56 protein-coding genes, 3 tRNA genes and 1 pseudogene (1 of these 60 running past the window's edge) are annotated in these 55,685 nt (G+C 59.3%); 38 read left to right on the forward strand and 22 right to left on the reverse strand.

The annotated features are described in order from the left end of the window. Window positions 1-174, forward strand: a pseudogene (locus FHT97_RS30970) (HlyD family type I secretion periplasmic adaptor subunit); the annotation flags it as partial. Window positions 175-347: 173 nt separating this feature from the next. Here the strand turns inward: FHT97_RS30970 and FHT97_RS20835 are convergent. Next, window positions 348-432: transfer RNA gene (locus FHT97_RS20835), tRNA-Leu, on the reverse strand. Window positions 433-485: 53 nt separating this feature from the next. Further along, complete coding sequence (locus tag FHT97_RS20840; protein ID WP_183864110.1) at window positions 486-854, reverse strand: VanZ family protein; 369 nt, start codon at window positions 852-854, stop codon at window positions 486-488. 175 nt (window positions 855-1,029) lie between these two features. Here FHT97_RS20840 and ilvA point away from each other — a divergent pair, with 175 nt between their 5' ends. Both ilvA and FHT97_RS20850 read left to right on the forward strand, forming a co-directional pair. After that, a complete protein-coding gene (ilvA, locus tag FHT97_RS20845) occupies window positions 1,030-2,280 on the forward strand; it encodes a threonine ammonia-lyase (RefSeq protein WP_183864218.1) in 1,251 nt (416 codons plus the stop codon). A 35-nt stretch (window positions 2,281-2,315) separates the two neighbouring features. Further along, on the forward strand, window positions 2,316-2,642 hold the full coding sequence (locus FHT97_RS20850) for an HlyU family transcriptional regulator (protein ID WP_183864111.1): 327 nt from the start codon (window positions 2,316-2,318) through the stop codon (window positions 2,640-2,642). Window positions 2,643-2,792: 150 nt separating this feature from the next. Here the strand turns inward: FHT97_RS20850 and FHT97_RS20855 are convergent, their stop codons facing one another. Further along, on the reverse strand, window positions 2,793-3,569 hold the full coding sequence (locus tag FHT97_RS20855; RefSeq protein WP_183864112.1) for an SDR family oxidoreductase: 777 nt from the start codon (window positions 3,567-3,569) through the stop codon (window positions 2,793-2,795). 104 nt (window positions 3,570-3,673) lie between these two features. Here FHT97_RS20855 and FHT97_RS20860 point away from each other — a divergent pair, with 104 nt between their 5' ends. Further along, window positions 3,674-4,252, forward strand: a complete 579-nt coding sequence (locus FHT97_RS20860) for a TetR/AcrR family transcriptional regulator (RefSeq protein WP_183864113.1) — start codon at window positions 3,674-3,676, stop codon at window positions 4,250-4,252. 47 nt (window positions 4,253-4,299) lie between these two features. On the opposite strand, the gene FHT97_RS20865 is transcribed toward FHT97_RS20860, so the two are convergent. Beyond that, window positions 4,300-4,914: an FMN-dependent NADH-azoreductase gene (locus FHT97_RS20865; protein WP_183864114.1), complete on the reverse strand. Its 615-nt coding sequence runs from the start codon at window positions 4,912-4,914 to the stop codon at window positions 4,300-4,302. A gap of 141 nt (window positions 4,915-5,055) precedes the next feature. On the opposite strand from FHT97_RS20865, the gene FHT97_RS20870 reads away from it, so the two are divergent. Continuing rightward, window positions 5,056-6,024, forward strand: a complete 969-nt coding sequence (locus tag FHT97_RS20870) for a LysR family transcriptional regulator (RefSeq protein WP_183864115.1) — start codon at window positions 5,056-5,058, stop codon at window positions 6,022-6,024. Between the two features lie 35 nt (window positions 6,025-6,059). Here the strand turns inward: FHT97_RS20870 and FHT97_RS20875 are convergent, their stop codons facing one another. From FHT97_RS20875 to FHT97_RS20890, 4 genes are all read right to left on the reverse strand, one after another. Beyond that, window positions 6,060-8,048, reverse strand: a complete 1,989-nt coding sequence (locus FHT97_RS20875) for a bifunctional 2',3'-cyclic-nucleotide 2'-phosphodiesterase/3'-nucleotidase (RefSeq protein ID WP_183864116.1) — start codon at window positions 8,046-8,048, stop codon at window positions 6,060-6,062. Window positions 8,049-8,138: 90 nt separating this feature from the next. Next, window positions 8,139-8,474 carry a PilZ domain-containing protein gene (locus FHT97_RS20880; protein ID WP_183757016.1) on the reverse strand — a complete coding sequence of 112 codons (336 nt, stop codon included), beginning with the start codon at window positions 8,472-8,474 and terminating at the stop codon, window positions 8,139-8,141. Window positions 8,475-8,544: 70 nt separating this feature from the next. Beyond that, the gene (locus FHT97_RS20885) at window positions 8,545-9,441 is read right to left on the reverse strand and encodes a DMT family transporter (RefSeq protein WP_183864117.1); all 897 of its coding nucleotides are present in this window, start codon (window positions 9,439-9,441) and stop codon (window positions 8,545-8,547) included. 92 nt (window positions 9,442-9,533) lie between these two features. Then, window positions 9,534-9,995, reverse strand: a complete 462-nt coding sequence (locus FHT97_RS20890) for an Lrp/AsnC family transcriptional regulator (protein WP_183864118.1) — start codon at window positions 9,993-9,995, stop codon at window positions 9,534-9,536. A gap of 155 nt (window positions 9,996-10,150) precedes the next feature. On the opposite strand from FHT97_RS20890, the gene ald reads away from it, so the two are divergent. Then, window positions 10,151-11,269, forward strand: a complete 1,119-nt coding sequence (gene ald, locus FHT97_RS20895; protein ID WP_183864219.1) for an alanine dehydrogenase — start codon at window positions 10,151-10,153, stop codon at window positions 11,267-11,269. Window positions 11,270-11,330: 61 nt separating this feature from the next. Here ald and FHT97_RS20900 read toward each other — a convergent pair whose 3' ends face one another. The 5 genes from FHT97_RS20900 to FHT97_RS20920 all read right to left on the reverse strand — a co-directional run bounded on the left by FHT97_RS20900 (window position 11,331) and on the right by FHT97_RS20920 (window position 15,134). After that, window positions 11,331-11,798: a DUF1203 domain-containing protein gene (locus FHT97_RS20900; protein ID WP_183864119.1), complete on the reverse strand. Its 468-nt coding sequence runs from the start codon at window positions 11,796-11,798 to the stop codon at window positions 11,331-11,333. A 98-nt stretch (window positions 11,799-11,896) separates the two neighbouring features. Then, the gene (locus FHT97_RS20905) at window positions 11,897-12,460 is read right to left on the reverse strand and encodes a GNAT family N-acetyltransferase (protein WP_183864220.1); all 564 of its coding nucleotides are present in this window, start codon (window positions 12,458-12,460) and stop codon (window positions 11,897-11,899) included. Between the two features lie 4 nt (window positions 12,461-12,464). After that, window positions 12,465-13,334, reverse strand: coding sequence for a 3-mercaptopyruvate sulfurtransferase (gene sseA, locus FHT97_RS20910; protein ID WP_183864120.1), 870 nt, complete (start codon window positions 13,332-13,334; stop codon window positions 12,465-12,467). Between the two features lie 15 nt (window positions 13,335-13,349). Further along, window positions 13,350-14,087: an alanyl-tRNA editing protein gene (locus tag FHT97_RS20915; protein ID WP_183864121.1), complete on the reverse strand. Its 738-nt coding sequence runs from the start codon at window positions 14,085-14,087 to the stop codon at window positions 13,350-13,352. 6 nt (window positions 14,088-14,093) lie between these two features. After that, complete coding sequence (locus FHT97_RS20920) at window positions 14,094-15,134, reverse strand: cysteine synthase A (RefSeq protein ID WP_183864122.1); 1,041 nt, start codon at window positions 15,132-15,134, stop codon at window positions 14,094-14,096. A gap of 233 nt (window positions 15,135-15,367) precedes the next feature. Here FHT97_RS20920 and FHT97_RS20925 point away from each other — a divergent pair, with 233 nt between their 5' ends. Both FHT97_RS20925 and FHT97_RS20930 read left to right on the forward strand, forming a co-directional pair. After that, window positions 15,368-16,012: a ChrR family anti-sigma-E factor gene (locus FHT97_RS20925; protein WP_183864123.1), complete on the forward strand. Its 645-nt coding sequence runs from the start codon at window positions 15,368-15,370 to the stop codon at window positions 16,010-16,012. A 99-nt stretch (window positions 16,013-16,111) separates the two neighbouring features. After that, window positions 16,112-16,945, forward strand: a complete 834-nt coding sequence (locus FHT97_RS20930; RefSeq protein WP_183864124.1) for an SDR family NAD(P)-dependent oxidoreductase — start codon at window positions 16,112-16,114, stop codon at window positions 16,943-16,945. Window positions 16,946-17,389: 444 nt separating this feature from the next. On the opposite strand, the gene FHT97_RS20935 is transcribed toward FHT97_RS20930, so the two are convergent. Together FHT97_RS20935 and FHT97_RS20940 are read right to left on the reverse strand one after the other, a co-directional pair. Then, the gene (locus tag FHT97_RS20935; protein ID WP_183864125.1) at window positions 17,390-17,719 is read right to left on the reverse strand and encodes a hypothetical protein; all 330 of its coding nucleotides are present in this window, start codon (window positions 17,717-17,719) and stop codon (window positions 17,390-17,392) included. A gap of 284 nt (window positions 17,720-18,003) precedes the next feature. Beyond that, window positions 18,004-18,078, reverse strand: a tRNA-Asn gene (locus FHT97_RS20940). Window positions 18,079-18,195: 117 nt separating this feature from the next. On the opposite strand from FHT97_RS20940, the gene FHT97_RS30975 reads away from it, so the two are divergent. The 3 genes from FHT97_RS30975 to FHT97_RS20955 all read left to right on the forward strand — a co-directional run bounded on the left by FHT97_RS30975 (window position 18,196) and on the right by FHT97_RS20955 (window position 19,244). Next, entirely contained in the window at window positions 18,196-18,486 is a 291-nt protein-coding gene (locus FHT97_RS30975) for a hypothetical protein (RefSeq protein WP_246712710.1), read from the forward strand. 115 nt (window positions 18,487-18,601) lie between these two features. Continuing rightward, the gene (locus tag FHT97_RS20950; protein ID WP_016553714.1) at window positions 18,602-19,048 is read left to right on the forward strand and encodes a BA14K family protein; all 447 of its coding nucleotides are present in this window, start codon (window positions 18,602-18,604) and stop codon (window positions 19,046-19,048) included. A gap of 122 nt (window positions 19,049-19,170) precedes the next feature. Further along, window positions 19,171-19,244, forward strand: a tRNA-Cys gene (locus FHT97_RS20955). Between the two features lie 148 nt (window positions 19,245-19,392). Here the strand turns inward: FHT97_RS20955 and FHT97_RS20960 are convergent. Continuing rightward, window positions 19,393-19,686 carry a hypothetical protein gene (locus tag FHT97_RS20960; protein ID WP_183757005.1) on the reverse strand — a complete coding sequence of 98 codons (294 nt, stop codon included), beginning with the start codon at window positions 19,684-19,686 and terminating at the stop codon, window positions 19,393-19,395. Window positions 19,687-20,312: 626 nt separating this feature from the next. Between FHT97_RS20960 and FHT97_RS20965 the strand changes: the two genes are divergently transcribed. Further along, window positions 20,313-20,495, forward strand: a complete 183-nt coding sequence (locus tag FHT97_RS20965) for a hypothetical protein (RefSeq protein WP_114712548.1) — start codon at window positions 20,313-20,315, stop codon at window positions 20,493-20,495. A gap of 466 nt (window positions 20,496-20,961) precedes the next feature. Here the strand turns inward: FHT97_RS20965 and FHT97_RS20970 are convergent, their stop codons facing one another. Beyond that, window positions 20,962-21,162 carry a hypothetical protein gene (locus tag FHT97_RS20970; protein ID WP_183757035.1) on the reverse strand — a complete coding sequence of 67 codons (201 nt, stop codon included), beginning with the start codon at window positions 21,160-21,162 and terminating at the stop codon, window positions 20,962-20,964. A gap of 101 nt (window positions 21,163-21,263) precedes the next feature. On the opposite strand from FHT97_RS20970, the gene FHT97_RS20975 reads away from it, so the two are divergent. The 4 genes from FHT97_RS20975 (at window position 21,264) to FHT97_RS20990 (ending at window position 27,662) form a co-directional block, all read left to right on the forward strand. Next, entirely contained in the window at window positions 21,264-21,926 is a 663-nt protein-coding gene (locus FHT97_RS20975) for a protein-L-isoaspartate O-methyltransferase (protein ID WP_183864127.1), read from the forward strand. Window positions 21,927-22,135: 209 nt separating this feature from the next. After that, entirely contained in the window at window positions 22,136-23,020 is an 885-nt protein-coding gene (locus FHT97_RS20980) for a DUF2497 domain-containing protein (protein WP_183864128.1), read from the forward strand. Between the two features lie 118 nt (window positions 23,021-23,138). Beyond that, window positions 23,139-25,982, forward strand: coding sequence for a valine--tRNA ligase (locus FHT97_RS20985; protein WP_183864129.1), 2,844 nt, complete (start codon window positions 23,139-23,141; stop codon window positions 25,980-25,982). Between the two features lie 405 nt (window positions 25,983-26,387). Further along, a complete protein-coding gene (locus FHT97_RS20990) occupies window positions 26,388-27,662 on the forward strand; it encodes an OmpP1/FadL family transporter (RefSeq protein WP_183864130.1) in 1,275 nt (424 codons plus the stop codon). Window positions 27,663-27,665: 3 nt separating this feature from the next. On the opposite strand, the gene FHT97_RS20995 is transcribed toward FHT97_RS20990, so the two are convergent. Then, a complete protein-coding gene (locus FHT97_RS20995) occupies window positions 27,666-27,968 on the reverse strand; it encodes a hypothetical protein (RefSeq protein ID WP_183864131.1) in 303 nt (100 codons plus the stop codon). Between the two features lie 401 nt (window positions 27,969-28,369). Between FHT97_RS20995 and exoR the strand changes: the two genes are divergently transcribed. Next, window positions 28,370-29,173 carry an exopolysaccharide production regulator ExoR gene (gene exoR / locus FHT97_RS21000; RefSeq protein WP_183864132.1) on the forward strand — a complete coding sequence of 268 codons (804 nt, stop codon included), beginning with the start codon at window positions 28,370-28,372 and terminating at the stop codon, window positions 29,171-29,173. A 59-nt stretch (window positions 29,174-29,232) separates the two neighbouring features. Here exoR and xth read toward each other — a convergent pair whose 3' ends face one another. Both xth and erpA read right to left on the reverse strand, forming a co-directional pair. Then, window positions 29,233-30,024, reverse strand: a complete 792-nt coding sequence (gene xth / locus FHT97_RS21005; RefSeq protein WP_183864133.1) for an exodeoxyribonuclease III — start codon at window positions 30,022-30,024, stop codon at window positions 29,233-29,235. Window positions 30,025-30,147: 123 nt separating this feature from the next. Beyond that, window positions 30,148-30,480: an iron-sulfur cluster insertion protein ErpA gene (erpA, locus tag FHT97_RS21010; protein ID WP_183756998.1), complete on the reverse strand. Its 333-nt coding sequence runs from the start codon at window positions 30,478-30,480 to the stop codon at window positions 30,148-30,150. A gap of 216 nt (window positions 30,481-30,696) precedes the next feature. Between erpA and FHT97_RS21015 the strand changes: the two genes are divergently transcribed. The 13 genes from FHT97_RS21015 to FHT97_RS21075 all read left to right on the forward strand — a co-directional run bounded on the left by FHT97_RS21015 (window position 30,697) and on the right by FHT97_RS21075 (window position 45,935). Continuing rightward, entirely contained in the window at window positions 30,697-31,914 is a 1,218-nt protein-coding gene (locus tag FHT97_RS21015; protein ID WP_183864134.1) for a deoxyguanosinetriphosphate triphosphohydrolase, read from the forward strand. 65 nt (window positions 31,915-31,979) lie between these two features. Beyond that, complete coding sequence (argS, locus tag FHT97_RS21020; RefSeq protein ID WP_183864135.1) at window positions 31,980-33,737, forward strand: arginine--tRNA ligase; 1,758 nt, start codon at window positions 31,980-31,982, stop codon at window positions 33,735-33,737. A 59-nt stretch (window positions 33,738-33,796) separates the two neighbouring features. Then, a complete protein-coding gene (locus FHT97_RS21025) occupies window positions 33,797-36,811 on the forward strand; it encodes an SPOR domain-containing protein (RefSeq protein WP_183864136.1) in 3,015 nt (1,004 codons plus the stop codon). Window positions 36,812-36,918: 107 nt separating this feature from the next. Next, the gene (nagZ, locus tag FHT97_RS21030; RefSeq protein ID WP_183864137.1) at window positions 36,919-37,932 is read left to right on the forward strand and encodes a beta-N-acetylhexosaminidase; all 1,014 of its coding nucleotides are present in this window, start codon (window positions 36,919-36,921) and stop codon (window positions 37,930-37,932) included. 21 nt (window positions 37,933-37,953) lie between these two features. Further along, window positions 37,954-38,814, forward strand: coding sequence for a ScpA family protein (locus FHT97_RS21035; RefSeq protein ID WP_183756993.1), 861 nt, complete (start codon window positions 37,954-37,956; stop codon window positions 38,812-38,814). Window positions 38,815-38,846: 32 nt separating this feature from the next. Continuing rightward, window positions 38,847-39,527, forward strand: coding sequence for an SMC-Scp complex subunit ScpB (gene scpB, locus FHT97_RS21040; RefSeq protein WP_183864221.1), 681 nt, complete (start codon window positions 38,847-38,849; stop codon window positions 39,525-39,527). Window positions 39,528-39,712: 185 nt separating this feature from the next. Beyond that, window positions 39,713-39,913, forward strand: a complete 201-nt coding sequence (locus FHT97_RS21045; RefSeq protein ID WP_016553757.1) for a twin-arginine translocase TatA/TatE family subunit — start codon at window positions 39,713-39,715, stop codon at window positions 39,911-39,913. A 49-nt stretch (window positions 39,914-39,962) separates the two neighbouring features. After that, on the forward strand, window positions 39,963-40,598 hold the full coding sequence (tatB, locus tag FHT97_RS21050) for a Sec-independent protein translocase protein TatB (protein WP_183864138.1): 636 nt from the start codon (window positions 39,963-39,965) through the stop codon (window positions 40,596-40,598). Next, the gene (gene tatC, locus FHT97_RS21055) at window positions 40,595-41,422 is read left to right on the forward strand and encodes a twin-arginine translocase subunit TatC (RefSeq protein WP_183864139.1); all 828 of its coding nucleotides are present in this window, start codon (window positions 40,595-40,597) and stop codon (window positions 41,420-41,422) included. The genes tatB and tatC overlap by 4 nt, the downstream gene beginning before the upstream one ends. Window positions 41,423-41,513: 91 nt before the next feature. After that, window positions 41,514-42,797 (forward strand): serine--tRNA ligase, encoded by a 1,284-nt coding sequence (gene serS / locus FHT97_RS21060; RefSeq protein ID WP_183864140.1) that lies wholly within the window; start codon window positions 41,514-41,516, stop codon window positions 42,795-42,797. A gap of 4 nt (window positions 42,798-42,801) precedes the next feature. Beyond that, complete coding sequence (surE, locus tag FHT97_RS21065) at window positions 42,802-43,569, forward strand: 5'/3'-nucleotidase SurE (protein WP_183864141.1); 768 nt, start codon at window positions 42,802-42,804, stop codon at window positions 43,567-43,569. Window positions 43,570-43,575: 6 nt separating this feature from the next. After that, a complete protein-coding gene (locus FHT97_RS21070) occupies window positions 43,576-44,229 on the forward strand; it encodes a protein-L-isoaspartate(D-aspartate) O-methyltransferase (RefSeq protein WP_183864142.1) in 654 nt (217 codons plus the stop codon). A 137-nt stretch (window positions 44,230-44,366) separates the two neighbouring features. Beyond that, the gene (locus FHT97_RS21075; protein WP_183864143.1) at window positions 44,367-45,935 is read left to right on the forward strand and encodes a peptidoglycan DD-metalloendopeptidase family protein; all 1,569 of its coding nucleotides are present in this window, start codon (window positions 44,367-44,369) and stop codon (window positions 45,933-45,935) included. 50 nt (window positions 45,936-45,985) lie between these two features. Here FHT97_RS21075 and FHT97_RS21080 read toward each other — a convergent pair whose 3' ends face one another. After that, window positions 45,986-46,861 carry an ATP-binding protein gene (locus tag FHT97_RS21080; RefSeq protein ID WP_183864144.1) on the reverse strand — a complete coding sequence of 292 codons (876 nt, stop codon included), beginning with the start codon at window positions 46,859-46,861 and terminating at the stop codon, window positions 45,986-45,988. A gap of 209 nt (window positions 46,862-47,070) precedes the next feature. Here FHT97_RS21080 and yajC point away from each other — a divergent pair, with 209 nt between their 5' ends. The 8 genes from yajC to FHT97_RS30980 all read left to right on the forward strand — a co-directional run bounded on the left by yajC (window position 47,071) and on the right by FHT97_RS30980 (window position 53,944). Then, window positions 47,071-47,418 (forward strand): preprotein translocase subunit YajC, encoded by a 348-nt coding sequence (gene yajC, locus FHT97_RS21085; RefSeq protein ID WP_114712569.1) that lies wholly within the window; start codon window positions 47,071-47,073, stop codon window positions 47,416-47,418. Between the two features lie 56 nt (window positions 47,419-47,474). Then, a complete protein-coding gene (secDF, locus tag FHT97_RS21090) occupies window positions 47,475-50,036 on the forward strand; it encodes a protein translocase subunit SecDF (protein WP_183864145.1) in 2,562 nt (853 codons plus the stop codon). A 4-nt stretch (window positions 50,037-50,040) separates the two neighbouring features. Beyond that, the gene (locus tag FHT97_RS21095) at window positions 50,041-50,427 is read left to right on the forward strand and encodes an Mth938-like domain-containing protein (RefSeq protein WP_183756983.1); all 387 of its coding nucleotides are present in this window, start codon (window positions 50,041-50,043) and stop codon (window positions 50,425-50,427) included. 2 nt (window positions 50,428-50,429) lie between these two features. Beyond that, window positions 50,430-51,281: a phytoene/squalene synthase family protein gene (locus FHT97_RS21100; protein ID WP_183864146.1), complete on the forward strand. Its 852-nt coding sequence runs from the start codon at window positions 50,430-50,432 to the stop codon at window positions 51,279-51,281. 69 nt (window positions 51,282-51,350) lie between these two features. Next, complete coding sequence (locus FHT97_RS21105; protein WP_183864147.1) at window positions 51,351-51,818, forward strand: hypothetical protein; 468 nt, start codon at window positions 51,351-51,353, stop codon at window positions 51,816-51,818. 157 nt (window positions 51,819-51,975) lie between these two features. Continuing rightward, entirely contained in the window at window positions 51,976-52,635 is a 660-nt protein-coding gene (locus FHT97_RS21110; protein ID WP_114712573.1) for a peroxiredoxin, read from the forward strand. Window positions 52,636-52,671: 36 nt separating this feature from the next. Continuing rightward, window positions 52,672-53,709 (forward strand): MBL fold metallo-hydrolase, encoded by a 1,038-nt coding sequence (locus FHT97_RS21115; protein WP_183864148.1) that lies wholly within the window; start codon window positions 52,672-52,674, stop codon window positions 53,707-53,709. Between the two features lie 22 nt (window positions 53,710-53,731). Beyond that, entirely contained in the window at window positions 53,732-53,944 is a 213-nt protein-coding gene (locus FHT97_RS30980; protein ID WP_246712711.1) for a GDCCVxC domain-containing (seleno)protein, read from the forward strand. 320 nt (window positions 53,945-54,264) lie between these two features. Here FHT97_RS30980 and trmFO read toward each other — a convergent pair whose 3' ends face one another. Continuing rightward, a protein-coding gene (gene trmFO, locus FHT97_RS21120) for a methylenetetrahydrofolate--tRNA-(uracil(54)-C(5))-methyltransferase (FADH(2)-oxidizing) TrmFO (protein ID WP_183864149.1) crosses the window boundary here: on the reverse strand, window positions 54,265-55,685 show its 3' portion. It continues 13 nt past the right edge of the window; the window shows 1,421 of its 1,434 coding nt (coding positions 14-1,434); its start codon lies off the right edge, out of view; the stop codon is at window positions 54,265-54,267.

The following is a 55,685-nucleotide window of genomic DNA, read 5'->3' on the forward strand; positions in this document are numbered from 1 at the left end:
CAGCCCTACTACCTCGCCTCCCTGTCGCTTAACGACCAGAACCTCCTCAAGGACAACAAGCTCATCCCCGGAATGCCCGTCGAGGTCTTCGTCCAGACCGCCGAGCGAACCGCCCTCTCATACCTCCTCAAGCCATTCACAGACCAAATGATGAAGGCATTCAGAGAGGAATAGCGGGGCAAGAAGGGAGACGCAGCGGCATGCAGATGCCATCATGGCGGTTGGATCGTGGAAAGCGCCCCAAGCCGAACGGACCGATGACGCTTCTACGCATTTGGTATCCCTGAGCGCCCCTAAGCAAAAAGGGCGCTGCGAAGGACAACAAAGTCGATCAAATGATTTCAATATGGTGCGAGCGACGGGGATCGAACCCGTATGACCGAAGTCGAGGGATTTTAAGTCCCTTGCGTCTACCAGTTTCGCCACGCTCGCGCAGGCTCCTCCTTCAACGACTGATGCGATTCAGTCAAGAGCACTAGGTTGTGTCACGGTCGCGAAGGGCTTGCTGCCGACTTGATGATGCGGATCTTGTTCAATAGGCAACCGATCGAAACGCCGACGGATGCGCCGAGTATCTTCACGGCAGCATCGTGCAGACGGGCGTGGCGCGTTGGAGACAGATATTGCAGATATTCAATCGCCAAGGCGCCGGCAACCAGGAGAAAGGCAACTGCTATCCACTGCCGAGGATAGGCAATCGCGAACATGAAACCAACGAGCGAGTAGGCCAAAGCGCGGTCGAGATTGACCGAGGTCACCGTATGTGGCCGCAGCGCGATCGGCGACAGCGTGACGAAAATAATCGCCACGAGAAGCAGCCAGGCAATCGGTCGTGCAAATTTACTTGAGATCATTGCGGCGATGTAGCCTCATCTCGGGTGAATTGGTAGCGCACAATTGCGTTATTGCATCGCCTTCAGGGTTGCTCGAAAAGATGAGCGGCTGAGTAAACAATATCGGCCGATATGGGCTTTTTCCCACAGTCCGCTTGTGCGATAGCGGAACGGCAACAGGAATAGACGAATGACCGTGACCAGACAGGATGTCGAGAGCGCCGAGACGGCGATGCGTAGCCTCTTTCCAGCAACGCCACTGCAGCTGAACGAACATCTGTCGGCGCGTTATGGCGCCGATATCTGGCTAAAGCGCGAAGATCTGTCGCCGGTACGCTCCTACAAGATTCGCGGGGCGTTCAATTTCTTCCGCAAGGCGATCGCGGAGGGTGCCGGCAACAGGACCTTCGTATGCGCCTCGGCCGGCAATCATGCTCAGGGCTTTGCCTTCGTCTGCCGGCATTTTGGCGTGCCCGGCGTTGTTTTCATGCCGGTGACGACGCCGCAGCAGAAGATCGACAAGACCCGCATATTCGGGGCGGAGTTCATCACCATCAAGCTGACAGGCGATTTTTTCGATCAATGCTACCAGGCCGCGCGCGACCACGTCGAGGCGATCGACGGCGTCATGGTGCCGCCTTTCGATCACCCAGACATCATCGAGGGCCAGGCAACGGTTGCCGCGGAAATCCTCCAGCAACTCCCTGACGGGACGGTACCTGACATCATTGTCATGCCGGTCGGCGGCGGTGGTCTCGCTGCAGGCATCACCGGCTACCTCGACGGCATTCTGCCTAAGTCCGGCTTCATCTTCACGGAGCCGGCAGGGGCACCGAGCCTGAAGAGAAGCATAGAGGCAGGGCACTTGGTGACGCTCACCAAAGTTGACAATTTCGTCGATGGCGCCGCCGTGGCGCGGATCGGTGACCTGAACTTCGCAGCCTTGGAAGCTTTCCCGGCCGAACAGGTCATGCTGATGCCGGAAAACGCCATCTGCGTGACCATTGGCGAGATGCTCAATGTGGAAGGCGTCGTGCTCGAACCGGCAGGCGCGTTGTCGCTGACCGCGATTGCGGCGATGGACCCGAATGCCTTGAGAGGCAAGACGGTCATCGCCGTCGTATCCGGCGGCAACTTCGATTTCGAACGCCTTCCGGATGTGAAGGAGCGCGCCATGCGCTATGCCGGCTTGAAGAAGTACTTCATCTTGCGGATGCCGCAGCGTCCGGGTGCGTTGCGTGACTTCCTGAACCTGCTTGGCCCGGACGACGATATCGCCAGGTTCGAATATCTGAAGAAGACGGCTCGCAATTTCGGCTCGGTGCTGATCGGCATCGAAACCAAGGCGCCGGAGAATTTCGCGCAGCTGATCGCAAACTTCGAAAAGGCTGCCATCGGCTTCGAGGACATCACCGAAAACGAGATCCTCGCAAACCTCATCATTTAGCTTTTCCGGCACGGGCCGGCATGGTAAGGCGAAACATGGCTTCGATCTTCTCCAGCATTTTCTCAATGTTTTCAGGCGGCGGCAAATCGACTGATGCCCCGGCAGGCGCCTCGTCCGAGCCTCAGCTCTATGGGGACTGCACGATCTACGCGGAACCCCAGAAGGAGGGCGGTCAGTATCGCCTTGCGGGACGCATTGAGAAGGCCGTCGGTGGAGAGGTTCTCGTTCGCAACTTCATCCGTGCTGACATGTTCGGCTCGTCGGATGACGCGATCGAGTGCACGGTGCGCAAGGCGCAGCAGATCATCGATCAGAATGGCCCGTCGCTATTCAGCGATGGCGCAAAAGTTCGGCAGGTCTGATCCGCTTCTTCGGGTCCAATCCGCGTCTACGCAGGGTTTTGGTACCTGGCGAATCGCATTCCGCCCAACTCAATAGTCCCAGTATCCGCGGTGTTCGCCGTCGGTATCGGCGCGAGAAAGTCCGATACCAACGACATGGGAAACTGGCGATCACCCTGCACGAAACATCTTGGCGCCCGAAGGTGCGCTCGTGGCACCGCCGTCAACGACGATCTCGATTCCCGTCACGTTGGACGAGTCGCTTGAAGCGAAATAGAGCACGGCCTTGGCGATTTCCTCCGCTTCGCTCATCCGTCCGAGAAGGCTCATGCCGCCCAGTCGAGCTTCGAGCCCGGACATCGCGTCGGCCGTGGATGCCAGCGGTTGCCAAATCGGCGTCTTGGTGCCGCCAGGCGTCACCTGATTGACGCGGATGCCGCGTGGCGCAAGCTCTGAGGCCATATTGCGGGTCATGGCACGCACCGCACCTTTGGTGGCAGCATAGGCTGACCAGCCGGGCGCGCCCAGTACGGCATGCACCGATCCATTGAGAATGACAGAACCGCCGTCGTTGAGATGTGGCAGCGCCGACTGGACCGTAAAGAACACTGCGGTCAGGTTGGTATTGATGATGGCATTGAACTGCTCGAGCGACGTAGTGCCGAGCGGCGTCGCGCCGGCGATGCCAGCATTTGCAAAGAGGACATCGAACTTGCCGACCTTTTCGGCGGCTTCCGCAAAAGCGCGCTCCGTGGCCGCGACGTCTGTGACATCGAGCTTCAGCGTGAGCACGTTGCCGCCCAGAGCGTTTTCGGCAGCGGCGAGAGTCTCGGCGTTGCGGCCTGTGATCACGACCTTGGCCCCCTCGTCGAGGAAGACCTTGGCGGTCGCAAGACCGATGCCGCTGTTTCCGCCGGTGATGAGGGCGACCTTGTTCTTTAGGCGCATTGGATGACTCCTCTTGGAAAAATACCCGATCTGGATTACGATTGATATCTAGAAGGATTATGATCGTAATCTTTATATGTCAACTGGTTTCAGGATGGATTTTCATGGGTCACTCACAGATGGACAAGCGCAAGACGCATGAGAGGATCGTCGAGATCGCCTCGAAGCGGTTGCGAGAGAAGGGGCTGGAAGGCGTCGGCGTCGCGGACCTGATGAAGGAAGCGGGGCTCACGGTCGGCGGCTTCTACAAGCATTTTGCCTCGCGTGACGAGCTGGTGGCAGAGGCTATGCAATCTGCTTTTGGTGCCTGGACCGAGAAGGTGCGGTCAGAGGGCCGGGCTCCGGCAGACATTCCACTTGAGGAATATGCGGCGAGCTATCTGAGCCGCGAGCATCGGGACGATACGGCTGGAGGATGCCCGTTCGCCGCTCTCACCGCTGACATAGCGCGCGGCGGCGAGAGGTGTCGGTCACTGGCAACCGATCAGATGCAGACGAACTTGCGCAATATGCAGGCACGCATAAAGGCGGCGGACGAAGCGGAGGGGCGCCGCAAGGCGATCATCCTGTCCTGCCTCATGACCGGCGCACTCGGGCTTGCACGGATAGCGAACGACGAAACCCTGGCCGGTGAGATACTCGATACCGCCAGGGCTTTTGTGAACGAGCTCGGCGCCAAATGAAAACGGCCGGCTAGAACCGGCCGTTTCGATGGCAGTCTCGACCCCGATTAGGCGGCGAGGGCTATTTCCTCGGCGCGGGCCTTGGCGGCGCCAATTGCCTTCTCGGCAGCTTCCGCACCAAATGCGAGGCCTTCGACATAGATCGTCTCGATGTCGGCGATGCCGAGGAAGCCGAGGACCGACTTCAGGTACGGAACAGCATGGTTCATGCCGGCCGCCGGACCCTGCGAGTAGACACCGCCGGAGGCAAGGACGACGTAGACCTTCTTGCCGGTGGCAAGGCCAACCGGGCCGCTTTCGGTGTACTTGAAGGTCAGGCCGGCGCGGGCGACGTTGTCGATCCAGGTCTTCAGCGACGAATAGATGTTGAAGTTGATGAGGCCGGTACCGATGACGATCGTATCAGCTGCAAGCAGTTCGGCGACGAGTTCGTCCGACGTCTTCACAGCTGCCGCTTCGGCGGCGGTGCGGTCATCGGCCGGCTTGCGGATGGCTGCGGTGAAGAGATCGTCGATGTGCGGCAGCGGGTTGGAGGCGAGGTCGCGACGGACGACGACACTGCCCGGCTGCTGAGCCTTGATCTTTTCGACAAGGTCAGCTGCGATGGTGGTGGAAAGCGAGTCAACACGCGGGCTGGAAGTCAGGAGCAGAATGGACGACATGATTGAATTTCCTCTCGAATTGGGGTCTGCGGCTCGTCTAGGGAGCGTCGAGCCGGTGGTTCGAGACAGAAAATAGGGGTGGCCGATTATCGAAAAAACTGTGATAATGTCGATCGAAATCATCGATAGATTGGATGGAAGATGCTTCCAAACCCCACACTGGACCAGTTGCAAGTGTTCCTCACCGTTGCGGAAACGGGCAGCTTTTCGGCCGCTTCACGCACGCTCAATCGCGCACAATCGGTCATCAGCTACACCATTGCCAACCTTGAGGCGCAACTTGAGGTGCCGCTTTTCGAGCGTTCGGGCGCGCGGCAACCGAAACTGACGGAGGCCGGCAAGGCGCTTCTCGAAGATGCGCGGCGCCTCGTTGCCGACCTAGAGGTGATGCGCGCCCGTGTGAAGGGGCTGAAGGAAGGGCTGGAGGCCGAGGTTTCGGTGGCCATCAGCGTCATGGTGCCGTCGCAGGCGGTGGTCGAAGTCCTGCGCGAGTTCCGTGACGAGTTTCCATCCGTGGCTCTCAATCTGGCTGTCGGTGAACTGGGCGTCGTGATGGATCTGGTTTCGAACGGCAAGGCGACTGTCGGGATAGGGGGGGCGATCCTCCAACAGCATGACTTGCTTGCGACCGAGCGCATCGGTCATTCCTTCATGATGCCTGTGGTATCGAGCACTCATCCCTTGGCGCGGATCGGCCGGCCGCTGACGCTCGCCGACGTGCGCGAAGAGACCCAACTTGTCGTGACAGACGCGTCGGGACTGACGAAGGGCCGCGATTTCAATGTGCTCTCGTATAAGACGTGGCGCGTCAGCGATATCGCGACCAAGCACTCGCTGATCCGGGGTGGTCTCGGCTGGGGTGGTTTGCCGGCGTCGCTCATCCGCGATGAACTGAGAAGTGGAGCGCTGGTTCACCTTGATCTGCAGGCCTATGAGCAGGGTGAGTACCCGATCTACGCGATGCGGCGAATCTCGACGCCACCCGGGCCGGCGGCGACCTGGATGATCGACGCGTTTCGGTCCAGGCTTTCGCAATGCCCCAGTCAAGCCGACTTCACCGCTCAGATGGCGGAATATGCCGCGCGCGACCTCTCTGTCGCGGCGGAGTAGGCGAGGCATCAGCGCCTCGCCACCGATCACAATCTCTAGAGGATCAGCCGGAACTTGGCGAAGCCGTCGGTGCCTTCCCCGGCATCCTCGATCTTCACACTCTTGACGTCCGCGAGGTATTGCTTGGCCTTTGGACCGCTCTGGAAGACTGCCGTCGTCCCTGGGAGCGGTTTGAAGGTCCAGTTGCCGTCGGCCGATGGATTGATCGTACCCTCCTCGTGCACGAAGCGGACGATGACGTCACGGTTTGTGTCCGGCGCTTGGAAGACGACCTTGTCTGCGGCGATTTCCGGAAACTTGCCGCCACCACCGGCGCGGTAGTTGTTGGTGACGACGACGAATTTCTGGGTGAGATCAATCGGCTTGCCGCCGAATTGGAGATTCTGGATTCGGTTCGCATCGGCATTGATCAGTTTGCCATCATCATCGAACCTGCGCGGCTGCGACAGGTCGATCTGGTAGACGACGCCGTCGATCACATCGAAGTTATAGGACGGGAAGGCGTTGTTCAGCAGCTCGGCGTCCTGCGATCCCGGCTTTACCTCGTTGAACATGGCGGCTGACATTTCCAGCCAGTTCTTCACCTGCTCGCCGGTAATGACGACCGCCTGAACCGTGTTGGGGTAAAGGTAGAGGTCGGCGACGTTCTTGATCGCGATATCGCCGGCGGGTACGTCGGTATAGTAGTCCGCGCCCCCTCGACCGCCGGCCTTGAACGGCGCTGCAGCCGAGAGCACCGGCAGATCCTTGTATTCCGTGTCATCTAGCATCTGCTTGATGTACCAGGTCTGGGCCTGGCTAACGATCTGGACAGACGGGTCGTCGGCGACGAGGGCGAAATAGGAATAGAGCGGCGCCGACGTCTTGCCGACCGGGGTGCGCACATAGGCGAGGGTGGCTTCGTGCTCAGCCTTCGCGGCCTCGATCACGTCCGTCTTGTCGGCCACGTCGGCGACGACTTTCTTCTTGTCGTCGCGATGGTAGATCGGCCGTGCTTCCGAGGTGAAGTCGACGATCCGCCAGCCCTTGCCATCCTTTTCCAGCAAGAGATCGATAAGGCCAAGATGCGATCCCCAGAAACCGGCCATGACGGCGGGCTTGCCATGCAACGTGCCCTTTGCGGGATCCGCGTTCTGAATGCCGTCCCAGGTTTTCGGGCCGGGGAAAACCAGATGCTGATGCCCTGTGAAGATCGCGTCGATCCCATCGACCGCGGCAAGGTGCAGCGATGCATTTTCCATTTTCTCCGACGGGGCTGTACCGTCGATGCCGGAATGCGAAAGCGCGATCACGATGTCGGCGCCTTCCTGCCTCATGACCGGTACCCACGCTTTGGCTGCCTCGACGATGTCGCGCGTCTGCGCTCTGCCTTCAAGGTTTTTGATATCCCACAGCATGATCTGCGGCGGCACGAAGCCGATGAAGCCGACCTTGACCGGGCTCTCGTTGCCCGCGCCGTCCCTGATCGCCTTCTCGACGATGAGATAGGGCTTGAAAAACAGTTCATCCTTGGTCGGATCGGAGGCAAGCTTGCCTTTGGTCAGGTTTGCGCAAACGAACGGAAAATTTGCCCCGTTCAGGACCTTGAACATGAAATCGAGGCCGTAGTTGAATTCGTGGTTACCGAGCGTGCCTACGGTGTAGCCGAGCGTGTTCATCGCCTTGATGACGGGATGCACGTCGCCATCTTTCATCCCTCTTTGATAGGCCATGTAGTCGCCCATCGGGTTGCCCTGCAGGACGTCACCATTGTCGATCAGCAGTGAGTTGGCAGCTTCCGCCCGGATAGTGTCGATGATCGTCGCAGTGCGCGCCAAGCCCATCGTGTCGTTCGGCTTGTCAGCATAGTAGTCGTAGGGAAAGACATTGACGTGAATGTCGGTTGTTTCCATCAGGCGAAGATGCGCCTGATTGGCGGCCGCACGGGCGCTGAAGGGGTGAAGCAATATGAGTGCTGACGTGGCAGCAAGACCGCCAAGCAACGAGCGGCGGGTCATTGGCGGCAGATCCAGAATGGATGACATGAAAACTCCTTCGAAAATCACGCGACGCCCGGCCCGCAGGCGAGACTAGGATGATTTGCGAAGGAGTAAACCCTGAAAATGACAGGGCAATTATCGCTTCAGGACCGGTTTCACTTCCTTGTGGAAGAAGCGGAAATAGGACGCGACCTGCGCGCGGGCATTCGAGTTCGGATCGAACTGAATTCCGAGGCGGCCGTTGTGGCTCCAGCGGATGATGCCGTGCAGCGTTCCGAGATCGTCGGCAAGGATCTGTATGCGGCTGCCGGAGGAGGCATGAATGGGCGAGCGGATTTCGACGGCCATACCGCTTGTCGACATATCCAGGATGCGCGCATCCACTTCTTTCGTAAGATAGCGGACCTTGCCGAATATGCGGCAAGACTTCCGCTCGGCCTTGCGAGTGATAATATTCAGATTGTTCTGCATGCTACGCTCCACAAGAAACATACAGGTGAATTCTACGGAGCGACCGTTGAGAATACTTTAACAGCTCGATCTAAAATTGCGAGGACGGTGGTTGCAAACGTGACCGACGGGCAACAACATGTTCCCGCCATACGGTGAAAATGCCTGCTGCAACGACAATGAAAGAGCCGATAATCATGGTGAGGCTCAGCTTCTCGTTGTAGATCACGACGCCGATGATCGACGCATAGACAAGCTGCAAATATGTCAGCGGTTGCACCGCGGCAGCATCGAGCATGTCATAGGCGCGGATCAGGAAGTAGTGGCTCGATATGCTCGTCATACAGACAAGCGCCATCCATCCCCAGTCCCAACCCGACATCCATGTCCAGTAGAAAGGGCCGACGAGCGTCATGGCGATACCGCCGACGACGCCCGTATAGAAGAAACTCGTCATCGCCGAGTCGTCCCGACTGACGAGGCGTGTGGCTATGACATAGAAGGCGAACAGGAAGCAGGAGAAGACGGCAAGCAGGAGCTTGACGTCGAAGAATTCGCCTTCCGGCTTCAGAATAAACAGCACGCCGACCAGGCCTGCCGCGATTGCCGTCCAGCGGCGCCAGCCGACGCGCTCGCCAAGAATGGGCATCGAGAGCAGAGCGATCAGAATTGGAGTGGCCGAGAAGATCGCCTGCGAATGCGCTAGGCCGATCAAGGCAAAGCAGTTGATGACGACGACGACCTGAGCGGCCAGCAGAATGCCTCTGATCACCTGTAGTAGCGGTCTCTTCGTCTTGGCCGTCTCCTTCAGGCCACCCCTCATCTTTGCCGCGAGCGCAATGGTGAAGGCGGCAAATGCCCAATAGCGGATCATGGTGACGAACACAGGCGGGTAGGCGGATGCGAGATGCTTCGAGATGCCGTCCTGCAACGAGAAAATGGTGATCGCCAGCAGGACGAACATATAGCCTTGGGTCTTGGATTTCATGCGTACGTCTTACTGCGGGGGATCAAGCGGGAGATAGCGAAGCCGTAGCTTCGGTGCGGACTGTCTGCCGATTTTGCCTTGCTGTCAAAGCCTCAAAGCCCGACATTTGGCCTATCGATAACTTCCCGCAGGGCGAAGCTCGAATTGATCTTCACGACGTGCGGAAGCGCCGACAGCCAGTCGCGATGAATACGCTCGTAGTCTTCGAGGTCACGAGCGGCGACGCGGAGAATGTAGTCGTATTCGCCCGACATCAGGTAACAGACCAAGACGTTCGGACAGCGTTTCACCGCTGCCTCGAATTCGGAGAGTGTCTTGGCAAACTGGCCGGATAGCGAGATGTGCACGATCGCTATCATCTTGTAGTCGAGCGCCTTGGGCGTTACGTGCGCGTGATAGCCGCTGATGACGCTGCTCTTCTCCAGGATATCAAGCCGGCGGGAACAGGCCGATGCCGATAATCCAACCTTCGCCGCGAGGTCGGCATTGGTCATGCGGGCATTGGATTGAAGAGACTTCAGAATCGCAAGATCAATGGCGTCGAGTTCGGACATTCGAAGAACTTTCGATTATTTGCGCGAATTCGCAATATTCTTCGAAAATCAGCATCAGTGCAAACCTTCTTTGCAAGGACATTTCACGTCTGTGGTGGTTGGATTTGCCCGTCAAAAACACTCCGCCAAGCGGATATAACGTGAGAGGAACGCTTATGCGTGTCGGTTGCCCGAAGGAAATCAAGAACCATGAATATCGTGTCGGCCTGACACCTGCATCTGTTCGTGAATATGTCGCCCACGGCCACGAGGTCTGGGTTGAAACCAAGGCAGGCGCCGGCATTGGGGCCGACGATGCCGCCTACATGGCCGCTGGCGCAAAGATTGCCGCCTCAGCCAAGGACATCTTCGAAAAGTGCGACATGATCGTAAAGGTCAAGGAGCCGCAGCCCTCCGAGTGGGCGCAACTTCGCGATGGCCAGATTCTCTATACCTATCTACACCTCGCGCCGGATCCGGAACAAACCAAGGGCCTCCTTGCCTCGGGCGTTACCGCCGTTGCCTACGAGACCGTAACGGACGATCGCGGCGGTCTGCCACTCCTGGCTCCGATGTCCGAAGTCGCCGGACGTCTGTCGATCCAGGCGGGTGCGACAGCACTGCAGAAGGCCAATGGCGGCCTTGGGATCCTCCTTGGTGGCGTCCCCGGCGTTTTGCCGGCGAAGGTTACGGTCATCGGCGGCGGCGTCGTCGGCTTGCACGCTGCACGAATGGCCGCGGGCCTCGGTGCGGATGTCAGTATCCTCGACAAGTCTTTGCCGCGCTTGCGCCAGCTTGACGATATCTTCGGCGGTCGTGTTCATACCCGTTATTCCAGCATTCAGGCATTGGAAGAAGAAGTGTTCTCGGCAGACCTCGTCATCGGCGCCGTCCTCATTCCGGGCGCTGCTGCACCGAAGCTTGTCACTCGCGAAATGCTGTCGGCCATGAAGAAGGGATCTGTCATCGTCGACGTTGCCATCGATCAGGGCGGCTGCTTCGAGACGTCGCATGCAACGACCCATTCGGAGCCGACCTACGTGGTTGACGATGTCGTGCATTATTGCGTGGCCAATATGCCCGGCGCAGTGCCGGTCACCTCGGCGCACGCCTTGAACAATGCGACGCTCGTTTACGGCCTGGCGCTGGCTGACCGCGGACTGCGCGCGATTGCGGAGGATCGCCACCTGCGCAATGGCCTCAACATCCATAAAGGCCGCGTCACAAACAAGCCGGTGGCCGAGGCACTGGGCTATGAAGCCTACGCACCGGAAAGCGTATTGAACGTAGCGTAAGCTGCATCACGTTAGGTGAGTTTGGGCTGGTCGCATTCTCGTGCGACCAGCCCTTTTTCCGTTATCTGTCGATGCGGCACTGATAGCAGTTGTTGCGAGCCGAGCGCACATGCACGTAGGCGATTTCCGGCCGCTCGAGAAGTTCGGCGGCATAGGAGCGGATATCTGGCGTCAGAGTCACTGCCCCGGTGCCGTAGACGATGCGATTTTCGGCATTGTAGCCGCGCACAATGAAATCGGGGCTGGTAAGTACCGGCGGTAGCACCTCTTCGGCGGCGTAGCGCTCACAGAGCTCCTTATGGAGAAAAACAGGGCCGGTTTCCGCATAGGGTTGAAGCTCGGGAAACGGCCTGTAGGCGAAAACCAGCAGTTCCTCGCCCGCGTCTATATTCTTCAGGCAATGACGGCAGGGGTGGCCGGGACCGTCGGAGACCATCGTCTCGGGCAAGAAGCCGTAGGCATCGGTACCACCGTTCCAAAGGTTCTGCGCGTCGGCGGTGGGCATGGCGGAAAAGTGGATGTCGGTCATGGCAGATCTCCTTGCTGATCGCCATCAGATGCGCCTTTACCGTGATACAAGCCACCCGATTCCTGCGAAACGCCGTCAGTCGAACTCTGTCGGCCTGGTCACCAGCCCTTTTTACCCAGCTCCAGCAATTCCTTGTCGCTGAGCGGTCGGACAATGCCCAAACCGGTCGAGACCGGAGAAAAACCGAACATCTGGTAGAGCTGGAGGGCCCGCGGATGATCGAGATTGTTGGTGGTCGTCGTCACCCGCTTCGGATTGACCGTCCAGATCGCATAGAGCGCCTGCAGCAAGAACCACTTTCCGATTCCGAGGCCGAGGGCGTGCTCGATCAGACCGAAGTGGCTGAGCTCGATGGTGTCCTCGTCCTCGAGGAAATATTCATAGAAACCCGCGGGCGCTCCGTTGACGTAGAGCACGCTGATATTGTTGCGCTTGTCGTGCAGCGTCTTGGCCAGATCCTCGTCGGTCATCCGCAAACGATCCACCCACTGCCATCGGGCGCCGACCTGGCGATACAGATAGCGGTAGAAGGGCAGCGGAATATCTGGGGTCCGCATGATCGCTGTCTGAATATTGATCGGCATCGGCAGGCTTGCCTTCGGCGGTGCCGTCATTTCCAGGCGCGTGATGTGGGTTTTTAGCGAAGAAGGGCCCTTCACCATCGTGTCAGGCTTTGACCGGTTCTGGCGGGCCAGTGACGACAGGCGTGTCGTCGCGCCCACCCCATTCGCTCCATGAGCCGTCGTAGAGTTTATTGTCGCTGTGGCCGAGCGATTCGAGCGCGAGCGTAATAATCGCCGCGGTGATGCCGGAGCCGCAGGAGGTGACGACCGGCTTCGACAGATCGATGCCCGCGTCCTCGATTGTCCGCTTGAGTTCCGGCAGCGACTTGAAGCGGCCCTGGCTGGCGAAAACGCCCGACGGCAGGTTGCGTGCGCCGGGCATATGACCCGAACGCATGCCAGCGCGGGGCTCGGGCTCGATCGCAGCGAACCGGCCGGCGCTTCTGGCATCGGCTATCTGCAGGGCACCGTTGGCAACGATGTCTCGCATTGTGTCCAGAGTGACGACTCTCGAGGCATCATAGGCCGGCTTGAAAATCTTCGGCTCGTATTGCGTCGCATTTGTCTCAAGCGGACGGCCTTCTGATTTCCATCCATCCAGGCCGCCGTCGAGTACATAGACATTTTGCGCGCCCATAACGCGAAACAGCCACCAGACTCGCGGCGATGCGAACATCCCGATCCCATCATAGACGACGATACGGTCATTCTCGCCGATTCCGAGTTTTCCAACTTCGCCTGCGAAAAGCTCCGGCGACGGAATGGTATGCGGCAGTGGCACGGAGTGATCCGCGATCTTGTCCTGATCGAAGCGGACGGCGCCCGGTATATGGCCGGCGGCGTATTCTGCGTCGGCATCGCGCTTCTGTGCCGGCAGATAGAAGGACGCGTCCAGAATTCGCAAGTCCGGCTTGCCCAGTTCCGCCTGCAGCCAATCGGCCGAAACGACGAAACGGCTCTTTTCTTCGCTCATTCTGCTCTCCCTAACTCAGGCCTCGTCGCCGGGAGCGCCGAAGCGAATACGGAAGCGGCGGTTTTCCTTGCCCTTCTTCTCGATCTTGGCAATGTGAATCTGGCCGACTTCCTGCGTTTCGGACACATGTGTGCCGCCGCAGGGCTGACTGTCAATCGCAGAGTTTTCGCCGATGCAGACAAGGCTGACCCGACCGAGGCCGATCGGCGGGCGAACATTCTTGGATTTGACGATGCCGGGATTGGCCACAAGTTCTTCGTCGGTGATCCACTGCAGGTAAACCGGATGGTTCTGCCGCACCAGTTCCATCAGTTTTTCGGTTACGCCGTCCTTGTCGATCGTCTCGGTCATGTCGAAGTCGACACGGCTCTCATCTTCGCCGACAGCCGCGCCGGTGATCGGGTATGAACAGACGACCGAAAGCAGGTGACAGGCGGTGTGCATCCGCATCAGCTTGTAGCGGCGCGGCCAGTCGACATGCAGGACCAGCCTTTCGCCGAGACCCGGCTGCGTCTCACCTTCAAGCGGCACGTGGATGACGATATCCTTGGTGGCCCCGTGCCTCGTCTGTCCTAGGGCGATTTTGCTGCCGTCGGCCCGCTCGAGAAAACCGGTGTCGCCCGGCTGGCCCCCTGAAGTCGCGTAGAAGCAGGTTTGATCCAGCTCAATGCCACCGTCTTCGTGAACGGCGGTTACTACCGCCTCGCATGTCGAAAGATAGAAATCGTCACGATAGAGGGCATTGACGGGCATAGGATCTCACGCTGCTGGTTCGTATGGAATTTGTATCTCTTGCGCCCTGGTGAGCCACGCGGGAATCGGCAGCCCCTTAGACGTCAGGAAGTCGGGATTGAAGAGCTTCGACTGATAGCGATTGCCGTAGTCGGCAAGGATCGTCAAGATGGTGTGGCCGGGACCGAGTTCCCTGGCAAGCCGAACGGCGCCGGCAATGTTGACCGCCGTCGATCCGCCGAGGCACAGTCCCTCGTGTTCGACGAGATCGAAGACGTAGGGCAGGGCCTCCGCATCCGAGATGCTGTAGGCGAAGTCGGGCGTAAAGCCTTCCAGATTCGCCGTGATCCGGCCCTGACCGATCCCTTCGGTGATCGATGAGCCAGCGGATTTTAGTTCGCCGTTCTTGTAGAATTCATAGAGCGCGGCACCGTCGGGATCGGCAAGGCCGATCTTGACGTCCTTGCTAAATGCCTTGAGGCCGGCCGCGACACCCGCAAGCGTCCCCCCCGAGCCAACAGAGCAGATGAAGCCATCGACCTTGCCGTTCGTGTCGTTCCAGATTTCGCGAGCCGTCGTTTCGATATGGGCCTGCCGATTGGCGACGTTGTCAAACTGGTTCGCCCAGATCGCGCCGTTCGGGTCCGTCTTGGCCAGTTGTTCGGCAAGCCTTCCGGACACCTTCACATAGTTGTTCGGGTTCCTGTAGGGAACCGCCGGGACCTCGACGAGTTCAGCGCCGAGCAACTTCAGCGCTTCCTTCTTTTCCTGACTCTGAGTCTCCGGGATAACGATGACGGTTCGGTAACCGAGCGCCTTTGCCACCACCGTCAAACCGATGCCGGTGTTGCCGGCCGTTCCCTCGACGATAACGCCGCCCGGCTTCAGCAGACCCTTCTTCTCGGCGTCGCGAATAATGTAGAGCGCGGCGCGATCCTTCACCGACTGGCCGGGATTCAGAAATTCCGCTTTGCCGAGAATGGTGCAGCCGGTCGCTTCCGACGCACCCTTGAGCTTGATCAAGGGGGTGTTGCCGATTGCCTCTAAAACGGAGGGATGAACGGTCATGGACTCTGCCTCTTTTGAACGCTTAGTTTAGGAACGGTCTTTTCCCTTCACAAGGCTAGGTTGGCAAGAAATGCTATTCCATGCCTTTGAGCGCCGTGACAAAATTAGACTTTCCTTCGGGCTGGAGAAGTCGAGGTACAGCGGGTCGCCACCGTCCTTGTGATCTGAAGGTTGACTTTCAACGTAGGGATTACGACAAAGCATCCCCAAAAACGGAAACCACCGAAGCCTTCATGGTTCACGAGCATATCGACACCGTCGATGCATTGATGGCGCATTATGTCGCCGGATCTCTTCCTGAGCCGGCACGCGTATTGGTGGAATCGCATCTCGAAATGAAGTCCGATCATCGCTGGCTGGTGAGAGATCTTGAATCGCTGAGCGGCGAGGCCCTGGAAGACATTTCGGAGGCTGCGATCAGCGAGCGCGACGCACGGCTCGCCGCTATCTTCGCCTCCGCGCCGCCTGCCGAGGATGTGCCGACCGATCTGCAGGCCTCCCGTGGGGGCTTCCCGAGAGCGATTCGCAATTTGGTCGGCTATGACGTCGATACGGTGCCGTGGAAGACGAAGCTGCCGGGCTTCAAGGAATACTCCATGGATATCGACGGCTGCGAGGCGAGTCTGATGTGGATCAGGCCGGGGCGGGCACTGCCCGCACACACACACAAGGGAACGGAACTCACCTTGATCTTGGACGGCGCGTTCAATGATGCACGCGGACGTTTCGGACCTGGCGATATCTCAATTGCCGACGAGAGCGTCGACCATCGGCCGATTGCCGAAAAGGAGCGTCCCTGTATCGCGTTCATCGTTCTTGACGCTCCGGTCAAGCTGACTGGGTCTTTCCGGCAGCTCATTGGTGACCTCATCGGCTGAAAGCAGCCACAATGGGGTGATAAAAGGGTTGAAACCGGGGGATGGCGAGGAGCTCCCGGACCTTTTTGACGTTCACAAGAACGGCCCGGAGGAGATGTCATGCAAGCTTTCGTTGCTCGTCCTGAACATGGAATAGCTTGGATATCAGGCGCAAGTTCTGGAATTGGGCGAGCGCTGGCACTGAAGCTTGCGGGAGATGGGTACAAGGTCGCGGTGACGGCTCGCGATCATGAAAAGCTTGCCGAGTTGCAGGCCGAGGCGTCAGACCTTTCCGGCAGCATTATCGTACTCGACGGTGACGTCACTAACGCCGAAGACATGGAGCATGTCCTTGCTTCAATCGAATACGAGCATGGCACGCTGGCGCTGGCCGTCTTCAATGCGGACGTCAATCTGCCTGTGCATGCGGAGGAGTTGAAGCTCGTTGATTTCGAGAAGAGTTTCGCGGTCAACCTGCAAGGCGTTGTGAACTGCCTTATCCCCGCCGTACGACACATGAAGGCAAAGGGGCAGGGCCAAATCGCCATCGTTTCGTCCGTTTCGGGCTATGGCGGCCTGCCGACGAACGCCGCTTACGGCGCAACGAAAGCCGCCTTGATCAATATGGCGGAGAGCCTGAAGTTCGATCTCGACAAGATGGGTATCCGCATACAGCTCATCAATCCGGGTTTCGTCGACACCCCAGCAACGAAGGGGAGCGAATATCCCCTCCCGTCATTAATCTCGGTAGATGAAGCCTCCGAGCAGATTTCGGCGGGTCTCAAGTCTCAGAGTTTCGAGGTTACCTTTCCGAAGCGCTTCAGCTACATGATGAAGCTCATCAATCTTCTGCCCTACGCTCTGTATTTCTGGCTCGTCAATCGCTTTACTGGCTGGCGCGAACGGCCGCTAAAGAAGCGCGGACGTCCGGCCGTGGCGCACCCTGCTGAGTGAGTTGGACCTAGAGGCAACGACGAGGCGGATGGCGGCCAGACAGGAGGTCATCTGTCGGATCGGACGCCATCCGCTCTCGTCGACTCCGCGCAAAGACGACCTACCGGACGTCTATATTTTCAGCGCGGAAGCCTGCTTCACTTCAAAACTCGCAGAGCCCTTTGAAGCGCTCACCACCCCATGGGGCGCAGTCTAACCCGAAACGAAAGTCTCTGACCAGTGACAAATTTGAACCATCGCCCAGGCGGTCGGAGTGCGCCGGAAGGAAGCGCTGGCCGCCAGGGTGCAGGCCGAAGACCTGTGAAGTGCCAGTGTTTTTGCTTGTTACGGAACAACGGCAGGCTTGGATCTGAAATCTCTCAGTCCTATAAGCGGAATTTTCCGCGCGCTCGCAAACGAAAGGGCCGGTCAAGCCGGCCCTTTCGGAAAACAGGGTAGGTCAGATCAGTTGTCGTATTCGCGGCAGGCGTCGCTGATGGATGCACCGCTCTCGCCACCTCGCGTGTCCACTCCCGAATTTGCCTGTGGCATGCCCGGGCAGTCCATTGCCTTGGGCTGGGGCGTGATGCTCTGCGTCGTTGTCGGATCGACCGGCGCGACAGCGATCGGGTGAGTGCCGTTGTCGCTGCTTGTGTAATCTCCCGACTGGGTGCTGGAGCTGGGATTTGTCGAGCCGCCGTTCGTCGGACCGATTGGATCAGGATTGGATTGGGCAAATGCAGAGGTTGCCAGACCCGCGGCAAAAATTGCCGCCACTATCATCGGACTACGCATAGGAACTTCCTTTTTGTCGTCGTTTTTCGTCTGGGTGACATGGGCAAAACCCATCGGCAAAAGCGTTGTTCCGAAGTTTTTATCCACTAAGGCGCGGATTTTTGTCAGTTGCCAAACCTTGGCGGGCGTTGCGTAGGAGGGAGTCGGGTGCCAGCATCACGCACCATTATTTCCCTTTGATGCGGCGCATCCGTCGATAAGATCCCGGGTGATCTCGGAAAAAGAAAAGAGCGGCTCGAAGCTCGAACCGCTCTTGTAAGAGTTCAGCAAATCGCTGAGAAAACTGGCTCCCCGGGCCGGATTCGAACCGGCGACCTGTCGATTAACAGTCGAATGCTCTACCGCTGAGCTACCAGGGATCACCGCTTGCCGCGGCGTGAGTGGCCTAATACAAATGCTTGCCCGATTTGCCAAGCGGTTTTTTCAAAAAAATGACATCCGCTTGTATTTGCTCTGTATAACCCCATCTCCAGTCGATGACTGAAACACATGATACCACGGGAAAAAGAACCGCCAAGCGCTTTGGCATTGATCACACCACCGGTCGCCTCGTTCTGGGCTCCATAAGTATCCCGTTGCCGCAGTCGCGCATTGCCCGACTGACGATTGGGGTGCTGCTGATCTTTGGCGGCGTTCTGGGTTTTCTGCCGGTTCTCGGCTTCTGGATGCTGCCGCTCGGGTTCATCCTGCTGTCGCACGACCTTCATCTCGTACGCCGGATGCGGCGGCGTTTCTCGGTCTGGTGGACGAAGAGGCGTAAATCTTGAATCAATGAACGACGGCACTGGCGCCCGGCCTGCGTCAAGGAACCTTGGACCGCGCCCTGCGTTATGGAAGTAGGCGTAAGTGTCGTAAGCATACCGGAAATGAGAAGGTGCTGGAATGAAGAAACTTGCGGTATTGGTGTTGGCGATTGCGACAAGCCTGGCTGGCGTCGGTCCGTCTTTTGCAGAGAACTCCGGCGATGAGCATTCAGCTCAGAGCCGCGGTGGTTTCGGAGATTCCGGAGTGAGAAACAGCCGCGGCTTCGATCGCTGCAGCATCTATCGTTGTGGCGGTTACCGCCATGGCGGCTATGGAAATAGGTACTACGGAAACCGCTATCACGATGGCTATTACCGCCATCATGACAACGATGCTGGCGCACTGATTGGCGGACTTGCAGCCGGTGCAATCATCGGCGGTCTGATCGCGTCGCAGCCGCAGGCTGGACCGGTGGGTAATTCGCACGTCGATTGGTGTTACAGCCGCTACCGGTCTTACCGGGCATATGACAACACCTATCAGCCGTATTACGGTCCGCGGCGGCAGTGCTATTCGCCTTACTAAAAGTGACCACGGAAACCGACGTTGTGCGATCCGAAATCCCGTCGGTTTTTCAACAACCCCCTTGCACTCGATTTCTATTCATTCTAAATGCCCGCCAACGCTTCGGTGACGAAGCGTCGTGAGGCCTCGTGGCGGAGTGGTGACGCAGAGGACTGCAAATCCTTGTACCCCGGTTCAATTCCGGGCGAGGCCTCCAAAATTTCCCTACTGTTTCAAGGTAATAGAGCCGCTACGGGCGCGGACGCGAGTGAAAGCGTCTTGCCTTCAGGCGCGGCAAATTTCCTTCCATTTCATCATTTTTCAGTCCGCGAGGCGAATCTGCGACATGCGGTCGCCAAACCCCGCTATTGGTTCCTGTCCCAGGCAAAGAATGGTCGATAGTGCCGTTGGGCAATCAGCAGAGTTCGATCCGGTTGAATGATATAGATTTCCTCGACCGTGCGTCCCGTCTGATCCGTGAACGTATGCGGGAAAGAAGAGCCGATCGGCGCCTTCGTCAGCTTCGTTCGCGGCTGGCCGCCATAAGTGATACTGCCGGGAATAGGCGCGTAACCCTCCGATGGATAGGAGCCCGAAACGGCCGTGCAGCTCGCGACAAGCGCTGCCATCGCACCGATCGCTGCTATTGTCCGGATCATCCTGCGCCTCCTCATCGATGCGGTCCCACGAAGCGGCACTCGACTGCGTTCCGCCAGATCGTAGTGTAATGCCTCGGCCCTCTTCTCGCCAGCGGGTTTGACGCCTCCCTCAGTTCGCCGCGACCCGATTCTGTCACGTGATCTTTACTGGCTTCAACGGCGCAAGAATGCGGTTTGCAAGCGTGCAATTATCCTCGCTTACTCCAATCGAAGTAGGACCTAGGTCCGTCTAGGATAACCGTTGCGAGGGCGCTATTGTTTCTCTTGCTGGTCTGCCACGGACGGTGGGCTTTGAGGGCATCGGACCCCCTCTATTGGCTCCATTCCGCCGCGGCGGCAGACAGGGCGGGGGTAGTTTTCAGTCCCGGCAAAGCTGGAGGGGGTCGCCGCAGTGGCCGACCCTCTCCGGGCGCCTCGTTTCACTATTCTAATGAGCTTCGGCGATATAGGCGGGAGATCGCTCTCCTTCCGTCCATGGTGGCGAAGCCCGCTGGCGTTTCTTCCATTCCTATAGTGACAATCCATACGGCACTAGCGTTGGTGCATGTTTATCAAGGCAAATCACCGGATTGTCGAATTTTCGATAGGGCGCTATCTTTCATTGCGAGTTCTTAGGAGCACCTCCGATGCCGGCGACCCAAATGCCGCAACTGATCTTTGCCCTGAGCGTGGCGCGAGAAATGGCGGAGCGCGAACGACATGCGGAAATGCTTGTCATGCTGATCGACGAGGCCCTGAAGGAGGCAAAGGAAGAGGCTTTACGGCACGGCATTCTGGTCGACACGGAAGAAGAGACCAAGCTGCAATAGCTTTTCCGGGGGCGAGTGGCCCCGGCCGCGACCGTCTTAAGCCCCGGCCGGGTTGCCGATCTGGGAGGGGCTGGGGAGGCTCCAAGATCGGCACAGACACGCTACAGGTCTCGTCTGATGATCGAAACCGGTGCTTAAAGGTATGTTTCGTCCTTTGTTCTTGCTTAAAAAGAACCTCATCGCGAATGGCCGGGACGGCCACCAAAGAGCTTGCCGGCTATCGCGGCACCGGCAAAGCTGGAGCCGTCGAGTTCAGTTGATCCGCTGCAACGACGGCATCGGGGACACACCGTTTGTCGCGACATTCGGGGCGCCGCCTCTCACAAAGGGAATGAGGAGTATGATCCCGAGCAGCGCACAAATGAAAAAGCTGCCCAGCAGAATTGGTCTAATTGCCATGTCCGGTCCGTCGAATCCCAAGGGACCGACACTATCCGGCGAAAAACTGACAATAGCCTGAAGTCAGTCAGCTCGTTTCACGATCGAAAAGCCCGCAGCAAAAGATGCCGACCAGCGTGATGATGATGAAGAAGTCGAACAACGAAAGATATTCGATGATGTTAGGCATTGCCTGCTCCTCCTCTATTCCTCCGGTTGCAATAATATCACAGGGCGCGCGTTTGTTCCATGAAGGATTGCGAAGAGCGCCAGCGGGCAGCGGCGCCATCCCGAATTCTTGTCATGCGCATTCGCGAAGCCTTGAAAGGCCAGTGTGCTGAGATTAAGAGACGTGCAGACAAAGCCGCTTCTATCGGGCGAGAGGACAACATGAATTTTGAATCAGCACGCGCAAACATGGTCGACAACCAGCTCCGCACGACGGACGTCACCTCGCATTCCGTGCTGACGGCGTTTCTCACCGTCCCGCGCGAGGCCTTTGTTCCCGAGAAGGCAAAGCCGCTTGCCTATATCGATCGGGATGTCGAAATCTGTCCTGCAGCGGCGGGCAAGCCCGCACGCTATCTCATGCAGCCGTCGCCGCTTGCAAAGCTGCTGCAGCTCGCCGCGGTTACCAAGGATGACGTCGTCCTCGAGATCGGCGCCGGTAGTGGCTACGTGTCGGCCCTCTTTTCACAGATTGCCGGCACGGTGGTCGCGGTAGAAGAGGACGAAACGCTGGCGGCGGAAGCCAAGACCAATCTTGCGAGCTACCCAAACGTTTCGATCGTCGCCGGTTCACTCAATGCCGGTAATCCGTCGGGCGCTCCCTATGACCTGATCTTTATCAGCGGTTCGGTCGAGGAAGTTCCGTCCTCCTTGCTGTCGCAGCTCCGCGACGGCGGGCGTTTGGTCACCGTTCAAGGCTACGGCGGGTCGGCACGCGCCAAGGTCTTCGTGAGCGAGCGCGGCACAATTTCCGAAAACGTCTACTTCAACGCTTCGGTCAAGCCGCTTCCCGGTTTCGCCAAGGCGCGCGAATTTGTATTCTGAACCACGCTGCGATGATTGATTTTCGACGGGCGCCTCAGGCGCCCGTTTTGTTTCCCGCGATAGAATCTAACCGCGTCAGAAAAGCTGTGCATGGCATCATTCATTTGATTCGCGATGATTTTTTTCAATCCTCGGCTATCCTAAGCTCTGGGTGATTCGGATGCCCACTCCACGCAATCCGGTCGTTTTTCGGAATAACGGGGATAGATATGGCTCAGCCAAGCGTAGCGCGTGAACCGTCGATGGAAGAGATACTGGCGTCGATCCGCCAGATCATCGAGAGCAATGACCCAGGCGCGGGCAGGGCGCTATCGGCATCGCTGCCGGCGGCTTACGGCGTTGATGAGGATGCTCGCGATTCGGACATCCATTTGACGGTGGACGAGGCCTACGCTGGCGTGGAATTCCCTGAAGCGGCTGCTCAGTCTGACCCACGCTTCGTTGCGGCCAATTCGGCAGGCTCGGCTCCCGTGCCGGAAGCGCAGCCGCGTGCCATGTCGCTGGCCGATGTCGCCGCGCGGGTCCGCGCGGCGTCGGAGCGCAACACTGCCCAGTTGCGCGACGTGCCGCCAGCCTTGCGGCAAGCCGAAGCAAGGAGCGCGGAACTGAGCATGGAAGCGCCGGAAGCTACTCGCGAGGCGCCCGGTTCTGCGCCAGTTGCTGCACACTCCGAGGCGGCCGTGACTGCTCCTATCTCGGCGCCGGCGCCGAAGGTCGTCGCGGTTCGTCCGCCCGTAGAAATCCCCTTCGAACTGGCTCCAGTGGCTATGGAGCCGTTACCGGCGCTGGTCCAGGTGCCCGAGGTATTCGTTCCCGCGGTCGTTGAACCGGCCGTGGAAGAAGCAATCCAGAACCTCGCTGAGCAAGAGCAGCAGCCGGCATTGCTCTCGCACGACGCGGGACTGCAAATCGCCCGTTCCTTTGAAGAGTTGGCTGCCGCCATCGATGGCGCCGAGCGGCGTTCTCTCGATGAGATCGCCGAAGACATGCTGCGCCCGATGCTGCGCGAGTGGCTGGATGACAATCTGCCGACCCTGGTTGAGCGTCTCGTGCGTGAAGAGATCGAACGCGTGGCGCGCGGCCCGCGCCGCTGATCGGAAACGCCTTTTCCCAAAAAGCCGCTCCGGTCTCCGGGGCGGCTTTTTTATTGACTTGCCCGAAGCCATCCTATTTACAACCCGCATCAAAGAACCTCCAGATTTTGGTCCCCAAATGCTCGACAAGACCTACGATTCCGCTGCCGTTGAACCGAAAATCGCTGCGAAATGGGATGAGGCGGACGCCTTCCGCGCGGGCGCCAACGCCAAGTCGGGCGCCAAGTCCTTTACCATCGTGATCCCGCCGCCCAACGTGACGGGATCGCTGCACATGGGCCATGCGCTGAACAATACGCTGCAGGACATCATGGTCCGCTTCGAGCGCATGCGCGGCAAGGACGTGCTCTGGCAGCCGGGCATGGACCATGCCGGCATCGCCACCCAGATGGTTGTCGAGCGCAAGCTGATGGAACAGCAACTGCCGGGCCGCCGCGACATGGGGCGCGAAGCCTTCATCGACAAGGTTTGGGAATGGAAGGCGGAATCCGGCGGCCTTATCTTCAACCAGTTGAAGCGCCTCGGCGCCTCCTGTGATTGGTCCCGCGAGCGCTTCACCATGGATGAGGGGCTTTCGGCCGCCGTTCTTGAAGTCTTTGTATCGCTTTACAAGGAAGGCCTAATCTATCGCGACAAGCGTCTCGTCAACTGGGATCCGAAGCTCCTGACGGCGATCTCCGACATCGAGGTCGAGCAGCACGAGGTTAACGGAAACCTCTGGTACTTCCGTTATCCGCTGGAGCCTGGTGTCACCTATCAGCACCCGATCGCCTTCGACGATGACGGTAAGGCGACAGAATGGGAAACCCGCGACTATATCGTCGTTGCGACCACTCGTCCGGAAACGATGCTTGGGGACACCGGCGTTGCGGTCAATCCGAAGGATGAGCGTTACCGGCCGCTCGTCGGCAAGCACGTCATCCTGCCGATCGTCGGTCGGCGTATTCCGATTGTCGCCGATGATTATCCGGATCCGACGGCCGGCACCGGCGCTGTCAAGATGACGCCGGCGCATGATTTCAACGACTTCGATGTCGGCAAGCGCACCGGTCTGCGTGTCGTCAACGTGCTCACCGGCGACGCGCGGATCACGCTCAAGGATAATGAGGATTTCCTGGAGGGCATTCCGGATGCCGCGGCACTGCATGGCGCCTGGGACGAACTCGAAGGCAAGGATCGCTTTGAGGCCCGCAAGATCATCGTCCGCATCTTCGAAGAGGGCGGTCTGCTCGACAAGGTCGAACCGCACAAGCACATGGTTCCCCACGGCGACCGTGGCGGTGTTCCGATCGAACCGCGCCTGACGGAGCAATGGTACGTCGACGCCAAGACGCTTGCAGCACCGGCGATCGCCTCGGTCCGCGAAGGTCGCACCAAGCTCGTTCCGCGCAGCTGGGACAAGACCTATTACGAGTGGATGGAAAACATCCAGCCCTGGTGCGTTTCCCGCCAGCTCTGGTGGGGCCATCAGATCCCGGCCTGGTACGGTCCGGATGGCCAGGTCTTCGTTGAAAAGACGGAAGAAGAGGCCCTGCAGGCGGCAATCCAGCACTATCTCTCGCACGAGGGCCCGATGAAGGCCTACGTCGAGGACCTGCTGGAGAACTTCAAGCCCGGCGAAATCCTGACGCGCGACGAAGACGTTCTCGACACCTGGTTCTCGTCCGCGCTGTGGCCGTTCTCGACGCTCGGCTGGCCGGAACAGACGCCGGAGCTTGAGCGCTACTATCCGACCAACGTTCTGGTCACCGGCTTCGACATCATCTTCTTCTGGGTTGCCCGCATGATGATGATGGGCCTTCACTTCATGAAGGACGATGACGGCGTTCCGGTCGAGCCGTTCAACACCGTTTATGTCCATGCGCTGGTCCGCGATAAGAACGGCCAGAAGATGTCGAAGTCCAAGGGCAACGTCATCGATCCGCTGGAACTAATCGACGAATACGGTGCCGACGCGCTGCGCTTCACGCTCGCGATCATGGCAGCGCAGGGTCGTGACGTTAAGCTCGATCCGGCCCGCATCGCCGGCTACCGCAACTTCGGCACAAAGCTCTGGAACGCGACGCGCTTTGCCGAAATGAACGGTGCCAAGAGCGATCCGCACTTCGTGCCCGAAGCCGCCGAACTGACGATCAATCGCTGGATACTGACGGAGCTTGCCCGTACGGAACGTGACGTAACGGAAGCCTTGGAATCCTACCGTTTCAACGATGCGGCTGGCGCGCTCTATCGCTTCGTCTGGAACCAGGTCTGCGACTGGTATCTCGAACTGCTGAAGCCGGTCTTCAACGGTGCGGACGAAGGCGCCAAGAAGGAAGCGCAGGCTTGCGCCGCCTATATCCTGGAGGAGATCTACAAGCTCCTGCATCCCTTCATGCCGTTCATGACGGAAGAGCTTTGGGCGCACACCGCGGGCGAAGGCATCGAGCGCGACACGCTGGTCTGCCATGCCGAATGGCCGGCGCCGTCCTATGCCGATGACGCCGCTGCCGATGAGATCAATTGGTTGATCGATCTGGTTTCCGGCATCCGCTCCGTTCGTGCGGAAATGAACGTGCCGCCTTCAGCTGTTGCGCCGCTGGTTGTCGTCGGCGCCAATAGCCTGACCCGCGAACGCCTTATCCGCCACGATGCTGCGATCAAGCGCCTTGCCCGCGTTGACGGCATCTCGCTGGCCAGCGAAGCGCCGAAGGGCGCTGCGCAGATCATTGTCGCCGAGGCGACGATCTGCTTGCCACTTGGCACGCTGATCGACCTGGCGGCTGAAAAAGCGCGCCTGGAGAAAGCAATTGCCAAGGCTGATGGAGAGATTGCGCGCATCAACGGCAAGCTCTCCAACGAGAAGTTCGTTGCCAACGCCAATCCTGATGTCGTCGCTGCTGAGCGCGATCGCCTGGACGAACTGCAAGGTCAGATTGCGAGCCTGCGGGTTGCACTGTCACGTGTATCCGAGGCGTCGTAAAATCAACGCTTGGTAGCAAGAATTTTCAGAGGCGCCCGACTTCGAATCGGGCGCCTTTTTCTTGGGGCGATCGGAGTCGCCGAACTTTGCTGCCCGATTTGCCCAAATTGCTAGCCGTAGGCGTTGATTCCACACGTTTTATCGGGGCGCACGGCGAAAAATATGACTGTTGTTTCCCTGTTACAGGATGGCGCTATCGTGGAATGGTCGACCCTAAGTGAGTAGGTATTTTTACTATCTGTAGAATTTCGTTCTAATTTGCGAAAATATTGACGTGCTCGTCAATCTGTTACGTAAAACTTCCGTTAGCCGAGTTTCCAATCGCGCCCGAACACAAAGTTGCCATTTATCGGCATCGCCTGCACAGTCCGGCCTCATTGCAATTGCCTGAGTGGGGGAGACACATTGGCATCTCGTATGACATCGGCCGGCGTTCTGTCGCTTGCCTTCTTTTCAACGCTGGCGCAGCCGTCCTTCGCGGGTGGTCTTGATCGCGGCGGCTACAATATCGACCTGCTCTTCGATCAGTCGCGTTTTTCGTCACAGGCGGCCGTGCTTTACGTCATGCCGCAGCGTGAGCTGAAGAATGTAAGAGACACAGATACGTCAGCTAGCCCCGGAGGCGGAAACCTTAACAACAGGCCCCATTCTGCGGATGACACGGAAAACTATGCGGTCCCCTACATCGGCTTCAAGGGCGGATACGAGGACGTAGACTGCCTGTTCGACTACTCCGAGCCGTTTGGCGCACACACGAACCCGGGCATCAACTGGGCCGGCGCCAACAACAACATCGAAACGAAGATCGAGACGCACAACTACGCCACCACCTGCTCCTACAAATTTGACGTCGGTCCCGGTCAACTTCGTTTGATTGGCGGTGCCTTCTATCAGGAAGTGGAAGGCTTCAAGGAGCGTCTGGTCAGCACGATTCCTTCTCTTATCGGTACCGGCACTGGCGTCGGTCGCCTCGATCTCGAAGACAATGGTTGGGGATGGCGCACCGGTGTCGCATACGAGATTCCAGAGTATGCGATGCGTGCCAGCTTGGTTTACAACAGCCGCGTAAAGTATGACAGCTTGAGTGGCACGGTCGACCTGACGCAGGTCAAGGCGCCGTTCGCACCGCTGAATGCCGCGCCTTATGGCCGCGTCACCAGTGTCTTTGGTGAAGCCGAGGCACCAGATTCCTTGGAGTTGAAGGTACAGAGCGGCATTGCACCTGATTGGCTGGCTTTCGGATCGGTAAAATGGACCAACTGGAGTGTCCTCCAGTCGATTCCGCTCTGCCCCGTTGCAACCAAGGGCAGGGCCTGCACGGCGAGCAGCCCGACCAAACTGACTTCTCTTGACCTGCTCTATCAGGACGGTTGGACCGTTACCGGCGGCATTGGTCACAAGTTCAATGAACAATGGACCGGCGCTGTTAGTCTGACTTGGGATCGTGGCACCAGCCACGGTTACGGATCGCAGACCGATACTTGGACGGTTGGGGCGGGCGCTGCTTATAACCCGACTGAGAACATCGAATGGCGCGTTGCTGGCGCACTCGGTGTCCTGACCAGCGGCTCCTCAGGAGTGCTGGTGCAGGATGGCGTCACATACGGAAACGACGTCTCATACGACTTCGACAATGATCTCGTCGCTGCCATCTCGACCAGCATCAAGGTGAAATTCTAAGTTTCAAAGACGAACCTCAGAAGAACCCGGCAAAACTGCCGGGTTTTTCTTTATGTACGCCTCGTTAAGCATGCCCTTTTGGCGTCTCATTTTGTGACGATTCAGCAACAGTTTTTTACCAGCATTTGCGTAAGATGATCTCAGGGCGAAATTGTCCATTTCCCGCCACAAACTAGGCGCAGCGCTATAGTCGGGCGAGGAAATGACAGGCGTAAAGTGCGCGTAAAAGAGTATGATGAGCGAGTTTGCAGCGGGTGCAATAAGGATGGGTGAAGCGTACGGCAGAGATGCCGCGGCCAGCGCCATTTTCCTTTTCCCGCAAGGCGATTCCGCCCAGGAGTTTCGCTCTGACGTTGCGCTTTCGAACCTTTCTTTCCTTTCGTGGCCGAACCGATCGGCATCGTCGGAATCGGCTTCCGGTCACGACGATACAGGTTTGGTCACAATTGGTGATTACCTTTTTCTCGACGGCAGAATGGCACATGGCCGAGCTGCGGGAGTGAGGCAAATCGCATCGCGGGCGAGCCGTGCCGGACTATGGACGGAGAGTGTCGATGCGCTTGGAATTGAGGTCCTCGAGGGAGGGCTGAGGCTGGATGCGACGCGGGCAAAGGGGCCTTTGAGCTCACCGCGGGATCGCTCGCCGGGAGGAATGCATCCACGGATCGAAAGTCCGTCCGGATGGGAAGCGAAAGAAACCGAGTGAAATGCTGACGTCCGAGTTCAGACCTTTCAGACTAATGCTCATGGGCCTTTCCATTGCCTGTTGCGCGGCAATTGCATCGCCTGCAAGTGCATTCGACATCAAGTCGGGCGTTTCGAAGGAATCCGGCCCCTTCGATCTCTTCAAATTCGGTTTCAAGGCCTACAAGAACGGTCAGAAGGAAGAGGCAGTCGAAGCCTACAAATACGCGGCTGAAAAAGGTCATACAGGTTCGCGCTGGGCACTCGCCAACATGTATGCCGACGGCGATGGCGTCGCGCAGGACGACTTCGAGGCCTTCAAGATCTACAGCGAAATCGCGCAGCAGGGCGTCGAGCCGGGCTCGGAAGATACCGGCTTCTTCGTCAATGCGCTGCTCTCGCTCGCCAACTACTACAAGCATGGGATCCCCGGCAGTCCGGTGAAAATCGATCTCAACCAGGCGCGTCAACTCTACTTCCAGGTTGCGTCCACCTTTGGCGTGCCCGAGGCACAGTTCCAGCTGGCACAGATGATGTTGGCAGGTGAGGGTGGCAGCACCAGTGCGCAGCAGGCGAAAAAATGGCTCAACCAGGCCCGCAAGAGCGGCCATCCGGGCGCCATGTCCGTCTTTGGCAACATCCTCTTCCAGGAAGGGCAGGCGGCCAACGGGCTGGCGCTAATGACCGCCGCTCTCGACCGCTGCAAGCCGAAGGACTGTGGTTGGATGGAGGCTCTGCAGGAGCAGGCCTTTTCGGTCGCGACCGAAAGCGACCGCCGCTCGGCCGTCGCCCTTTCTCACAAGATTGCCGTCAACGGCTCCGACTAAGCCCGCGAACGGTTCTCGCCTACACCTTACGAGTGGAGGGATCGCGACGCGTTTTCGGCTCAAGCCGCGAAATCGAAATAGGCCACAACAGGCACGTGGTCTGACGGCTTCTCCCAAGCCCGGACATGCTTTTCAATCGCCGCCGACGTCATTCGATCGGCAGCCTCCGGCGAAAGCAGCAGGTGGTCGATGCGAATGCCGTTGTTCTTCTGCCAGGCACCCGCCTGATAATCCCAGAACGAATAGAGTTGAACGGCATCGGTCGTCGCGCGCACGGCATCCGTCAGTCCAAGGCCTTCGAGCCGACGAAAAGCCTGGCGCGTTTGCGGCAGGAACAGCGCGTCGTTTTCCCAAACCTTCGGATCGAAGCAGTCGTGCGGCTCCGGGATGACGTTGTAGTCGCCCGCGAGGATCAGGATTTCCTCATAAGCCAGACGCTCCGCGGCGAAAGTCCGCAGCCGCTCCATCCAGGCGAGCTTGTAGGTATATTTCTCGGTTTCAACAGGATTGCCGTTCGGTAGGTAGAGGCAGCAGACACGCGCCACGCGGTTGCCCGGGAGGGAGAAGACGGCTTCCAGGAAGCGAGCTTGCTCGTCGAGCGGATCGCCCGGCAGACCGCGACTTACTTCATCGGGCTTCGTCTTGGAAAGGATCGCGACGCCATTGAAGCCCTTTTGGCCGTGTGTCTCGACATGATAGCCCATCGCCTCGATCTCGAGCCTGGGAAAACCCTCGTCGATCGTCTTGATCTCCTGCAGGCAGACGATATCGGGATCGGAGTCCTTTAGCCACTGAGTCAGGTTGTCGATGCGCGCCTTGACGCCGTTGATGTTCCAGGTCGCGATCTTCATGGAATGTCCTGTTCCGCTTCGTCGGCTCCCTTGTATCGCGCTCTTTCGATTGCGGACAAGACGAGAAACCGGTCGAAAGGGATTCTTTCGGCCGGTTCGATGTGGATACGCGGAGATACGGTACTAGATCGAGAAGCTTGTGCCGCAGCCGCAACTGGCAACCGCGTTCGGGTTCTTGATCTGGAAGGACTGGCCGAGCAGGTTATCGACGAAGTCGATCTCGGATCCCGCCATGTAGACCAGTGACAAGCTGTCGATCAGCACCTTCGCGTCATTCTTTTCGACCACCACATCGTCGTCATGGGCGCCGTCCGCGAGGTCGAACTTGTAGGAAAAGCCTGAACAGCCGCCACCTTCCACGGAGACGCGCAAGGCGCTCTTGCCGGGCTCCGTGCCGACGATGGCCGCGATTCGTTTTGCCGCAGCTTCAGAAAGGGTTACATTTACGTCCGTCATGTTTGCTCCTGCCGGGGTCAAGATCCGGAGAGAATAGTTCTTAGCCGCCGGTTTCAAGCGACTGTTTTCAAAGCTACTTACGATTCATACCACAGAAGCGCAAGTTTGGCTAAGGCGGCCGAGAAAGCATCGCTTTGCCGTTTATGTGCTCTATAGGTATGAAGAGCGCAAGGCAGCGTCAATGGGCGTGCTGCTGCATATCGGTAACGGTGACGAATGACGATCGACAGGCAAGCATTGGGTTACGGCAACGGTGACAGGGCGGCGTATGCGGCTGATCCCTGGGCGACGCGCGGCAGGCTCTACCCCGAAGACCTGAGCCCAACCCGTTCGGATTTTCAGCGCGACCGCGACCGCATCGTTCATACGACGGCATTTCGTCGGCTGAAGCACAAGACCCAGGTCTTCATCGCTCAGGACGGTGACCACTACCGTACACGGCTGACGCACACGATTGAGGTCGCGCAGGTGGCCCGCGCTCTTGCCAGGGCCCTGAAGCTGGACGAGGATCTCGCCGAGGGAGTGGCGCTCGTCCATGATTTCGGCCACACGCCGTTCGGCCATACGGGCGAGGACGCGCTGCATGAGGCGCTGTTGCCCTACGGTGGCTTCGATCACAACGCCCAGTCGCTGCGTATCGTCACCAAGCTGGAGCGCCGCTATGCCGATTTCGATGGCATCAACCTGACCTGGGAAAGCCTGGAAGGTCTCGTCAAGCACAATGGCCCGCTTCTGACATCGGACGGCGCCGGCACGCGTGGGCCGGTTCCGCAGCCCATCCTGGATTACTGCGAGATTCACGACCTGGAACTGGACACCTATGCAAGCCTCGAGGCGCAGGTGGCCGCAATCGCCGACGACATCGCCTACAACACGCATGACATCGATGACGGGCTTCGCTCTGGCTATTTGACCTTCGAGATGCTGGAGGAGATCCCGTTTCTGGCCGGTCTGATGACCGAGGTACGGGAACGCTATCCGAACCTCGAGCCTAGCCGCTTTACCCACGAGATCATGCGCCGCCAGATCACGCGCATGGTCGAAGACGTCATTTCCGTTGCCCAACAGGGCCTTGCGGAAATCAAGCCGAAGAGCGCAACGGATATTCGCGAAGCAGGTCGCGTCATTGCAACCTTCTCCGAAGAAATGTCCGAGACCGACCGACAGATCAAGGCGATGCTTTTCAAGCGCATCTACCGGCATCCGGAGATCATGCGCATCCGCGCCGGCGCTGCGCAGATCGTCACCGATCTCTTCGGGGCCTACATGGCCAACCCAAAGGAGATGCAGAGCCACTATTGGGTGGATCACATCGCAGGGCTTGCCGAGGCGGCGAGGGCGCGCCATGTCGGCGACTATCTGGCGGGGATGACCGACACTTACGCGATCAGTGCCCACAGGCGATTGTTTGACCACACTCCGGATTTGCGATAGGCAGCGGTCGCCCGGCTGGGACCGGACAAATGCCTTGTGGCAAAGCCTATGCATGGAAGAGTGCGATGAACCTTTTTACCGATTTCGACGCCCGGATTAAAACCGCCCTTGAACAGATCGATCTGGTCAAGGAGAAGCGATCTGAGGTGGATTTCGGCCGCATCGCGATCGAACCGCCACGCGACCCAAGCCACGGTGATGTTGCGACCAATGCCGCCATGGTGCTGGCAAAGCCGCTTGGAACCAATCCGCGTGCTCTGGCCGAGATCATCACGGAGAAGTTGAAGGAAGACGCCGACGTCGCTGATGTCTCGGTCGCAGGCCCAGGCTTCATCAATATCAGGCTTTCCGTTGGCTACTGGCAGCGCCTGCTCGCCTCGATGATCGAGGCCGGTACCGACTACGGCCGCTCCATGATCGGCGCCGACAAACGCGTCAACGTCGAGTATGTCTCCGCAAATCCGACCGGGCCCATGCACGTCGGCCACTGCCGCGGCGCTGTCGTCGGCGACGCGCTGGCCAACTTGCTTTCCTTCGCCGGCTTCGACGTCGTCAAGGAATACTACATCAACGATGCGGGCTCGCAGATCGACGTGCTGGCGCGCTCCGTGTTCCTGCGTTACCGCGAAGCACTCGGCGAGAAGATCGGAGAGATTCCGCCCGGACTTTATCCGGGCGACTATCTCGTTCCGGTCGGCCAGTCACTGGCCCGTGACTATGGCGTGAAGCTGCACAACATGCCGGAAGACCAGTGGATGCCGCTGGTGAAAGATCGCACCATCGATGCGATGATGGCGATGATCCGCGAGGATCTCGATGCATTGAACGTGCATCACGACGTGTTCTTCTCGGAGCGCACACTGCATGCGAACGGCGCGGCTGCGATCCGCACGGCTATCAACGACCTGACCTTCAAGGGACATGTCTACAAGGGTACGCTGCCGCCGCCGAAGGGCCAGTTGCCCGAGGATTGGGAAGACCGCGAGCAGACGCTGTTCCGCTCCACTGAGGTCGGTGACGATATGGATCGGCCGCTGATCAAGTCGGACGGCTCCTACACCTATTTTGCTGCCGACGTTGCTTACTTCAAGAACAAGTTCGATCGTAATTTCAACGAGATGATCTATGTTCTTGGTGCTGACCACGGCGGCTACGTCAAACGTCTGGAGGCGGTCGCTCGGGGCGTTTCCGAAGGTAAGGCGAAGCTGACGGTTCTTCTTTGCCAGCTTGTAAAGCTGTTCCGCAATGGTGAGCCGGTGAAGATGTCGAAGCGCTCGGGCGACTTCGTGACGCTGCGCGAAGTTGTCGAGGAAGTCGGCCGCGATTCGGTGCGCTTCATGATGCTTTATCGCAAGAGTTCGGAGCCGTTGGACTTCGATTTCGCGAAGGTAACAGAGCAGTCGAAGGACAATCCGGTGTTCTACGTGCAGTATGCGCATGCGCGCTGCATGTCTGTTTTTCGGCAGGCAAAGGAGGCGTTTCCTGACCTCGACGTCAGCCCCGCCGACCTTGCGAAGGCGGTTGCAGGAATCTCGGATCCCGCTGAATTGCAGCTGGTTGCGAAGGCGGCCGAGTTTCCACGCTTGGTCGAGTCTGCGGCGCAGTCTCAGGAGCCTCACCGCGTCGTATTTTACCTCTACGATCTGGCAAGTTCTTTCCATGCGCACTGGAATAAAGGTAAGGATCAAGTAGACTTACGATTTATTAACGATAAGAACCGAGAATCGAGTATAGCCAGATTAGGGCTGGTGTACGCCGTTGCGTCGGTTTTGAAGTCGGGACTTGCCATTGCGGGTACCGCTGCGCCGGATGAGATGCGGTAGCGTCACCATTTACCCACAATGCTCTGGCATAAACCTTAGCAAGTGCGAGTGGGATGAGTATGGCAGACAAACAGCGGGCGTATGACACGCGTAAGAATACGGACCTCTTTGCTGACGATGATCCTTTGGCGGAACTTGCCCGCATCGTTGGTTTCGAACCACGGGTAGCGGCGAATACTGTTGAGGATGCGCCCCGACAGGAGCCAGCTTTCAATCTCGAAGATGAGTTGTTGCGCGAGTTCGATCGCTACGAGGAGCCTCAGTCTGCTGCTTCGTTTGATCGTTTGCCTGAGCCCGTATTCGAGCAACCGGCTGCGCATGAAGCCCCAATTGGCGAAGCTGAAGTCGCGCCGGCTGCCGAGGCTGAGCCCGACTTTGTCGTCGAGCCTGAAGTTGCCATTGAGCCGGTGGTTTCTCAACAGCAGGAAGTGGCGTCCAACCTTACGCCTGCCGCTTGGGCGTCGAACGCCGTCCGTGACGGTGAGCCGGTATCTGGTGGGGCCCGTGATCTGATCGAAGAACTCGAGATGTCGATCGGTACTGCGCCGGTCCCACCGACGGCGCCTGCCAAGGCTCCCCAGTGGTCTGCCGCCAGCATCCGGCTTCCGATCGCCAATTTCCATCCGGCACGCCGCGACGAGCTCTCAGTTCCGGCAGTTGTTCCTGTTGCTGCGCCTGTCGTCCAGCGGGACATTTCCGTGCCTGAGTCGACTACCGCTGCTTCCGAACACGTCGCTGTCTTTGAGGCGCCCGTTGCCGCAGGCTTCCCCGCCGAAATCGATCGGCATGAAGAGCCTGAGGTTCTTCACGAAGAACTTGAGGTGTTTCAAGACTCGCCCGTGGTCGACCCTCTCATCGATCACAGCGCCTTCGATCTGGCCGCTGCCGCGAAGGATGGTGACGTTCAGGCCGATGCGGCGCTGACGGAAGCCCTGCCAACGGAGATCGACGATATCAATTTCGATATCGACGATCTCCTTGCCGATGTTTCGCACTACCCTGTTCCCGAGCGTCAGGCCGCGCCTGCAGCCGATGCTGCGGAGCTATCGCGCGCTGCAGAACCGGTTCGTGTCGCAGCGCCCATCGTTGCCCCGATGCCGAAGCCGGTCGAGCAACCGTTGGCCGTTCCCTCCGCCAAGGCCGAACCGGAGGGCGATGATCCTTTCGCTGGCCACGACTTCGAACTCGATCTTGAAGGCATCGAGCTCGAGCTGGCGGACTTTGACTTTGCCGAGCCTGCAAAGCCGCAACCGCAGCCACAGGCGATTGAACCGGCGAGAGTGCAGACGCCTGAGCTAGCCACAGTGAAGACGCCGCATGTCGAGGCAGCTAGACCGGTCGCGCCAATGCCCGTCTTCCAGGCGGCGCAGCCCGCTGCGGCCGTCGCTGGTCCGATCCGCCAAGCACCGGTGGAGATGGCGCCCGCCACCAACACGACCGCTACGCCTGCGTTCTCAGCAGATGCTGGAGACGACCTTCCATTCGATCCGTCGATGATTTCGGATGCCGAATATCATCCGGAAGCGGTCGAAGAAATGCATGTGCCGGTGCTGCCGCCGGTTGAGCAGCCGGAACTTGTCGTAACGACCTCCGACTTCGATTTCGACGTCGACGCCGAAATCGCTAATCTGCTTGCTCCTGCAAAGCCAGCGGAAACGCCCGCGAAGCCAGTTGTCGAGGAATGGCGGACCCGAGCTCCGATCTCCGTTGCGCCAACCGCAGCACCAGCCGCGCCTATCGCCAAACAAGCTCCGTTGCAAAACTTGGACGAGTTCGAACGTGCTCTGGAAGAAGATTTCCGTCGCAGCGTCAACGAGCCGGTACAGCGCCGCGAAAATGTTTCTCAGGTTCAGATCCAGTCGGCAAGCGAAGCCGAGGACATGAGCCGGGCACGCTCCATGAAGCGGATGCTGGCTGCAGCTGCAGCGATTGTCGTCTTCGGCAGCGTTGCCTATGCAGGCTACACCTTCCTGGCCGGCAACGGCCGGCTCGGCATCGCCTCCGGCGAACCGCGCGTAATTACCGCTGAGAAGGACCCTGTGAAGGTTGTTCCCGAAAATCCGGGTGGCAAGACCGTGCCGAACCAGGACAAGGCTGTTTACGACAGCGTTGGCGGCGCGGCTGCAGAAGAGCCGAAGCAGAAGGCCTTGGTATCAAGCAACGAGCAGCCGGTGGACGTTGTCCAGCGCACCCTGACGCCAGAAACGCTGCCGGAGGACAATGACAGCGACGTCGCGACACCGCCCATGGCGACGCCGGTTGGCGACACTCAGGATCCGCGCCTGCTGCCGAGCCAGGATACGGCCGTTGCCGACGAGGCTGACAGCGCGAACCAGGCGCCGTCTGTTTCCGCCCGTAAGGTCCGCACGATGATCGTCCGTCCGGACGGTACTCTGGTGGCCCGCGACGAGCCGGCACCCCAAGCCACACCGACGCTGCCCAAGGCAACGCCGGTTCAGACGCAGAAGATCACGGCTGGCGCCAAGCCTGCCGGTGGCACAGCTGCGAATTTCCCGGCATCCGCGCAGGTCGCTTCCGCTGATATACGCTCCACCCCGGTTGAAGAAACCAAGCCGACGCCGGCTCAGGCTCCTCCGGAAAGTGCTTTGGCCAAGGCCGCCGCGGCCACTCCCGCGAACGTCGAGCCGCCCGTCCGGGCGGTGAAGAGTTCTCCAGTCGACGCCGCTCCGGCTCCGGCAGCGCGTCCAGTCGAGACCGAACAGACGAAGGCTGCCGCCGCGGAGGCGCCTGCTGCGCCGGCAGCACCAAAGCCGAAGGAAGTTGCCGCTGTTTCGCCTGCTGCGACGCAAGTTCAGCCGACTGCGGCGGCTGGCGGTTACGGGGTTCAGATCGCATCGCTTCCTTCCGAAGAAGAGGCGAAGAAATCCTACGCGAGCCTTTCGAAGAAGTTTGCGGGCGTGCTCAGTGGCCGCAGCTACGAGATCCGCAAGGCGGAGATCGCAGGCAAGGGAACTTTCTACCGCGTTCGTATTCCGGCCGGCTCGAAGGATGAAGCCGCGGCGATTTGCGAAAAGTACCGTGCTGCAGGCGGCAGCTGCCTCATCTCGAAGTAAGCTTTCGCAGGCATTCAATCGAAGCGGCGGGCCATTGGTCCGCCGTTTTTTTGTGAATGCCGATTGACGCCGCTCGTATTTCCGCATGGCACCTCTATGATTCGGATATGACCGAATCAAAAGCGATGATCCTTGGCTGTAGCGGCCACTCACTCACTCCCGAAGAAAAGGCGCTCTTCAGCGCCGAGCGTCCTTGGGGCTTCATTCTCTTTGGGCGCAACATATCGGAGCCGCAGCAGATCAGCGACCTCGTCGCGGAGATGCGGGAAGCAGTCGGATGGCATGCTCCGGTTCTGATTGACCAGGAAGGCGGGCGCGTTCAGCGTATCCGTCCGCCGATCTTCCAGCATTACCCCTCGGGGCAGCAGCTTGGCGATCTCTACCGCCAGGACAGGGAGAAGGGCGTCCGCGCCGCGTGGCTGATGTCGCGGTTGCACGCCTTCGATCTTTCGGGCCTCGGGATCAATGTTGATTGCCTGCCGGTGCTTGATGTTCCTGTGGAAGGCAGCAGCAACGTGATCGGCAATCGCGCCTACGGGGGCAATCCGGAAACAGTCACGGCCATGGGGCGTGCCGCAGCCGAGGGTCTGAAGGCGGGCGGCCTTCTGCCTGTGATGAAACACATGCCGGGCCACGGTCGCGGCTTTGCTGACTCCCATCACGAGCTGCCGGTTGTTACAGTTTCGCGGGCGGAACTCGAGGCGCATGATTTTCCGCCGTTCATTGCCATGAAGGACGAATTGATGGCAATGACGTGCCATGTTGTCTTTGCGGCAATCGATTCTGAGCGTCCGGCGACTACCTCCCGTAAGGTTATCGACGGCATCATCCGCGACCATATCGGCTTCAAAGGGCTGTTGCTTTCCGATGATACGTCGATGAACGCGCTTGCAGGTACGATCGGAGAGCGTGCCGCCAACATCATCGCCGGCGGATGTGATATCGTGCTGCATTGCAATGGCCACATGGACGAGATGCAACAGGTTGTCGAAAACGTGCCCGTCTTGCAGCACCAGTCGCTCTTGCGCGCACAAGCGGTGCTGAACGGTTTCCCGACGGCGGATAACGCCGAGGAGGCGTCGGTCCGCGCCGAATTCGACGAGATGTTTGCGACTGTCTGATCGCGGAAGGAGCTGGGCTGGGTGAACACGATAAAGGGCACGGAACGGCTACAGGCCGCGGCAACGCCGATGGACAAGCTGTGGCAGGAGAACGACGCGGAGCGCGCGACCTCCGATCCCGCGCTACTGATCGACGTTGCCGGTTTCGAAGGGCCGCTCGACCTTCTGCTCTACCTTGCCCGCAATCAGAAGGTCGATCTCTCCCGCATCTCCGTGTTGGCGCTGGCGGAGCAATATCTGCAATTCATCGAAAGCGCGCGGCGTATCCGGATCGAGCTTGCGGCCGACTATCTCGTCATGGCGGCGTGGCTCGCCTATCTGAAATCGCGCCTGCTGATCCCGCAACAGGCCAAGGATGATGGCCCCTCAGGGGAGGAAATGGCGGCAACGCTTGCCTTCCGCCTGAAGCGCCTCGAAGCAATGCGCGAGGCTGCAAGCGGTCTCGTCAACCGCAACCGTCTGGGCCGCGATATCTTTGCTCGCGGTGCGCCCGAGCATATTCCGGACAGGCAGCAGTCAGCATACACCGCTAGTCTCTACGATCTCCTGACGGCTTATGCGTCTCTCAGGCAGCGTCAGGCGGTGACTCAGGTGACGATTGCACGACGGAATGTTTGGTCGCTGACGGATGCCCGCGAGCTTCTGACCCGCATCATCGGCGAGATCGGCGATTGGACGGCCCTGGAAACCTATCTCCTGCGTTATACGGCGTCGCCGGAAGACAGAGTGACAGCAATTGCCAGTGCGTTTGCGGCTTCCCTCGAGCTCGTTCGCGAAGGTAAGCTTGAAATCCGGCAGGACGGGGCCTTCCAGCCGCTCTATATGCGGCGTGGCCCTAAGCACGGGACGCTGCAGGTGGTCGAACAGGAGCGACCGGCGTGACCGATCTGGAAGACGAACATATCGACAATACGATGGCGGAAGATTCAGAGGACGATCTCCATGCTGAGGCAGAGGCGGAGCGCATTGCCGAAGCACTGGTCTTCGCGTCCGCGCAGCCCGTCTCCGAAGGCTTCATCGCGGACCGCTTGCCGCGTGCGCTGAATGTCCGCGCGATCATGCTGCGCCTGAAGGAGCAGTACGCCCATCGCGGTGTAAACCTGGTCCAAGTGGATGACGCTTGGGCCTTTCGCACGGCGGCAGATCTCTCCTTCGTCATCAGGCGCGACGAGAACGAGGCAAAGAAGCTGTCACGAGCGGCCTTGGAAGTGCTGGCGATCATCGCGTATCACCAGCCGGTGACTCGCGCTGAGATCGAAGACATCAGAGGGGTGCAGACCTCCCGTGGCACGCTTGATGTGCTGATGGAGGCTGGCTGGGTTCGCTTTCGCGGTCGCAGGCGCACGCCCGGTCGCCCCGTCACGTTAGGCACGACGCGCGATTTCCTTGACCATTTCGGCCTGGAGGAGATCCGTGATTTGCCTGGCCTTGAAGAATTGAAGGGCGCGGGATTGCTCTCCGGTCGCATACCGGCCAATTTCAATGTACCATCGCCTGCGATGAACGACGAGTTGACCGAGGACGAAGATCCGATAACGCAACTCGATCTTGAAGAACTCGGTCTGCTTGCGCCTGGTGGCGCCTCCGAAGACTAGGCGGATTGACCTTTGTTCCGTCACGCATTTCGAAAACAACGCCGATCACGGTTTTTCGAATGTGTATTCTCTTGTCACAGACGGCGATACCGTGACATTAAGCGACAATCTACAGGGAACTTTGATGTTGGAATTGGTGTAGGAAACTCTTACATCAAGGAACATCGCAAAAGGGAGTTAGCGTAATGGGTTCTTTTAGCATGTGGCACTGGCTGATCGTTTTAGCCATCGTGCTGTTGTTGTTCGGTCGCGGCAAGATTCCGGAACTGATGGGCGATGTTGCCAAGGGCATCAAGAGCTTCAAGAAGGGCATGAACGACGAAGACAGCACGCCCGAGACCACGGCTGGCAAGACCGTCGATCACAAGGCCGACGAAACCAAGTAATCACCTCCGGGCAAACGTAGCCCCCACGTTTCCCGTCCAGGAGCCTTGAATGTTCGATATTGGTTGGACCGAGCTGCTTGTCATCGCGGTCGTACTGATCGTGGTGGTTGGTCCGAAGGACTTGCCGCCGATGCTGCGTGCGTTCGGCAAGATGACCCAGCGTGCGCGCAAGGTCGCAGGCGAGTTTCGCGCGCAGTTCGACGAGGCGCTCCGTGAAGCCGATCTGGACGATGTGCGCCAGACGCTCGCTGATGCGCAGAAGTTGAACCCCGTCAACAGTTTGCGCGATGCCATGAATCCGCTTCGGCAGATGGGCAACGAGATCAAGGCCGACCTGCAAAAGGCGACGACGGTGGAGAAAAAGACCGAGGTTCCGGCTGCTGCCGTGTCGGTGCCTGAGCCGTCGATGAGCCTGCCGGAGACGCCGCCGGTTGTAGCGCCGCCGCCGGCCGCAGTCTCGGAGCCGGTCGTGGCGGCAACAAGCCCGGTAACGGCGACTGTCCAAGAGAAGCCGAAAGCAGTTCGCAAGCCGCGTGCTAAGGCAGAACCTGCGACGGTTGCCGCTCCAATCGAGAAGCCCAAGCGGGCTTCGACGAAGCCTGCGACCGTCAAGAAGACAGCGGCGGTTGCCGCCACAGCCGCTCCGAAGAAGACGGCAGCAAAGAAGAAGAAGGACGACGCATGAGCGGTGAAATCGAAGATAAGCCGCAGCCATTGATCGAACACTTGATGGAGCTGCGTACGCGGCTGATGTGGTCGATCGGTGCGTTTTTCGTTGCGTTCATCGCCTGCTTCATATTCGCCAAGCACCTCTTCAATGTCCTGGTCTACCCATACAAATGGGCCGTGACCTGGGCGAAGCTGGATGTGTCCAAGGCGCAGCTCATTTACACCGCGCCGCAAGAGTTCTTCTTCACGCAGGTGAAGGTCGCCATGTTCGGCGGCCTAGTCATCGCGTTTCCGATTATCGCGGCTCAGATCTACAAGTTCGTGGCGCCCGGCCTCTACAAGAACGAGCGCGCCGCCTTCCTGCCGTTTTTGGTCGCGTCGCCGATCCTGTTTCTGATGGGCGCTTCGCTCGTCTACTTCTTCTTCACGCCGATGGTCATGTGGTTCTTCCTGACCATGCAGCAGGCGCCGGGTGAGGGCGATGTTGCGATCTCCCTGCTTCCCAAGGTCTCCGAATATCTCAGCCTGATCATGACGCTGGTGTTTTCGTTTGGCCTCGTTTTCCAGCTTCCAGTGATCACCACGCTACTCGCCCGCGTTGGCCTGTTGACGTCCCAATGGCTTGCCGAGAAGCGCAAGTTTGCGATCGTGCTTGCCTTTATCGTTGCAGCGGTGCTGACGCCGCCTGATCCGATGTCCCAGATCGGCCTTGCGCTGCCGACCATCCTTCTCTACGAGATTTCCATCTACGCGGCGCGACTCGTGGAGCGCCAGCGTGCCCGCGAGGCGGTCGAAGAGGCTGAGGGAACCACGGACGTTGCCAAGACGGACAACGTCTGAAGATCTCCCTCAATGAGCGCTTCCAAGCATCCGGTCGCGGCCCAGCCGGGCGTTGGCCGGGTTATCTTTTTTACAACGACCTGGAACGACGATGCTCGATATCAAATGGATCCGTGAGAATCCCGAAGCGCTCGATGCGGCACTTGCCAAGCGTGGTGCCGAGCCTTTGTCTGAAAGCCTGATCGCGGTCGATGAAAAACGCCGCTCGTCCATTCAGAAGGTCCAGGACATGCTGTCCCGCCGCAATGCCGCCTCCAAGGAGATCGGCGCTGCGATGGCACAGAAGAACAGTGAGCTTGCCGAAAAACTCAAGGCTGAAGTGGCCGACCTGAAGGTGCTGCTGCCGAACGCCGAAGAGGACGAGCGACAGGCGACCGACGAACTGAATGACGCGCTGTCGCGCATTCCGAACGTCCCGCATGACGACGTACCGGTCGGCAACGACGAGCACGACAATGTCGTTGCCCGGATCGTCGGAGAGAAGCCGCGCTGGAATCACACGCCGAAGGAACACTTCGAGATCGGCGAAGCGCTCGGCTACATGGATTTCGAGCGGGCTGCCAAGCTGTCGGGATCGCGCTTCACCGTGCTCACTGGTCCGCTCGCTCGGCTAGAACGTGCGCTCGGTCAGTTCATGATCGACCTGCATACCGGCGAGCACGGCTATACTGAAGTCAGCTCTCCGCTGATGGTCCGCGACGATGCCATGTTCGGTACCGGGCAGTTGCCGAAGTTTGCGGAAGACCTGTTCAAGACGACGGATGGCCGCTGGCTGATCCCGACCGCCGAGGTGACGCTCACCAATCTTGTCTCTGGCGAAATCCTCGATCAGGAAAAGCTGCCGCTCCGTTTCACCGCGCTGACACCGTCTTTCCGTTCGGAAGCGGGCTCGGCCGGCCGCGATACGCGTGGCATGCTGCGCCAGCATCAGTTCTGGAAGTGCGAACTCGTCTCGATTACCGATGCTGAAAGCTCGCTTGCCGAACACGAGCGCATGACGGCTTGTGCCGAAGAGGTCTTGAAGCGTCTCGGCCTGCATTTCCGTACGATGACGCTCTGCACCGGCGATATGGGCTTTGGTGCGCGCAAGACCTACGACCTCGAGGTCTGGCTGCCCGGGCAGAATACCTATCGCGAAATCTCGTCCTGCTCGGTCTGCGGCGATTTCCAGGCGCGTCGTATGAATGCGCGCTATCGCGGCAAGGAAGACAAGGCGACGAAGTTCGTTCACACGCTGAATGGCTCCGGTACGGCCGTCGGTCGCTGCTTGATTGCGGTTCTGGAGAACTATCTGAATGAGGATGGTTCCGTGACGATTCCAGATGCGCTGCTGCCATACATGGGCGGCTTGAAGAAGATCGAACGGGCGGCTTGAACCAATGCGCATTCTGCTCACCAACGACGACGGCATTCACGCAGAAGGCCTCGCGGCGCTGGAGCGGATTGCACGGACACTCTCCGACGACGTCTGGATTGTCGCGCCGGAGACGGATCAGAGCGGCCTCGCTCATTCGCTGAGCCTTTCCGAGCCGTTGCGGCTTCGCAAGATTTCCGACAGGCATTTCGCGCTGCGCGGAACGCCTACCGATTGCGTCATCATGGGCATCAAGCAGGTCATGGACATTAAGCCGGATCTGGTGCTTTCAGGCGTCAATTCTGGCTCGAACGTCGCCGACGATATCACCTATTCGGGCACCGTCGCCGGCGCCATTGAAGGCACGCTGCAGGGTGTCCGCTCTGTTGCATTGAGCCAGGCCTACCTGCACCAAGACGGCGCAAGGACAGTCCCCTGGGAGGTCTGTGAGGCACACGCCCCGGTGCTCCTCGATAAACTGATGACGCTCGAATTGCCCGTTGGGACGTTCCTGAACCTGAACTTTCCGAATTGCAGGCTCGAGGAAGTCGAGGGTGTCGAAGTGACGGCACAAGGTAAGCTCGCCTTCAATTTGCAGGTCGATGAACGGGCGGATGGACGCGGCTTTCCATACTACTGGCTCAGGTTCGGCGAGCGTGCCGGCGCCTTCACCGCAGGCACGGATATTCACGCTTTGAAGCATCGCAAGATTTCGGTAACTCCTTTGAAACTGGATTTGACTGATTATTCCGTACAGGACCGCGTGGCGCGGGCGCTTTCGGGTACGGAGTAGATCGCTTTGACTGCACGGTTGGTGGAGAAGGAAGGCTTTGCGGCGCTTGTGTTGAGGCTGCGAGCCGAGGGTGTATCCGATCTGGACCTGCTGACGGCGGTGGAGCAGACGCCGCGGTCATTGTTCGTGCCGCCCCAGTTTGCCGAGCAGGCCTATTCCAGCCGCACGATACCGATCGAATGCGGCTCCTTTATTGAAGGCGTGGATTTCGCGGTCAGGGTTCTGCATCACTTGAAAATCAAGCCGGGGCAACGTGTCCTAGAGGTCGGCACGGGCAGCGGCTTCATGTCCGCCGTCATGGCGCGCATGGCCGAACGCGTGCTGACGATCGACCGCTACAAGACGTTGACGACAAACGCGCAGCGCCGTCTCGATTCGCTTGGGCTCCGGAATGTCATTATTCGCCAGGCCGATGGCAGCGCTGGCCTGCAAGGTGAGGGGACGTTCGACCGGATTCTGGTCACCGCTGCGTTCAACGCGATGCCGCGGTTCTACACCGACCAGCTTGTTTCCGGCGGTTCGATGATCGCCCCTTTGATGATTTCCGAGAATGAGTGTCGCCTGGTGCGGCTTACAAAAACGGGCAGCCGCTTCGAGCGCGAAGAACTGTTCGACACGCCTTATCTCCCGATCGTGCCGCGGCTGGCTTCGCAACTTTGAGGCGATCCGCCTGTTGGTGTTGCTATGGTTAGCAATCTCTCAAAAAAATCTCGCGAATTTCGGCACCTTAACCGCGTGGTAATACTAACGCGCTTTAATAAACCCACAAATGGTTGCGTTCATCAGTGGGTCGAGTCATGCGTTTCAGTCTTTCGCCAAGAGTAGGCAAGTCTGCCGGTAATGTCCTGATAGCGGCTTTGCTGGCGAGTACAGTAGCGGGTTGCAGTTCCGATGTGACACGTTTCGGTGGTCTTTTCTCGTCGTCCGGTCAGGATCAGATGACGACCAATTCCATTCCGCGCAGAAACATGAGTGGCCTACAAGCCGATCCTGTTCCACAGGCAGATCTTGCCCAGGGTGGCTATGCTGCGAACAACCAAGCGATGAACCAGCCTTATCCGGCCCAGCCAGCTTACGGCGCCTCCAGCGCCCGGATGGCCTCTGCACCCGTCTCAGTTCAGCGTTCGGAGCTTGCTGCGCCGTCCGCAGTAGCGCCGGCCGCGCCGTCCAGGGAAAAGCAGGTCGCACTCGCTCAACCGTTTCCCGCTGCCGCGGCTCCGAAGAAGTCGGCGCCAATTCTCGTTCCGCCAAAGGCGGCAACCGACTCGATCGTTACCGGCACGACACCCAAGGTTTCCGGCTGGTCAGCAAACAACGCGCCGTCCGTTACCCTTCGCCCGGGTGAAAGCATTACGACGCTCGCCAATCGCTATGGTGTGCCGGAAAAGGAAATCCTCAGGGTCAACGGCTTCAAGACTGCCGCTGCCGCCAAGCCCGGTCAGATCATCCTGATCCCGACCCTCAACGGTGGCAATGCCGCCAAGGCATCTGCCCAGACGGCAGATCTCTCCAAGGGTGGCCACCTGCCGCAGCCTGGTAAACAGCAGGAACAGAACGTTGCGGTCGTGCCGGGCGCGAACTCCGCCCGCGACAAGTCGATCGCAAATGCGGATTCGTCCGGCAAGCTTTCGGCCGGTGCAGGCAAAGGGCCGAAGGGCGCCGGCGGCACTTACGTCGTCAAGCCGGGCGACTCGCTTGCCAAGATCGCCAAGGCGACGGGCACCAGCATCGACGATCTGAAGGCTGCCAATAATCTGTCGGCCGGTTCGATCCGCATCGGCCAGGAGCTCAATCTGCCGGGCGCTTCGCGGGATGGCATGAAGACGGCTTCCATTCCGGCGAAGGCAGAGCCGAAGCCGGTCGCGGAGCCCGCCTCCGCAACGTCGACTGCGGTTGCACAGCCGGCAACCTACAAGGCTCCTGTTGCCACCGAGACGGTGGACGAGGCGGCCAAGAAGGAAGTGGCGTCCGCAGCACCTGAGGCAACCGGCATCGGCAAATATCGCTGGCCGGTCCGTGGAGCCGTCATTGCGGCCTACGGCGCCAACGTCAACGGCAGCCGCAACGATGGTATCGACATTTCCGTGCCGCAGGGTACGCCGATCAAGGCCGCCGAAAACGGCGTGGTGATCTATGCAGGCAACGGCCTGAAGGAACTCGGCAACACGGTTCTCGTCCGCCACGACGACGGGACGGTCACTGTCTACGGCAATGCCGATACCCTGAGCGTCACCCGCGGCCAGAAGATCCAGCGCGGCCAGACGGTTGCCGTCTCCGGGATGAGCGGCAGCGTCAAGCAGCCGCAGGTCCACTTCGAAGTCCGCAAGGATGCGACTCCGGTCAACCCGATTACTTTCCTCGAATAGGTATTGCGTCCGAGGGTGCTCAAAAGCCCGGCCTCAAAGCCGGGCTTTTGTCATTGGGCGCGGTCGAGCGCGATACGCATCCGGCCGGCGAGATCCTGAATGTACTGCCAGGCGACGCGGCCGGAACGCGCACCACGGGTCGTCGCCCATTCCAGCGCCTCCGCATGCATTTTCTCGCGATCGACCGGCAGCTTGAAATGGTCAGCATAGCCGTCGATCATCGTCAGATAGTCGTCCTGGCTGCATTTGTGGAAGCCAAGCCAAAGGCCAAACCGGTCCGATAGCGAAACCTTTTCCTCAACCGCTTCGGAGGGATTGATCGCCGTTGACTGCTCGTTCTCCATCATGTGACGCGGGAGCAGGTGGCGGCGGTTCGAGGTCGCATAGAAGAGGACGTTGTCCGGTCGACCTTCCACGCCGCCGTCAAGGGCTGCCTTGAGCGATTTGTATGCCGTATCATCGTGATCGAACGAGAGATCGTCGCAGAAGACGATGACACGGTGCGGCGTGTCCTTGAGAAGATCGAGCAGTGTGGGGAGGCTCGCAATGTCTTCGCGATGCACTTCCACCAGCTTCAGCGATACTCCACTCTCGCGTCGCACGTCTTCGTGAACAGCCTTGACGAGCGAGGACTTGCCCATACCGCGCGCACCCCAAAGGAGAACATTGTTTGCCGCATAGCCTTCGGCAAAGCGCACCGTATTCTCGTGCAGGATGTCCCGCACGCGGTCGACGCCGCGGATCAGCTTCAGGGCCACGCGATTCGGGCGAGCAATCGGTTGGAGGTGCTGGCGGGCAGGGGACCAGACGAAGCAGTCTGCCGCGCTCCAGTCGTTGATCGCCGGCGCCGGACCAGCCAACCGGTCGATGGCGTCCGCCAGCCGGCGCAGCTCTGCCAGAATGGCGTTGTTGACGTCTTCGGCCATGGGCCTTCCTCCTGAATTCTGGTTGCGACCAGCGTGCTGTGTCTTTTGCCTGCGGCGTAGCATGGCCTTTTGAGAGCGGAAAGGTTATGAGGCAGCGGAATCGGTACGGTTTCCGGCTCTTTCTGTTGCATTCGCAAAGACCATAATTATAGTCCGGCCACCCGAGAAAAGGCGGAGTTCCGCCACCGGAAAGTTTTGAGGAGTTTAGCATGTTCATCACCCCGGCATTTGCCCAGGCTGCCACCGACACCGCGGCGTCGCCGTTCGGCTCTGGCCTTGAAATGATCATCCTTTTCGTGCCGCTGATGGTCGTCTGGTACTTCCTGCTGATCCGTCCGCAGCGCGCGCAGGCCAAGAAGCGTGAAGAAACGCTGAAGGCGATCCGTCGCGGCGATCAGGTTGTCACCGGTGGCGGTCTCGTTGGCAAGGTTACCAAGGTTGTTGACGACAAGGAGCTCGAAGTGGAAATTGCGGACGGCGTTCGCGTTCGCGTCGTCCGCACCGGCATTACGGAAGTTCGCGTAAAGGGCGAGCCGGTCAAGGCGGACGCTGCATAATATTGCAAATCCAGCTGTGAACCGGATTGGGCCGGGTCGGAAATAGTCGAGAGAAAATGCATCGTTTTTCCCGCCTGAAGGCCGTTCTGATCCTGGTTCTGGTAGCGGTGGCCGCGGTAATCGCGGCCCCAAATCTGTTATCGAACGCGCAGCGCTCTACGCTGCCTGCATGGCTGGCCGGTAGCCGCGTTGTCCTCGGCCCTGATGTCCAGGGCGGCTCCCATCTGCTTCTCCAGATTGAACGCGCCGATATCGTGAAGGATCGGCTGGAGCGCACGGTAGCGGATGTTCGCGGCAAGTTGCGCGAAGCCAACATTCGCTACACCGGCCTGACTGGCACAGACCAGGATATCACCGTCAAGATTACCGATGTGAGCCAAGTGGATGCTGCCGTCCACGCGTTAGACCCGCTGACAGTGGCGACAAAAAGTGGCTGGTTCGGAGGCTCTGTCCAGAATGTATCCCTGCAGAAGGGCAACGACGGACAACTTTCGTTGCGAATTTCCGACAACAACATCGACGAGGGCACCGTAGCCGCTCAGGCGCAGTCCCTGGCGGTCGTAGAGCGGCGCATCGCCGGCCTTGGGATAACGGATTTTTCCGTTCGCGCCGATGGTAACGACCGTATCGACGTCAAGGCCCTCGGCTCCATCGACGTGGAGCGGCTGAAGAACATTTTGAATGAGCCTGCCCAGCTTTCAGTTCGGCTGATCGATGAAACTATGTCCGGGCAGCAAGCTCTTGCCGGTCGCTGGCCGGCGACATCGGAGGTGCTCTACTCGCTTGACGATCCGCCCGTTCCGTACCTCGTCGATCGAACGGATTTCGTCACGGGCAAGAATCTGGCGGATGTCCAAGCGGTTGCCGATGCGCAAGCGGATGCGGTCGCGATCACCTACAAGCTGGATGCTGAAGGGACCGAGCAGCTCGCACAGAAGACGCGCCAGAACATTGGCCGGCACCTTGCCATACTCTTCGATGATCAGGTCATGGCGGCGCCGCTGATCAATGCACCAATCCTGGATGGGACCGGACGGGTTCCTGTCAGTTTCAGCGAGGATGGAGCTCGCGATCTTGCGCTGATGTTGCGAAGTGGCGCCCTGCCGGCGACATTGACGACCGTGGAAGAGCGCACCGTCAGCCCGGCCCTCGGCGCGGAATCGAAGCGCGCCGGTCTGGTGGCTGGCTTTGTCGCCGCAATCCTTGTTACCGGTTTGATGTTTGCCTTCTATCGCAAGCTGGGCATCATCGCCGGTATTTCGCTGGTCCTGAATCTCCTCCTGATTCTCGCCGTGTTAAGCGTGATCGGCGCAACACTGACGCTGCCCGGCCTCGCAGGCATTGTCTTGATCATAGGCATGGCGGTCGATGCCAATGTGCTCGTCTACGAGCGCATCAGGGAAGAGGCGAAAGCAGGCCATTCCTTCGCGGACGCGATCGATAACGGGTTTTCGCGTGCATTCCTGACGATCCTTGACGCCAATGTCACGATCGTCATTGCGGCAGTCATTCTCTACTACCTCGGCAGCGATACCGTTCGCGGTTTTGCGGTAACGCTCGCGGCGGGGATTCTGACGACTGTCTTTACCACCTTCACGCTGACGCGCTGGATCGTCGTTACCTGGCTTCACCGCAAGCATCCGAGGCACCTGCCCAGGGATGTGCAGACGGGCATCTTCGATCATGCCAAGATCCGGTTCATGGGCATACGGCGCTACACGTTCACGGTGTCGGCGGCACTTTCGATCCTGGCCATGATCGGCTTTGCAACGCTTGGCGCAAATCTTGGGGTGGATTTTGCCGGCGGGTCGTTGGTGGAGGTCAAGGCGAAGCAAGGAAATGCCGATCCGGATGATATTCGCGCCCGTCTCGGTGACCTGAACATTGGGGACATCGAGGCACGCCGCCTATCCGACGCATCGACAGCGCTGGTTCGTATTCAGTCGCAGGGCGGTGGCGAGAATGCCGAACAGTCGGCGATGACGTTGCTACGCGATGAGTTGGCGGACGACTACGAAATCCGTCGGGTCGAGGTCGTCGGCCCTGCCGTGTCCGGAGAGCTGACCAGGGCCGCGACATTCGGCCTCCTTGGTTCGCTTGCCGTCATTTTGTTTTACATCTGGCTCCGCTTCGAATGGCAGTTCGCGGTCGGTGCGATCATCGCGACGCTCCACGATATCATCCTGACGCTTGGCCTCTTCGTGTTGACCGGTATGGAATTCAATCTGACAAGCGTTGCGGCTATCCTGACGATCGTTGGCTATTCGCTCAACGATACGGTCGTGGTCTACGACCGAATGCGCGAGAACCTGAAACGCTATCGCAAGATGCCCATGCCGATCCTGATTGACGCTTCCATCAATCAGACCCTGTCGCGCACGGTTCTGACGGCGGCGACAACATTGCTCGCGCTGCTAGCGCTCTGCCTTTTCGGCGGTGAGGTGATCCGCCCCTTCGCCTTTGTAATGCTATTCGGCGTTGCCATCGGCACCTTTTCCTCCATTTACATAGCCGCGCCCGTGCTGATCGCGTTCAAGCTCCGCCCGGACGCGATCGATAGCGACCAACATGAGAAAGTGGCCGAGCCGGAGACAAACCCCGGCAATCCGGCAGTGTGAGAATATGGCAAGAGGCATAGAAATCCGCGAGGCGCATTTTCCAGGACGTGCGCCCATCGACACTTACGGCAATGGCGGCTTCCGTTTCGCCGATATGTCCCACCGCGGGTCCATCCTGTGCCTGCCATCCGGCATTTATGGCTGGGACATGGATGCGTCGAAGCCACTGTCGATCGAGAATTTTCAAAAGGTGATCGACGAGGCTGCCGAGATCGAGGTACTGTTGATCGGCACCGGAGATGATATGCGCCCGATTCCGGCCGATCTGAAGGCGGCGTTGAAGGCCGCGGGTATTTCATCGGATCCCATGAATACCGGTGCCGCAGTTCGGACCTTCAACATCATGCTGATGGAATCCCGCGCGGTTGCCGCGGCATTGATAGCGGTCTGACAATGGCCGATCAGTCTTTGACGAACCAGGATCTTTGCCTGGCGACGCTCCGCGACAATGACCGCGACCGCTACCTTGCCTGCCTGCTGTCGCCGCAGGAGAAGCGCGGCGCTCTCGCAGCGCTCTACGCCTTCAATGCCGAGCTTGCGCGTATTCGCGATCTGGTGCACGAGCCGCTTCCCGGTGAAGTGCGCATGCAGTACTGGCGGGACCTGTTGGAAGGCAACGCCCACGGGTCCACCCAGGCAAATCCGATTGCCTCAGCCCTATTGACTGCCGTGGATGACCACCGCCTGCCGAAACAGACGCTCGTGAACATGGTCGATGCTCGTATCTTCGATCTCTACGACGATCCGATGGAGACGCGCGTCTCGCTCGAGGGATATGCCGGCGAAACGGCATCGGCTCTCATTCAACTGGCTAGCTTGGTACTTGCACCGACCGAGGCTGCCGCTTCCGCAGAAGCCGCCGGACACGCAGGCGTTGCCCAAGCGATCGCCGGTCTTCTGCTTCTGATGCCGTTGCATCGCCACCGCGGGCAACTCTACGTTCCGCTTGAAATCCTGTCAGCGACAGGACTTGACCGCGAAACATTTCTCGCCGGTGAAGATAGGGCACGGATCTCCGCAGCGATCGAAGCCTTTGCGGGGCTCGGCCGCGACCATCTCGCGAAGGCGAGAAGCGTCGCAATAGCTCCGAACGTGTTTCCGGCCTTCCTGCCAGCTGCTCTGGCAGAGCCGGTCCTCATCACAGCTCAGAAGGCCGGCGCAGGACTGTTCGAACGTCAGCTTCAACAGTCGCAGTTGCGGCGCCAGACACGCATGCTGCTTGCGATGATGCGCAAGAAAATCTGATCCTGTTTAAACTCGCGCAAGGCTCGTGTGTTATAACGACGCCATTGCCGTTTTTGATCGGAGAGGGACGTGAGCATAATCGTCTGGGCCGTTATTTTCGCGATCGTCATCTTCATCGCCTTCATCTCGACGCGGATGGCCGCGCAGAACAAGGAAGATGGCCTTCACGATACCGGGCTCGCCATCATCGAATTCAACCGCGCTTTCCCGAATGAAGCAATCCGCCAGCTGCAGGCGACCGCCAACGGGCAGGCAGTGTTCGTGCGCCTGCATGACAACAAGGCTGGCTACATGCGCAGCATGCAGAGGCACTATTCATGCCACGTCATTGAACCGGGCAGGGTGCGCGTTCTAAGCTCGGAAACCGGCAGAGGTCTCAGCATTGAGTTCCTTGACGCGCCGCATCAGAGCGGTACGTTCGAATTCGCGTCCGCCAGGGAAGCGTCGGAGGTCTCTCTCTGGCTCCTTGGCAACTATGTGGCGGAGCCGGACAAGGCCCTGCCGCCCCATAACTCCACAATCGCAGACCGCCACTAAGGAAGCTGGCGCTGCTATTTCCGTGGATGCTGCGGCGCCTCGCGCGAGGCGTTGCTGCGGCCGTTTTGCCGTTGCCTACGGCCTGAAATAGGCGCAAGATTTAGGCTCATCCGGTAAAGTTTGAGTTTGTATTCAAAAGCGCTATGGGAGGTGCGTGATGCTTGCAATCAATGATACCGCTCCGGATTTCGAAGCCCAGACAACCGAAGGCAAGATCAGTTTTCACGAATGGATGGGCAATTCCTGGGCGGTGCTGTTTTCGCATCCGAAGGACTTTACGCCCGTATGCACGACCGAACTCGGCTATATGGCCCGGATCAAGCCTGAATTCGACAGGCGCGGCGTGAAGATCATCGGCCTATCCGTCGATCCGCTTGAGCGCCATGCCAGTTGGATGAAGGATATCGAGGAAACGCAGGGTTATCGTCCCAACTATCCGATGATCGCCGACGTCGATTACACGGTGTCGAAGCGCTACAACATGCTGCCTGCGCTGGTATCCGGTGATCCAACAGAGCGCACGCCGGCCGATAACCAGACCGTACGCAATATTTTCGTGATCGGCCCTGACAAGAAGATCAAGCTCGTTATGGTCTATCCCATGACAACCGGTCGCAATTTTGATGAGGTGCTGCGGGTCATCGATTCCTTGCAACTCACTGCAAAGCACAAGGTCGCCACGCCGGTGAACTGGAAGAACGGGGAGGACGTGATCATTGCCGGTTCTGTTTCCGACGAGGACGCGAAGAAGCAGTATCCGCAGGGTTGGCGGGCCCCAAAACCCTATATCAGGATCGTGCCGCAGCCGCACGGATAGTCGCTCGCAAACCATGTCGCCACGAAGGAGGTGGGGATGATCTTCCGGCAGCTGTTCGATCCGGTATCGAGCACCTATTCCTATTTGCTGGCAAGTCGGAAGGGGGGCGAGGCACTGATCATCGATCCAGTGCTGGAAAGGGTCGAGCGCTACCTCCAGCTCATCCACGAGCTTGATCTAAAGCTGGTCAAGGCCGTGGATACCCATCTCCATGCCGACCACATCACCGGTCTTGGCGCGCTGCGCGACAAGACCCATTGCATCACCGTGATGGGAGAGCAGACAAAGGCCGATGTCGTCTCGATGCGTCTCTCCGACAATGACACGCTGACGATCGAAGGGCTCTCCCTCGATGTGATCTATACGCCGGGCCATACGGACGATTCCTACAGTTTCGTCCTGCCTGACCGCGTATTCACCGGCGACACGCTGCTGATCCGCGGTACCGGCAGGACTGATTTCCAGAATGGCGATCCCAGGGCTCAGTACGAGTCGATCTTCGGGCGGCTTCTGAAGCTTCCCGAATCGACCTTGGTTTTCCCGGCGCATGACTACAAGGGAGATACAGTCTCCACCATCGGCGAGGAAAGGGCATTCAACCCCCGCCTGCAGGTGAAGTCAGCCGAAGAATATGCCGAGCTGATGAACAATCTGAAGCTTGCAAACCCGAAGATGATGGATGTCGCTGTCCCGGCCAACATAAAGGTCGGAATGAACCAGGACAACGTCATGCGCCACGGCTGGGCGCTGACGGCGCAGCAAGCGCGGGGCGTCGTCGGTCTCGGAGATGTCGCGCTGATCGATCTGCGCGAGAATGCCGAGCGACAGCGAAACGGCACGATTCCCGGGTCGTTGCACGTTCCCTATCCTTCGCTCGAGGAAAGCATAGGTGCCGGTGGGACGCTCCATGAACTGGCAACGTCAACCCGCAAGAGGCTGCTCTTCTATTGTGCCTTTGGTGAACGATCGGCAATGGCAGTGCAGGCAGCCCATGATGCCGGCCTTCCGCTGGCCTTTCATATTCAAGGCGGCATTGACGCCTGGAAGAAGGCCGACGGACCAATCGCGCATTGAGGGCAGCGTGAAGAGGGATACGATGGAACCGCGGTCAATTCTGACATGTCCCATCTGCGGCCACCGGGCGCTGGAGACTATGCCGGTTGACGCGTGCGTCTGTCGCTATGATTGTCGAAGCTGCGGAACAACGCTCACGCCGAAGCAAGGCGATTGCTGCGTCTTTTGCTCATACGGATCCGTTCCCTGTCCACCGGTTCAGGCCTGCAGGACAACCGTTCCGTCATCACGCTAGGTGGAGGATCGCCGCGTAGTGGTCTGGTGAGAGATCCTCCACGTGCGAAAGCCGGCCGCCTCAACGACCGCGCGGACAGAATCGGCTGACATGCGCATTTCGGTTCGCGGTCCGCGTGGGCTGCCAGGGACAACCGTTTCCTCCCGCTGCACCGGATGCTAGCTGGCGATGCAGAACAACTCGCCTCGTCTCAGAACTGCCCTAACGGAATGTGAAAGTCTCGTTTGGTCAGGAACGCCGTGGAACGTATTGGCCATCAAGACAAATCGCCCGGCTCGTCGAAAGACGATAACCTTGAGAATGCTGCTGCCCAGCGCCGATCAGGCACTCTCCGCGAGTTTGACGTCGAGGCCCAACCAGCTCGCACAATCGCCAAGCGCGCGCCTAGCGATCAACTGGCGCTTCATGATGGTCTTGTCCTTGCCGCGGAAACGCTTGACGCCTTCGGGTTTTACGATCGAACCGGGCTCGAGTTCGGGAAAGAGGCCGAAATTGATGTTCATCGGCTGGAACGATCGCTTGCCAGGCTCCTCGTCGTTGACGATGTGGCCACCGGTGATGTGGCCGAGCAGCGAGCCGAGCGCTGTCGTTGCGGGCGGCAGTGAAACGTCCTCTCCCTTGCGCTCGGCTGCGGCGAACCGGCCGGCCATCAACCCGACGCTTGCGCTTTCGACATAGCCTTCGCATCCGGTGATCTGACCGGCGAAGCGCAGTCCTCGGCGCGACTTGAGAGTGAGCGACGGGTCGAGCAGTGTCGGCGAATTAATGTAGGTATTCCGATGGAGGCCGCCGAGGCGGGCAAATTCCGCATTCTGCAGTCCCGGGATCATCCGAAAGATATCAGCCTGGGCGCCGTATTTCAGCTTCGTCTGGAATCCGACCATGTTGTAGAGCGTGCCGAGCGCGTTGTCCTGCCGCAGTTGTACGACCGCATAGGCCTTGACGGTCGGGTTGTGAGCATTGGTCAGGCCCATCGGCTTCATGGGGCCGTGGCGAAGCGTCTCGCGGCCACGCTCGGCCATCACCTCGATCGGAAGGCAGCCATCGAAATAGGGCGTGCCTTCCCATTCCTTGAAGCCGACAGTGTCACCGGCAATCAGGGCGTCGACGAAAGCATTGTATTGCTCTTCGGTCATCGGGCAGTTGATATAGTCCTTGCCGGTGCCTCCGGGGCCGACCTTGTCGTAGCGCGACTGGTACCAGCAGATATCCATGTCGATGCTGTCGCGATGAACGATCGGCGCGATCGCATCGAAGAAGGCGAGCGCGTTGGCACCCGTCTCGGCCTGGATGGCGTTTGCGAGGGCAGGGGCCGTCAGAGGACCGGTCGCAACGATCGCAAGATCCCATTCCTTCGGCGGCAAGCCGGTCACTTCTTCACGAACGACCGTTATCAATGGGTGGTCCTGGATCGCTTTGGTAACGGCGTCCGAGAAACCATCGCGGTCGACGGCCAGTGCGCCACCGGCGGGAACCTGGTGCTTGTCGGCGCATGCCATGATCAGCGACCCCGCCATGCGCATCTCGGCATGGATGACGCCGACCGCATTGCTGGTCGCGTCGTCCGAGCGGAAGGAATTGGAGCAGACGAGCTCGGCCAGGCCGTCGGTCTTGTGAGCGTCGGTGCCGCGCACACCGCGCATCTCGTGCAGGATGACAGGCACGCCGGCATTTGCGATCTGCCAGGCCGCCTCTGAGCCGGCGAGCCCGCCGCCGACCACATGGATGGGAGAATGGGAAG

Source organism: Rhizobium sp. BK399, assembly GCF_014194695.1.
Classification (GTDB): Bacteria; Pseudomonadota; Alphaproteobacteria; order Rhizobiales; family Rhizobiaceae; genus Rhizobium.

Bases quoted from the DNA above. Each gene is read 5' to 3' on its own strand.
- FHT97_RS20840 (WP_183864110.1), bottom strand. From the start codon at position 854: ATGATCTCAAGTAAATTTGCACGACCGATTGCCTGGCTGCTTCTCGTG.
- FHT97_RS20850 (WP_183864111.1), top strand. From the start codon at position 2,316: ATGGCTTCGATCTTCTCCAGCATTTTCTCAATGTTTTCAGGCGGCGGC.
- FHT97_RS20855 (WP_183864112.1), bottom strand. From the start codon at position 3,569: ATGCGCCTAAAGAACAAGGTCGCCCTCATCACCGGCGGAAACAGCGGC.
- FHT97_RS20860 (WP_183864113.1), top strand. From the start codon at position 3,674: ATGGGTCACTCACAGATGGACAAGCGCAAGACGCATGAGAGGATCGTC.
- FHT97_RS20865 (WP_183864114.1), bottom strand. From the start codon at position 4,914: ATGTCGTCCATTCTGCTCCTGACTTCCAGCCCGCGTGTTGACTCGCTT.
- FHT97_RS20870 (WP_183864115.1), top strand. From the start codon at position 5,056: ATGCTTCCAAACCCCACACTGGACCAGTTGCAAGTGTTCCTCACCGTT.
- FHT97_RS20875 (WP_183864116.1), bottom strand. From the start codon at position 8,048: ATGTCATCCATTCTGGATCTGCCGCCAATGACCCGCCGCTCGTTGCTT.
- FHT97_RS20880 (WP_183757016.1), bottom strand. From the start codon at position 8,474: ATGCAGAACAATCTGAATATTATCACTCGCAAGGCCGAGCGGAAGTCT.
- FHT97_RS20885 (WP_183864117.1), bottom strand. From the start codon at position 9,441: ATGAAATCCAAGACCCAAGGCTATATGTTCGTCCTGCTGGCGATCACC.
- FHT97_RS20890 (WP_183864118.1), bottom strand. From the start codon at position 9,995: ATGTCCGAACTCGACGCCATTGATCTTGCGATTCTGAAGTCTCTTCAA.
- ald (WP_183864219.1), top strand. From the start codon at position 10,151: ATGCGTGTCGGTTGCCCGAAGGAAATCAAGAACCATGAATATCGTGTC.
- FHT97_RS20900 (WP_183864119.1), bottom strand. From the start codon at position 11,798: ATGACCGACATCCACTTTTCCGCCATGCCCACCGCCGACGCGCAGAAC.
- FHT97_RS20905 (WP_183864220.1), bottom strand. From the start codon at position 12,460: ATGGTGAAGGGCCCTTCTTCGCTAAAAACCCACATCACGCGCCTGGAA.
- sseA (WP_183864120.1), bottom strand. From the start codon at position 13,334: ATGAGCGAAGAAAAGAGCCGTTTCGTCGTTTCGGCCGATTGGCTGCAG.
- FHT97_RS20915 (WP_183864121.1), bottom strand. From the start codon at position 14,087: ATGCCCGTCAATGCCCTCTATCGTGACGATTTCTATCTTTCGACATGC.
- FHT97_RS20920 (WP_183864122.1), bottom strand. From the start codon at position 15,134: ATGACCGTTCATCCCTCCGTTTTAGAGGCAATCGGCAACACCCCCTTG.
- FHT97_RS20925 (WP_183864123.1), top strand. From the start codon at position 15,368: ATGGTTCACGAGCATATCGACACCGTCGATGCATTGATGGCGCATTAT.
- FHT97_RS20930 (WP_183864124.1), top strand. From the start codon at position 16,112: ATGCAAGCTTTCGTTGCTCGTCCTGAACATGGAATAGCTTGGATATCA.
- FHT97_RS20935 (WP_183864125.1), bottom strand. From the start codon at position 17,719: ATGCGTAGTCCGATGATAGTGGCGGCAATTTTTGCCGCGGGTCTGGCA.
- FHT97_RS30975 (WP_246712710.1), top strand. From the start codon at position 18,196: ATGACTGAAACACATGATACCACGGGAAAAAGAACCGCCAAGCGCTTT.
- FHT97_RS20950 (WP_016553714.1), top strand. From the start codon at position 18,602: ATGAAGAAACTTGCGGTATTGGTGTTGGCGATTGCGACAAGCCTGGCT.
- FHT97_RS20960 (WP_183757005.1), bottom strand. From the start codon at position 19,686: ATGATCCGGACAATAGCAGCGATCGGTGCGATGGCAGCGCTTGTCGCG.
- FHT97_RS20965 (WP_114712548.1), top strand. From the start codon at position 20,313: ATGCCGGCGACCCAAATGCCGCAACTGATCTTTGCCCTGAGCGTGGCG.
- FHT97_RS20970 (WP_183757035.1), bottom strand. From the start codon at position 21,162: ATGGCGCCGCTGCCCGCTGGCGCTCTTCGCAATCCTTCATGGAACAAA.
- FHT97_RS20975 (WP_183864127.1), top strand. From the start codon at position 21,264: ATGAATTTTGAATCAGCACGCGCAAACATGGTCGACAACCAGCTCCGC.
- FHT97_RS20980 (WP_183864128.1), top strand. From the start codon at position 22,136: ATGGCTCAGCCAAGCGTAGCGCGTGAACCGTCGATGGAAGAGATACTG.
- FHT97_RS20985 (WP_183864129.1), top strand. From the start codon at position 23,139: ATGCTCGACAAGACCTACGATTCCGCTGCCGTTGAACCGAAAATCGCT.
- FHT97_RS20995 (WP_183864131.1), bottom strand. From the start codon at position 27,968: ATGGCGCTGGCCGCGGCATCTCTGCCGTACGCTTCACCCATCCTTATT.
- exoR (WP_183864132.1), top strand. From the start codon at position 28,370: ATGCTGACGTCCGAGTTCAGACCTTTCAGACTAATGCTCATGGGCCTT.
- xth (WP_183864133.1), bottom strand. From the start codon at position 30,024: ATGAAGATCGCGACCTGGAACATCAACGGCGTCAAGGCGCGCATCGAC.
- erpA (WP_183756998.1), bottom strand. From the start codon at position 30,480: ATGACGGACGTAAATGTAACCCTTTCTGAAGCTGCGGCAAAACGAATC.
- FHT97_RS21015 (WP_183864134.1), top strand. From the start codon at position 30,697: ATGACGATCGACAGGCAAGCATTGGGTTACGGCAACGGTGACAGGGCG.
- argS (WP_183864135.1), top strand. From the start codon at position 31,980: ATGAACCTTTTTACCGATTTCGACGCCCGGATTAAAACCGCCCTTGAA.
- FHT97_RS21025 (WP_183864136.1), top strand. From the start codon at position 33,797: ATGGCAGACAAACAGCGGGCGTATGACACGCGTAAGAATACGGACCTC.
- nagZ (WP_183864137.1), top strand. From the start codon at position 36,919: ATGACCGAATCAAAAGCGATGATCCTTGGCTGTAGCGGCCACTCACTC.
- scpB (WP_183864221.1), top strand. From the start codon at position 38,847: ATGGCGGAAGATTCAGAGGACGATCTCCATGCTGAGGCAGAGGCGGAG.
- FHT97_RS21045 (WP_016553757.1), top strand. From the start codon at position 39,713: ATGGGTTCTTTTAGCATGTGGCACTGGCTGATCGTTTTAGCCATCGTG.
- tatB (WP_183864138.1), top strand. From the start codon at position 39,963: ATGTTCGATATTGGTTGGACCGAGCTGCTTGTCATCGCGGTCGTACTG.
- tatC (WP_183864139.1), top strand. From the start codon at position 40,595: ATGAGCGGTGAAATCGAAGATAAGCCGCAGCCATTGATCGAACACTTG.
- serS (WP_183864140.1), top strand. From the start codon at position 41,514: ATGCTCGATATCAAATGGATCCGTGAGAATCCCGAAGCGCTCGATGCG.
- surE (WP_183864141.1), top strand. From the start codon at position 42,802: ATGCGCATTCTGCTCACCAACGACGACGGCATTCACGCAGAAGGCCTC.
- FHT97_RS21075 (WP_183864143.1), top strand. From the start codon at position 44,367: ATGCGTTTCAGTCTTTCGCCAAGAGTAGGCAAGTCTGCCGGTAATGTC.
- FHT97_RS21080 (WP_183864144.1), bottom strand. From the start codon at position 46,861: ATGGCCGAAGACGTCAACAACGCCATTCTGGCAGAGCTGCGCCGGCTG.
- yajC (WP_114712569.1), top strand. From the start codon at position 47,071: ATGTTCATCACCCCGGCATTTGCCCAGGCTGCCACCGACACCGCGGCG.
- secDF (WP_183864145.1), top strand. From the start codon at position 47,475: ATGCATCGTTTTTCCCGCCTGAAGGCCGTTCTGATCCTGGTTCTGGTA.
- FHT97_RS21095 (WP_183756983.1), top strand. From the start codon at position 50,041: ATGGCAAGAGGCATAGAAATCCGCGAGGCGCATTTTCCAGGACGTGCG.
- FHT97_RS21100 (WP_183864146.1), top strand. From the start codon at position 50,430: ATGGCCGATCAGTCTTTGACGAACCAGGATCTTTGCCTGGCGACGCTC.
- FHT97_RS21110 (WP_114712573.1), top strand. From the start codon at position 51,976: ATGCTTGCAATCAATGATACCGCTCCGGATTTCGAAGCCCAGACAACC.
- FHT97_RS21115 (WP_183864148.1), top strand. From the start codon at position 52,672: ATGATCTTCCGGCAGCTGTTCGATCCGGTATCGAGCACCTATTCCTAT.
- FHT97_RS30980 (WP_246712711.1), top strand. From the start codon at position 53,732: ATGGAACCGCGGTCAATTCTGACATGTCCCATCTGCGGCCACCGGGCG.